Annotated in this window: 44 protein-coding genes, 1 rRNA gene and 1 riboswitch (1 of these 46 running past the window's edge); of the genes, 26 read left to right on the forward strand and 19 right to left on the reverse strand. The window is 67.8% G+C overall.

The genetic code is table 11. The features are described 5' to 3' along the window. Positions 1–22: 22 nt before the first annotated feature. Positions 23–137: ribosomal RNA gene (rrf, locus tag AC5P98_RS18945) — 5S ribosomal RNA — on the forward strand. Positions 138–489: 352 nt separating this feature from the next. Here the strand turns inward: rrf and AC5P98_RS18950 are convergent. The 3 genes from AC5P98_RS18950 to hemH all read right to left on the reverse strand — a co-directional run bounded on the left by AC5P98_RS18950 (position 490) and on the right by hemH (position 4699). Continuing rightward, positions 490–2595, reverse strand: a complete 2106-nt coding sequence (locus AC5P98_RS18950) for a methyl-accepting chemotaxis protein (protein ID WP_049404566.1) — start codon at positions 2593–2595, stop codon at positions 490–492. A 290-nt stretch (positions 2596–2885) separates the two neighbouring features. After that, positions 2886–3740 (reverse strand): alpha/beta fold hydrolase, encoded by an 855-nt coding sequence (locus AC5P98_RS18955; RefSeq protein WP_032957858.1) that lies wholly within the window; start codon positions 3738–3740, stop codon positions 2886–2888. Next, positions 3737–4699 (reverse strand): ferrochelatase, encoded by a 963-nt coding sequence (hemH, locus tag AC5P98_RS18960; protein WP_049404564.1) that lies wholly within the window; start codon positions 4697–4699, stop codon positions 3737–3739. Before hemH ends, AC5P98_RS18955 begins: the two co-directional genes overlap by 4 nt. A gap of 165 nt (positions 4700–4864) precedes the next feature. Here hemH and AC5P98_RS18965 point away from each other — a divergent pair, with 165 nt between their 5' ends. The 4 genes from AC5P98_RS18965 to tatC all read left to right on the forward strand — a co-directional run bounded on the left by AC5P98_RS18965 (position 4865) and on the right by tatC (position 7287). After that, on the forward strand, positions 4865–5764 hold the full coding sequence (locus tag AC5P98_RS18965) for a lipid-binding SYLF domain-containing protein (protein ID WP_046433307.1): 900 nt from the start codon (positions 4865–4867) through the stop codon (positions 5762–5764). A 75-nt stretch (positions 5765–5839) separates the two neighbouring features. Beyond that, the gene (gene tatA / locus AC5P98_RS18970) at positions 5840–6067 is read left to right on the forward strand and encodes a Sec-independent protein translocase subunit TatA (protein ID WP_014648907.1); all 228 of its coding nucleotides are present in this window, start codon (positions 5840–5842) and stop codon (positions 6065–6067) included. 15 nt (positions 6068–6082) lie between these two features. Then, positions 6083–6541 (forward strand): Sec-independent protein translocase protein TatB, encoded by a 459-nt coding sequence (gene tatB, locus AC5P98_RS18975; protein ID WP_032957854.1) that lies wholly within the window; start codon positions 6083–6085, stop codon positions 6539–6541. Further along, a complete protein-coding gene (gene tatC / locus AC5P98_RS18980) occupies positions 6538–7287 on the forward strand; it encodes a twin-arginine translocase subunit TatC (RefSeq protein WP_005420449.1) in 750 nt (249 codons plus the stop codon). The genes tatB and tatC overlap by 4 nt, the downstream gene beginning before the upstream one ends. 85 nt (positions 7288–7372) lie before the next feature. Here tatC and AC5P98_RS18985 read toward each other — a convergent pair whose 3' ends face one another. From AC5P98_RS18985 to AC5P98_RS18995, 3 genes are read right to left on the reverse strand one after another with little or no spacing between them, the layout of a single operon-like run. Next, the gene (locus AC5P98_RS18985) at positions 7373–8284 is read right to left on the reverse strand and encodes a BPSS1780 family membrane protein (RefSeq protein WP_014648905.1); all 912 of its coding nucleotides are present in this window, start codon (positions 8282–8284) and stop codon (positions 7373–7375) included. Between the two features lie 50 nt (positions 8285–8334). Then, entirely contained in the window at positions 8335–9081 is a 747-nt protein-coding gene (locus AC5P98_RS18990) for a glutamine amidotransferase (RefSeq protein WP_049404561.1), read from the reverse strand. Beyond that, positions 9053–10888, reverse strand: coding sequence for a GspE/PulE family protein (locus tag AC5P98_RS18995; RefSeq protein WP_014648903.1), 1836 nt, complete (start codon positions 10886–10888; stop codon positions 9053–9055). The genes AC5P98_RS18990 and AC5P98_RS18995 overlap by 29 nt, the downstream gene beginning before the upstream one ends. Positions 10889–10971: 83 nt before the next feature. Between AC5P98_RS18995 and glyQ the strand changes: the two genes are divergently transcribed. The 4 genes from glyQ to AC5P98_RS19015 all read left to right on the forward strand — a co-directional run bounded on the left by glyQ (position 10972) and on the right by AC5P98_RS19015 (position 19910). Further along, positions 10972–11883 (forward strand): glycine--tRNA ligase subunit alpha, encoded by a 912-nt coding sequence (gene glyQ / locus AC5P98_RS19000; RefSeq protein ID WP_014648902.1) that lies wholly within the window; start codon positions 10972–10974, stop codon positions 11881–11883. 87 nt (positions 11884–11970) lie between these two features. After that, on the forward strand, positions 11971–14046 hold the full coding sequence (gene glyS, locus AC5P98_RS19005; protein WP_049419124.1) for a glycine--tRNA ligase subunit beta: 2076 nt from the start codon (positions 11971–11973) through the stop codon (positions 14044–14046). A 213-nt stretch (positions 14047–14259) separates the two neighbouring features. After that, entirely contained in the window at positions 14260–16056 is a 1797-nt protein-coding gene (locus AC5P98_RS19010) for an autotransporter assembly complex protein TamA (protein ID WP_049407641.1), read from the forward strand. Next, positions 16053–19910 carry a translocation/assembly module TamB domain-containing protein gene (locus tag AC5P98_RS19015; RefSeq protein WP_049419122.1) on the forward strand — a complete coding sequence of 1286 codons (3858 nt, stop codon included), beginning with the start codon at positions 16053–16055 and terminating at the stop codon, positions 19908–19910. Before AC5P98_RS19010 ends, AC5P98_RS19015 begins: the two co-directional genes overlap by 4 nt. Positions 19911–19921: 11 nt before the next feature. Here AC5P98_RS19015 and AC5P98_RS19020 read toward each other — a convergent pair whose 3' ends face one another. From AC5P98_RS19020 to AC5P98_RS19030, 3 genes are all read right to left on the reverse strand, one after another. Then, the gene (locus AC5P98_RS19020) at positions 19922–20893 is read right to left on the reverse strand and encodes a heat-shock protein (RefSeq protein ID WP_495230154.1); all 972 of its coding nucleotides are present in this window, start codon (positions 20891–20893) and stop codon (positions 19922–19924) included. A gap of 272 nt (positions 20894–21165) precedes the next feature. Beyond that, a complete protein-coding gene (locus AC5P98_RS19025; protein ID WP_234413115.1) occupies positions 21166–22620 on the reverse strand; it encodes a J domain-containing protein in 1455 nt (484 codons plus the stop codon). Then, positions 22617–24305 carry a molecular chaperone HscC gene (locus AC5P98_RS19030; protein WP_049407647.1) on the reverse strand — a complete coding sequence of 563 codons (1689 nt, stop codon included), beginning with the start codon at positions 24303–24305 and terminating at the stop codon, positions 22617–22619. Before AC5P98_RS19030 ends, AC5P98_RS19025 begins: the two co-directional genes overlap by 4 nt. Positions 24306–24431: 126 nt before the next feature. Here AC5P98_RS19030 and AC5P98_RS19035 point away from each other — a divergent pair, with 126 nt between their 5' ends. Together AC5P98_RS19035 and AC5P98_RS19040 are read left to right on the forward strand one after the other, a co-directional pair. Continuing rightward, on the forward strand, positions 24432–26579 hold the full coding sequence (locus tag AC5P98_RS19035; RefSeq protein ID WP_495230155.1) for a S46 family peptidase: 2148 nt from the start codon (positions 24432–24434) through the stop codon (positions 26577–26579). 233 nt (positions 26580–26812) lie between these two features. After that, complete coding sequence (locus AC5P98_RS19040; RefSeq protein ID WP_049407653.1) at positions 26813–30259, forward strand: hybrid sensor histidine kinase/response regulator; 3447 nt, start codon at positions 26813–26815, stop codon at positions 30257–30259. A 39-nt stretch (positions 30260–30298) separates the two neighbouring features. Here AC5P98_RS19040 and AC5P98_RS19045 read toward each other — a convergent pair whose 3' ends face one another. From AC5P98_RS19045 to acs, 3 genes are all read right to left on the reverse strand, one after another. Then, on the reverse strand, positions 30299–30874 hold the full coding sequence (locus AC5P98_RS19045) for a manganese efflux pump MntP (RefSeq protein ID WP_049407655.1): 576 nt from the start codon (positions 30872–30874) through the stop codon (positions 30299–30301). An 88-nt stretch (positions 30875–30962) separates the two neighbouring features. Continuing rightward, a riboswitch (yybP-ykoY riboswitch) is annotated at positions 30963–31052 on the reverse strand. A gap of 222 nt (positions 31053–31274) precedes the next feature. Further along, the gene (locus AC5P98_RS19050; RefSeq protein ID WP_006477308.1) at positions 31275–31940 is read right to left on the reverse strand and encodes a response regulator transcription factor; all 666 of its coding nucleotides are present in this window, start codon (positions 31938–31940) and stop codon (positions 31275–31277) included. A 79-nt stretch (positions 31941–32019) separates the two neighbouring features. Then, positions 32020–33963, reverse strand: a complete 1944-nt coding sequence (acs, locus tag AC5P98_RS19055) for an acetate--CoA ligase (RefSeq protein ID WP_049407658.1) — start codon at positions 33961–33963, stop codon at positions 32020–32022. Between the two features lie 245 nt (positions 33964–34208). Between acs and AC5P98_RS19060 the strand changes: the two genes are divergently transcribed. From AC5P98_RS19060 to xth, 4 genes are all read left to right on the forward strand, one after another. Beyond that, positions 34209–35636 (forward strand): DcaP family trimeric outer membrane transporter, encoded by a 1428-nt coding sequence (locus AC5P98_RS19060; RefSeq protein WP_049407660.1) that lies wholly within the window; start codon positions 34209–34211, stop codon positions 35634–35636. Positions 35637–35796: 160 nt separating this feature from the next. Beyond that, a complete protein-coding gene (locus tag AC5P98_RS19065) occupies positions 35797–37461 on the forward strand; it encodes an MFS transporter (RefSeq protein WP_014648890.1) in 1665 nt (554 codons plus the stop codon). A 198-nt stretch (positions 37462–37659) separates the two neighbouring features. Continuing rightward, complete coding sequence (locus AC5P98_RS19070) at positions 37660–39069, forward strand: coniferyl aldehyde dehydrogenase (RefSeq protein ID WP_495230156.1); 1410 nt, start codon at positions 37660–37662, stop codon at positions 39067–39069. A gap of 192 nt (positions 39070–39261) precedes the next feature. Continuing rightward, positions 39262–40029, forward strand: coding sequence for an exodeoxyribonuclease III (xth, locus tag AC5P98_RS19075; protein WP_049407663.1), 768 nt, complete (start codon positions 39262–39264; stop codon positions 40027–40029). A 72-nt stretch (positions 40030–40101) separates the two neighbouring features. Here the strand turns inward: xth and AC5P98_RS19080 are convergent, their stop codons facing one another. After that, entirely contained in the window at positions 40102–40353 is a 252-nt protein-coding gene (locus tag AC5P98_RS19080; RefSeq protein ID WP_014648887.1) for a GlsB/YeaQ/YmgE family stress response membrane protein, read from the reverse strand. An 84-nt stretch (positions 40354–40437) separates the two neighbouring features. On the opposite strand from AC5P98_RS19080, the gene AC5P98_RS19085 reads away from it, so the two are divergent. The 9 genes from AC5P98_RS19085 to AC5P98_RS19125 all read left to right on the forward strand — a co-directional run bounded on the left by AC5P98_RS19085 (position 40438) and on the right by AC5P98_RS19125 (position 48566). Further along, positions 40438–41037: a 4'-phosphopantetheinyl transferase family protein gene (locus AC5P98_RS19085; RefSeq protein WP_046433275.1), complete on the forward strand. Its 600-nt coding sequence runs from the start codon at positions 40438–40440 to the stop codon at positions 41035–41037. Between the two features lie 39 nt (positions 41038–41076). Further along, positions 41077–41715 carry a 16S rRNA (guanine(527)-N(7))-methyltransferase RsmG gene (gene rsmG / locus AC5P98_RS19090; protein ID WP_032957829.1) on the forward strand — a complete coding sequence of 213 codons (639 nt, stop codon included), beginning with the start codon at positions 41077–41079 and terminating at the stop codon, positions 41713–41715. A 112-nt stretch (positions 41716–41827) separates the two neighbouring features. Further along, positions 41828–42625 carry a ParA family protein gene (locus tag AC5P98_RS19095; RefSeq protein WP_014648884.1) on the forward strand — a complete coding sequence of 266 codons (798 nt, stop codon included), beginning with the start codon at positions 41828–41830 and terminating at the stop codon, positions 42623–42625. Beyond that, positions 42625–43548, forward strand: a complete 924-nt coding sequence (locus AC5P98_RS19100) for a ParB/RepB/Spo0J family partition protein (RefSeq protein ID WP_014648883.1) — start codon at positions 42625–42627, stop codon at positions 43546–43548. Before AC5P98_RS19095 ends, AC5P98_RS19100 begins: the two co-directional genes overlap by 1 nt. A gap of 127 nt (positions 43549–43675) precedes the next feature. Next, on the forward strand, positions 43676–44410 hold the full coding sequence (locus AC5P98_RS19105; RefSeq protein WP_049407664.1) for a suppressor of fused domain protein: 735 nt from the start codon (positions 43676–43678) through the stop codon (positions 44408–44410). A 45-nt stretch (positions 44411–44455) separates the two neighbouring features. Then, the gene (locus AC5P98_RS19110; RefSeq protein WP_100450809.1) at positions 44456–45421 is read left to right on the forward strand and encodes an NAD-dependent epimerase/dehydratase family protein; all 966 of its coding nucleotides are present in this window, start codon (positions 44456–44458) and stop codon (positions 45419–45421) included. Between the two features lie 90 nt (positions 45422–45511). Further along, complete coding sequence (locus tag AC5P98_RS19115; RefSeq protein WP_005420380.1) at positions 45512–46234, forward strand: glycosyltransferase family 2 protein; 723 nt, start codon at positions 45512–45514, stop codon at positions 46232–46234. After that, complete coding sequence (locus AC5P98_RS19120; protein WP_014648879.1) at positions 46234–46581, forward strand: lipid-A-disaccharide synthase N-terminal domain-containing protein; 348 nt, start codon at positions 46234–46236, stop codon at positions 46579–46581. Before AC5P98_RS19115 ends, AC5P98_RS19120 begins: the two co-directional genes overlap by 1 nt. Before the next feature lie 212 nt (positions 46582–46793). Next, positions 46794–48566 carry a DUF885 domain-containing protein gene (locus tag AC5P98_RS19125; RefSeq protein ID WP_100450808.1) on the forward strand — a complete coding sequence of 591 codons (1773 nt, stop codon included), beginning with the start codon at positions 46794–46796 and terminating at the stop codon, positions 48564–48566. 95 nt (positions 48567–48661) lie between these two features. On the opposite strand, the gene AC5P98_RS19130 is transcribed toward AC5P98_RS19125, so the two are convergent. The 5 genes from AC5P98_RS19130 to AC5P98_RS19150 all read right to left on the reverse strand — a co-directional run bounded on the left by AC5P98_RS19130 (position 48662) and on the right by AC5P98_RS19150 (position 55357). Next, the gene (locus AC5P98_RS19130) at positions 48662–51871 is read right to left on the reverse strand and encodes an efflux RND transporter permease subunit (protein ID WP_049419117.1); all 3210 of its coding nucleotides are present in this window, start codon (positions 51869–51871) and stop codon (positions 48662–48664) included. 10 nt (positions 51872–51881) lie between these two features. After that, positions 51882–53087, reverse strand: a complete 1206-nt coding sequence (locus tag AC5P98_RS19135; protein WP_049407166.1) for an efflux RND transporter periplasmic adaptor subunit — start codon at positions 53085–53087, stop codon at positions 51882–51884. After that, entirely contained in the window at positions 53084–54337 is a 1254-nt protein-coding gene (locus tag AC5P98_RS19140) for a TolC family protein (RefSeq protein ID WP_049407169.1), read from the reverse strand. The genes AC5P98_RS19135 and AC5P98_RS19140 overlap by 4 nt, the downstream gene beginning before the upstream one ends. 56 nt (positions 54338–54393) lie before the next feature. Then, positions 54394–54726, reverse strand: a complete 333-nt coding sequence (locus tag AC5P98_RS19145) for a hypothetical protein (RefSeq protein WP_014648874.1) — start codon at positions 54724–54726, stop codon at positions 54394–54396. Positions 54727–54967: 241 nt separating this feature from the next. Then, a complete protein-coding gene (locus AC5P98_RS19150; protein ID WP_014648873.1) occupies positions 54968–55357 on the reverse strand; it encodes a RidA family protein in 390 nt (129 codons plus the stop codon). Between the two features lie 108 nt (positions 55358–55465). Between AC5P98_RS19150 and AC5P98_RS19155 the strand changes: the two genes are divergently transcribed. Both AC5P98_RS19155 and dnaQ read left to right on the forward strand, forming a co-directional pair. Continuing rightward, positions 55466–56359 (forward strand): LysR family transcriptional regulator, encoded by an 894-nt coding sequence (locus AC5P98_RS19155; RefSeq protein ID WP_075075841.1) that lies wholly within the window; start codon positions 55466–55468, stop codon positions 56357–56359. Between the two features lie 146 nt (positions 56360–56505). Continuing rightward, the gene (dnaQ, locus tag AC5P98_RS19160; protein WP_049407177.1) at positions 56506–57015 is read left to right on the forward strand and encodes a DNA polymerase III subunit epsilon; all 510 of its coding nucleotides are present in this window, start codon (positions 56506–56508) and stop codon (positions 57013–57015) included. Between the two features lie 13 nt (positions 57016–57028). Here the strand turns inward: dnaQ and AC5P98_RS19165 are convergent, their stop codons facing one another. Next, positions 57029–57671: the 3' portion of a glycosyltransferase gene (locus AC5P98_RS19165; RefSeq protein ID WP_049407178.1), read on the reverse strand. It continues 572 nt past the right edge of the window; only the last 643 of its 1215 coding nucleotides appear in the window; its start codon lies off the right edge, out of view — the gene reads right to left on this strand; it ends in the stop codon at positions 57029–57031.

Here is a 57671-nt window from a genome sequence, read left to right on the forward strand (position 1 = left end):
AGTGCGACGCTCCAAAAGCCTCCCTGGTGAAATTAGCGCTGTGGAACCACCCGATCCCATCCCGAACTCGGAAGTGAAACGCAGCTGCGCCGATGGTAGTGTGGCTCAAGCCATGCGAGAGTAGGTCATCGCCAGGGTTTATACCCAAAACCCCGCTGCTTGCGCAGCGGGGTTTTTCTTTGTGCGCAGAACATGCGGGTAGCGCCGGCCGCCGGCCGGCACCGCCATAGCTGCACACCGGCCGGTAGATGCACGCCATGCGTGGATATTCTCCGCGGGCAGCCCCAGCGCCAACCAAGGTTGGCGACTACCGAGGGCATGCGGGCGCACAGTAGATCCACGCCGTGCGTGGATGCGGCGCCAGCCAGGGTTGGTCGCTCCTCACGGCAGGTCCGGAAGCGGACTTTCCTGACCCATCACGCAAAAGCAGGCAAAAAAAACGGCGCCCTGCGGGCGCCGTCTTGACCGGGATGGAACTGCAGGCCCGGATCAGGCGGCCCGCGAGACCTCGTGCGGTTCCTGCTGGCGGAACACCGATACCGCCTCGGTAAGCGTACCCGCCTGCAATTGCAGCTCGCGTGCGGCCGCGGTGGCTTCCTCCACAAGCGCGGCATTCTGCTGCGTCGCCTGGTCCATCTGCACCACGGTCTGGTTGATCTGCTCGATGCCGACCGACTGCTCCTGCGAGGCCGCCGAGATCTCGTGCATCAGGTGGCTGACATTCTCAACGCCCCCGACAATGCCCTGCATCCGCTGGCCCGCATCGGCCACCAGCTGGGCGCCTTCGCCCACCTGGCGACCTGCCTCATCGATCAGCTTCTTGATTTCTTGAGCCGCAGCGGCGGAGCGCTGCGCCAGCACGCGCACCTCGCTGGCCACCACCGCGAAGCCACGGCCCTGCTCGCCGGCACGGGCGGCCTCCACTGCCGCGTTGAGCGCGAGGATATTGGTCTGGAAGGCGATGCCATCGATCACGCCAGTGATGTCGCCGATCCGCTTCGAGGCTCCCTCGATCGCCTGCATGGTGTCGACGACCCGCTGCATGGCGACGTTGCCGTCGCTGGCGGCGCTCTGGGTGGTGATCGCCAGCTGGCTCGCCTCGCGCGCATGGGCAGCGTTCTGGCGCACGGTGGCAGTCAGCTCTTCCATCGAAGCGGCGGTTTCCTGCAGGTGCGCTGCCTGGCGCTCGCTGCGCTCGGACAGCGCGCCATTGCCCGCAGCGATTTCGCTGGCAGCGGTGCTGATCGAGGACGCGCACTGCTGGATACGGCCCACCATGCGCGCCAGCTGGCCGGCGGTGGCGTTGGCATCGCGCTGGATCGCGGCAAAGGCGCCGTGATACTCGCCATGCATGCGTCGATCGAGATCGCCGCTGGCCAGCGCCGAGAGCATCTGCCGCACCTCGTCAACCGTACTGCCCAACGTATCCAGCAGCTGGTTGATGCCACCGGTGAGGCCATCGAGGAAGCTGGCACCTTCGGTTGCCTGCAGGCGCTGGTCGAGGTCGCCGGCGGCGGCGGCCGCGACGATGCCGGCGACGGCGTTCTCCAAGGCGAGCTCATGGGTACGGTCATGCCACTCCACGGCAAAGCCCAGGCGCACGCCCTGTGCGTCGAAGACCGGAGTAACCACCTGTGCGAAGTGCACCGGGCCGATCTGTACCTTGCCGTTGTGGCTGACCTGCAGGCCATTGAGGATGGCGCGGATCCGGTCCGGGTTGGCGTGGAAGCGATGAATGCTGCTACCGACCAGGCGCTCGGCATCGAAATCGGGGAAGGCCTGGCGCAACGTTGCCTGCTGGTTGCGCAGCAGGGCCACCACCGAGCGGTTCACGTAGCGGATCACGTGATCGTTGTCGGCAATCATCATCGCGGTGCGCGAGGCATCGAGGGCCTGGCGGATCTGCGCGTTCTCGGCGTGTGCCTCCGCTTCGCGTCCACGCTGGGCCTGCACATGGCGTGCGGTGTCGGCCAGCGCATGGGCCAGCGAACCCGGTGCGTAGGCGGTGGTGTCAGCATGTGCACCAAGATCGGCGCCGGTGGCGATGTCGCGCGCCAGCGCGGCCAGCCGGCGGGGACCGTGGCCGAGTGCTTCGGTCTGCTGGCGGAGCCGCAGTGCGACCTGGCCAAGGAACAGGGTCAGGCCGGCCAGCATCGCGGCCTGCAGCAGCGCCGGCCCCACCGCAGCACCGGCCGGCAGCGGGGCCAGCAGTGCAAGCGTGCCGATGCTACCGGCCAGCCACACCGGCAGACGATCGCGATGGTCCAGCAGCACGCCCAGCAGCAGGGCGATCGGCAACGCCGGCGACAGGCCGGTGATCGCGGACAACAGGGCCAGCTGCAGCGCCACCAGGATTGCCAGGGCGTTGCGGGCGATGCCGCGGCCTGCCAGCGGACCGGCCAGCCACAAGGCGGGCAGCACAGCGCCCGCGGCCAACGCGGCGGCCACACCGTGCGGACCGCGCAGGGCCAGCACCAGCCCGGTCACGGCCAGTGCCGCGCTGCCGGTCAGCAGGCGGCGGTCAGCACCGCGGGCGAGCTGTTGCAGGTGCGACAGGCGGGCGGTATCGGGGGGACGGGCGGATGCAATGGACATCGGAGGCTCCTGGGTCAGCAGACGACAACGAGCACGCCGCAACGCACGCAGCAGGGCGTGACGAGGGCGGGTGCCGGGAATTCGAGGGATGCGGCGCGATCAGCGACGCGGAGACGGGACACCGCGGCCACATCCTGTGGGTGACGGTGCAGCAGAGCGGGCATGCGGACTTCCTTGCAGAACCAGACACATGCCGCAGGACCGACCGGGCCCGCGTGCAGCGGGCGCAGGGGCCCACAACTGATGTATCGGCCGCAAACGCGCGGAGTGAAGCGCGCGGACGCCTGCGCTCAGCCGGCGTTGTCGTTGCTGAAGAAGTGCAGGATCACGCCTGCGATCTGTTCCGGATCTTCCATGTGCAGGTGATGGTTGCCGGGAAACACTGCCAGCCGGCCATCCCGCAGGTGCTGCAGGCGATCGCTGCGCATCGGCTCGGGATAATACGACTGCGCCGGCGTGGCATAGATCACCTGTGTCGGGCAGGCGATGGCCTGCAGCAGGTTGTCGATCTGGCCCTCGCTGAGGCGGATCGCGGTGGGCAGCATCAGGCGCGGATCGCTGCACCAGCGATACCCGCCTTCGACCGGTTCCACGCCGCGCTCGACCAGCAGTCGTGCGCACGGTTCGCTGAGCTGGTTGGTCATCATCCGTGCGCGGATCGGCGCGGCCAGGTCGGGGAACACGCGCAGCTGCTTGCGCGCCAACGCACGGGTTGCGTTCACGTGCTCGCGCAGGCGATGGGCGGTCTCTTCTTCGGGGCCGCGCAGGCCGCCGAGAGCTTCGATCGCCACCAGGCGCTCGACGCGGTCGCTGACCGAGGCGGTGAGGCTGGCGATGCCGGCGCCCATCGAATGGCCGAGCAGGCTGAAGCGGTCCCAGCCCAGGGCGTCGGCCACATCAAGCACGTGGCAGATCGCGGCCGCCGTGGTGTAGCTGGCACCGGCCGGCAGGTGCGCGCTGTGGCCATGGCCGGGCAGGTCGATCGCCACCAGCTGCAGCGACGCCAGGTGCGGCGCCAGCGGCACGAAGCTGGCGGCATTGTCGAGCCAGCCATGCAGGGCCAGCACGCGCGGGCCGTCGCCGCTGTTGCGCAGGCCGGCGACGCGGGTGCCGCCCACCTCGAGTTCAAAGGGTTGCAGACTCATGCCAGCGAGGCCACGGCCAGTCGTGCCAGGGCGCGCGCGTGTTCCGGTTCGGCATTGAGGCAGGGGATGTAGCGCATCGTCGCGCCACGTTCGGCCAGCGTTTCGGTGAAGCCCATCGCGACTTCTTCCAGCGTTTCCAGGCAATCGGTGGCGAAGCCGGGGCAGACCACGTCGATCTGCTTCACACCGGATTCGGCCAACGTCCACAGGCTCGGCTCAGCGTAAGGCTGCAGCCAGCGCTCGCGGCCGAAGCGCGACTGGTAACCCATCTGCCAGTCGTCCTTGCCCAGGCCCAGCGCGTTGGCGATGGCCTGCGCGCTGGCCTCGCAGCGCTGCGGATACGGATCACCCGCGTCGGCCAGGCGCTGCGGGATGCCGTGGAAGGAGAACATCAGTTTCTGGCTGCGGCCGTGCTGTTCCCAGTAGCGGCGGATCGAGCCGGCAACGGCCTCGACCCAGCCCGGGTCGACCGAGTAGTCGCGTACCAGACTGACGGTCACGCCCGGGTTGCGCCGCTGCCAGGCGTCGACGCGGTCCTCGACCGAGGCGGTGGTGGTGGTGGAGTACTGCGGGTACAGCGGCAGCACCACGATGCGGCGTGCGCCTTCGGCGGCGAGGCGGTCGAGCTCGTGGGCCAGGGCCGGTTCGCCATAGCGCATTGCGTGGCGCACTTTCAGGGTTGGCAGCAGGGCCTGCATCGCCTGCGCCAGCTGCCGGGTATGGACCATCAGCGGTGAGCCATCCGGCAGCCAGACCTGGGCGTACTTGGCCGCCGAACGACTGCTGCGCAGCGGCAGGATCAGTCCGCGCAGCAGCGGCTGCCACAGCAGTGGCGGGATCGCGACCACGCGGCGGTCGGACAGGAATTCGGCCAGGTAACGGCGTACGGCGGGGGCCGTCGGCGTATCGGGCGTGCCTAGGTTGACCGCCAGCACGGCGGTATCGGGTGCGTCGAGCATGGGGTGCATTGTCGCCGATCCGGTGCCGCGCCGGGATGCAGGGTTCGGATTGCTGGCATAGCGCGCATCTATGTGAGCAGGGAACGCTCATTGGGGATTCATGACAACACTACTAATTTCAGTCACTTGCTATATCTTCCTATGGACTGACTTCTGGAGCCTGCCATGCGTCGCCCGATCCAAGCCCTGCTGATCGCCGCCAGCCTGCTGTCCAGCCAGGCCATGGCCGGACCGCAGGAAGACCAGCGCGCCCGCAATGCCGTGCGGGTGCTGGCGGAGATCCAGGAAATCCCTGAACAGGGAATTCCGGACAAGTTGCTCGATGAAGGCCGCGCGGTCATCGTCATTCCCGACACGATCAAGGCCGGCCTGGTCATTGGCGGTCGTCGCGGCCACGGGCTGATGTCGGTGCGCATGCCCAATGGCGCCTGGTCCAGCCCGGTATTCGTCAAGCTGACCGGTGGCAGCATCGGCTTCCAGGCCGGCGTCCAGTCTTCCGACGTAGTGCTGGTGTTCCGCAACGACCGCAGCCTGGACAACCTGGTCAATGGCAAGTTCACGCTTGGCGCCGATGCCGGCGTTGCCGCCGGTCCGGTCGGCCGCAATGCCGCCGCCGCCACCGACGGCCAGCTGAAGGCCGAGATCTGGTCGTGGTCGCGCGCGCGCGGCCTGTTCGCCGGTGTTGCGCTGGATGGCGCGGTGCTGCAGATCGACGATGCCGCCAACCTTGACGCCTACGGCAGCAACACCACGCCGCGCATGATCTTCGAAGGTCGCGCCGTCGGTTCGCCGTCGATGGACGTGGTCGCCTTCCGTGATCGTCTGGAAGAGGCCACCTACGCCGCCCGCAACAACCGCAACGGCAACGGTGGCAATGCGCCGCGCCCGGCGCCGGCCCCGGCTGCCGCCCCTGTGCCTGCGCCTGTTCAGGCAGCACCGGCGGCCCCGGCCGAAGCCACCACCGCGCCGCTGCAGAACGTTCCGCAGAACCCGCCGCCGCAGCAGCAGGGCTTCCAGCCGGTCAACGACGGCGAAATCCGCACGGAAACGCTGGGCGGAAACTGACTTTCGTCACGCGCGCCGGCTAACAGCCGGTGCGCTATGCTCGACAGCCTGATCACTAACGTAACGAGCGTCTTTATGGGCAGTTTCAGCATCTGGCATTGGTTGGTCGTGCTGGCCATCGTCCTGCTGGTGTTCGGCACCAAGCGCCTGACCAGTGGCGCCAAGGACCTCGGTTCGGCGGTCAAGGAATTCAAGAAGGGCATGCGCGACGACGACAAGCCGAACGCGCAGCTGGGCGACGAGTCGCGCAGCCAGGACGCCTCGCGCACCGCGCAGGACGAGCACGACCGCACCCCTCGCTGATCCGGAGCGGTCGCGGTGTTTGATATCGGCTTCAGCGAACTGCTGGTGATCGCCGTGGTCGCCCTGGTGGTGCTCGGTCCCGAGCGCCTGCCCAAGGCGGCCCGCTTTGCCGGCCTGTGGGTGCGTCGCGCCCGCAATCAATGGGATTCGGTGAAACAGGAACTGGAGCGCGAACTGCAGGCCGAGGAGATCAAGCGGCAGATGCAGGACGTTCGCCAGGGCATGCAGGACACCGAGAACCAGCTGCGTGCCAGCGGCGAAGCGATCCGTCGCGAAGCGCAGGAGGCGCAGCAGCAGGGCGATACGCTGGCGCAGGAGGTACGCGCACCGGCGCCTGCGGATCTGCCGCCGCATATGAGCGGCCTGACCCGTGCCGATGCACCGGTACAGGAGGGCGTCGCTCCCGAGCCGACGCCGGCGACACCCCCTGAAGCCGGTGCGCCGCCGCCGCCGCGCACGGAGCGCCAGCCATGAGTGAACAGGATTTCGGCGAGAGCTCGCTGGTCGAACATCTGGTGGAACTGCGCGGCCGCCTGGTGCGCGCATTGCTGGGCCTGGGCGTGGTGCTGCTGGCGCTGCTGCCGTTCACCCAGAAGCTGTACAACGCGTTGGCCGAGCCGCTGGTCTCGCAGCTGCCGAACGGGCAGACGATGATTGCCACCAATCCGGCCGGCGCCTTCTTCGCGCCGTTGAAGCTGACCTTCTTCGTTGCCCTGTTCGTGGCGGTGCCGTGGCTGCTGTACCAGCTGTGGGCCTTCGTCGCGCCCGGCCTGTATGCGCGCGAGAAGCGCCTGGCGGTGCCGCTGCTGGTGTCCTCGGTGCTGCTGTTCTACACCGGCTGTGCCTTTGCCTACTTCCTGGTGCTGCCGGCGGTGTTCCACTTCCTCACCACCTTCAGCCCGGACGTGATTGCGATCACCCCGGATGCAAATGCCTACCTGGATTTCGTGCTGGCGATCTTCTTCGCCTTCGGCGGCAGCTTCGAACTGCCGGTGGCGATGGTGATCCTGGTGCTGCTGGGCTGGGTGACGCCGCAGCAGTTCAAGGAAGGCCGCGGCTACGCGATCGTCGGCATCTTCGTGCTGGCGGCGGTGCTGACCCCGCCGGACGTGGTTTCGCAGCTGATGCTGGCGATCCCGATGTGCCTGCTCTATGAGCTGGGCATCCACGCCGCACGCTGGCTGGTGCCGTCGTCGGCAGTCAAGAAGCCCGCCGCCTGAAAGAAAAAAGGGGACGGAGGGGATTAAGTCGTTTATGCCCAGTGTGTGCAGCTAACGACTTAATCCCCTCCGTCCCCTTTTTTCATCAGGCGTGGAAGATGTCGCTCGAGGTCGGCGTGGTCGGGATCGGCGGTGCGGCGCGGCTGCCACGGTGCACGAACATCTGCTTCCACGCGGCGTACACCGCGCCGACATACAGCGGCATCAGCACCGTGGTCAGCACCAGCTGGGCGATGAAGGCGGCGGCCAGCGGGCCGCCGATCAGCATCGCGATCTGGATCACGATCACGAACAGGATGTAGATGCAGAACGCGGCGATCAGGCCGAGCACGGCGAACACGATCATCGCGCCGATGTTCTCGATGCAGCCCTGCAGGCTCAGGCGCAGCGCGTGCATGCCGCTCTGCTTGTCGAACACCACCAGCGCCGGCTGGGTGAACATTGCCAGCGACAGTGCGACCGCGCTCAGGAACACCAGCAGCATCCACAGTGCGATGCGCTTGGCCGGCAGGTTGGCCACCAGCGCCGCAGCATCGTCCGGCTTGATCTGCTGGCCACTGCGGCTGATCTCTTCCATCTTGGTCATTACCTCGCTGAAGGCGGTGAAGCCTTCGCGGCCGATCATCAGGAACAGCAGCGCGCCCAGCAGCAGCACCGCCAGCACCTGGATCGCCAGCGGCACCAGCAGGTGGCTGACGCGGTGGTCGCGGATCGGCTGCAGCAGGTGCGAGGCCAGGCCCGGGCGACCTTCGTCGATCTCACCCACGGCGTACAGCATGCCGCCGAACATGATCGGCGAGATGGCCAGGGTCATCAGCTGCACGGCCATGCCGGCAGCGCCGGGAATCAGCGTCGACAACAGGGTGACCACCCAGCTCACCAGCAGCCAGGTCAGACCGATCCGGGCCAGCTGCAGCGGCGCACGCCGATACAGCGAGAACGTATCCAGCAACCACTGGGCGCCCGCCGAGGCCGGCAGCTTGCGAATCTCTTTCATGGACATCCGGGAAGGACAGGAGGGGGCCGGGCGCTTGCCCGTGCCGCCGATTATCCCTGTTTTGCCGCCGGCTGGGCTGAAGACAGCCGCGCCTGGCGAACGAAGCGGCGCAGCAGCTGGCGCGCCAGCGGTGCGGCGCTGACCGCGCGCTCGATGCTGCGGGCACAGCCGCCATGGCGGCCGATGCAGTCGGCGCGGGCACGCACGTAGCCGCGCATGTGGTGGGTGGCGAACTCGGGGTGGAACTGTACGCCCCAGGCCTGGCGCCCCCAGCGGAGGGCATGGCAGCCATCCAGCGGCGAGCGCGCCAGCACTTCGGCACCGTCAGGCGCGCGCAGCACGGTCTGCAGGTGGGTGGCGTGGGCGGCGAAGTGCTGCGGCAGGCCCTGGAACAGCGGGTCCTGCGCGGCCTGCGGCTGCAGCTCCAGTTCGATCGTGCCCGACTCGCGCCCGGCCGGGTTGTAGGCCACCTCGCCACCCAGCGCGTGCGCCAGCAGCTGGTGCCCGTAGCAGATACCGAACACCGGCAGGTCGTCGTGGGCGGCCTGGCGCAGCCATGCGGCACTGCGCTCACTCCATTCGGCGTGGTCGGTGACGAAGGCGGCCGAGCCGGTCACCAGCACGCCGGCGAAGGCATGCGGGTCGGGCAGGGCATCCCCGTGTTCGACATCGACCACCACCGTCTCGTGCTCTTCCAGCCCGGCAGCCACCCGGATCCAGTGCGGGAAGCGCCCGTAGCGGCGCAGCGACGGCACCGGTCGGCCGGTTTCAAGGATCAGGAACGGGGCTGGGTTCATCCGGGGGCGGCAGGACTGACAGGACTTCCTCGATTGTAGTCAGCCCCTGCGCCACCTTTTCAAGCCCGGCCTGGCGCAGGGTTCGCAGCCCTTCAGCCCGCGCGGCACGGGTGAAACCGGCCAGATCCATGTCGGCGCGGATCTGCCCACGCAGCCGCGAGCCCAATGGCAGCAACTCATACAGGCCGATGCGGCCGAGGAATCCGGTGCGCCGGCACTCCAGGCAACCAACCGGCCGACAGGGCGTGGCGGCATCTGGATATGCAGCTTGGCTATCAGCCAGCACCGCCCAGTCGGCAGCACCAAGGGTGTGCGGCTGCTTGCAGTGCGGGCACAGGGTGCGCACCAGGCGCTGGGCGAGGATGCCGTTGAGGGTGCTGGCCAGCAGGTAGTGCGGCACGCCCAGGTCGAGCAGGCGGGTGACCGCCGACGGCGCGTCGTTGGTATGCAGCGTGGACAGCACCAGATGGCCGGTCAGCGAGGCCTGCACCGCCATCTGCGCGGTTTCCAGATCGCGGATCTCGCCGATCATGATGATGTCCGGGTCCTGCCGCAGCAGGGTGCGCACGCCGCTGGCGAAGTCCAGGTCGATGTTGGCCTGCACCTGCATCTGGTTGAACTCGGGCGCGATCATCTCGATCGGGTCCTCCACGGTGCACACGTTCACGTCCGGCGTGGCCAGCCGCTTCAGCGTGGAATACAGGGTGGTGGTCTTGCCTGAGCCGGTCGGGCCGGTGACCAGCACGATGCCGTGCGGGCGTTCGACCAGTGCATTCCAGCCGGCGGCCTCCTGCGGGCTGAAACCCAGCTGGTCGATGCTCTTGAAGGCGGCATCCGGGTCGAAGATGCGCATCACGCACTTTTCGCCGAAGGCGGTGGGCATGGTCGACAGGCGCATCTCGACCTCGCGGCCGCCCGGCGAGCGGGTCTTGATGCGGCCGTCCTGCGGGCGCCGGCGTTCGGCCAGGTCCATGCGGCCGAGCACCTTGATGCGGCTGACCACGGCGGTCATCACCGCCGGTGGCACCTCGAAGACCTTGTGCAGCACGCCATCGATGCGGAAGCGCATGCGCCCCATCTCGCGGCGCGGTTCCAGGTGGATGTCCGAGGCGCGCTGTTCGTAGGCATATTGCAGCAGCCAGTCGACGATGTGCACGATGTGCTGGTCGTCGGCATTGACGTCGCCGGTACGGCCCAGCTCGACCAGCTGCTCGAAGCTGGGCAGGGTGGTGCTGGCTTCGCCGCGGACATCGCCGCGCGCGCCACGCACCGAGCGGGTCACCCCGTAGAACTCCATGGTGTAGCGGTGCAGGTCGAGCGGATTGACCACCGCCAGCTCGATGCTGCGGCGGGTCAGGTGCTGCAGATCGCGGCGCCACTCCTGCACCAGCGGCTCGCTGGTGGCCACCAGCACCCGTTCGGCATCCACCGCCAGCGGCAGGAAGCGGTGGCGGCGGGCGTAGGCATGGGAGACCAGCGCGGTGACCGCAGCGACGTCGACCCGGGTCGGATCGATGCGCAGGTAGCGGCTGCCGGTGCGCCGGGCCAGCCATTCGGTCAGGCGTTCCAGGGTCAGTTCGCCACCGTCGCGGGCGGCCAGCTTGAGGTTGGACAGCAACACCAGCGGGTGCACTTCACTGGCATTGCGCGCGCCCTGTGCGGAAAACCGCATGCGCTCGACGTCGTGCTCGGCCACCAGGCCATCGGCCAGCAGCGCTGCGCAGACCTGTTCGAAATGCAGGCGGCCCCACGGCAGCGGGATGTCGCCTGGCTCGCCGGGCGTGCCCACCGGCAGCCGATGTTCCATCTGCCTGCTCCTCCCGGGTACGGAATGCCCCGCAGGTCGGCCGTTATACTAACGCACCCCCTTGCCGGCCAAGACTCGTACGCATGTCCGCGACCCCGACCGTTCCGATCACCTTCCAGGGCCTGATCCAGACCCTGAACCAGTTCTGGGCCCAGCAGGGCTGCGTGCTCATCCAGCCGCTCGACCTGGAGGTGGGCGCCGGTACCTTCCATCCGGCCACCTTCCTGCGTGCGATCGGTCCGGAACGCTGGAACGCGGCCTACGTGCAGCCGTCGCGCCGCCCGACCGATGGCCGCTACGGCGAGAACCCGAACCGCCTGCAGCGCTACTACCAGTACCAGGTGGCGATGAAGCCGGCGCCGGACAACATCCAGCAGCTGTACCTGGATTCGCTGAAGGCGCTGGGCATCGACCCGCTGGTGCACGACCTGCGTTTCGTCGAGGACAACTGGGAATCGCCGACGCTGGGCGCCTGGGGCCTGGGCTGGGAAGTCTGGCTCAACGGCATGGAAGTGACCCAGTTCACCTACTTCCAGCAGGCCGGTGGCCTGGAGTGCCGCCCGGTGCTGGGCGAGATCACCTACGGTCTCGAACGCCTGTGCATGTACCTGCAGAACTGCGACAACGTCTACGACCTGGTCTGGACCTACGGCCCGGACGGGCAACCGGTGACCTATGGCGACGTCTACCACCAGAACGAAGTCGAGCAGAGCACCTACAACTTCGAATACGCCGACGTGGACGAAATGTTCCACCGCTTCGATGCCTGCGAGCGTGAAGCGCAGAAGCTGGTCGAGGTGGGCCTGCCGCTGCCGGCCTACGAGCAGGTGATGAAGGCCAGCCACACCTTCAACCTGCTCGATGCACGCCGCGCGATCAGCGTGACCGAGCGCCAGCGCTACATCCTGCGCGTGCGCGCGCTGGCCCAGGCGGTGGCCAAGGCGTACTACGAGCAGCGCGAGAAGCTGGGCTTCCCGGGCGCGAAGAAGGCCTGACGGGCCGTCCGCACCCACCCGCTTTTCATCAACTACCCGGGGCGCCGGACGCGTCGCGCGCTGCGCCCCCACCACAGGATCGAACCGATGAGCCAACTGTCCCCCCTGCTGATCGAACTGGGCACCGAGGAGCTGCCGGTCAAGGCGCTGCCGGGCCTGGCCCAGGCGTTCTTCGACGGTGTTGTCGAAGGCCTGCGCACGCGCGGCGTCGCGCTGGAACTGGGTGATGCACGCCCGCTGTCGACCCCGCGCCGCCTGGCCGTGCTGCTGCCGGGCGTGGGCCTGGAACAGCCGGAACAGCACAGCGAAGTGCTGGGCCCGTACCTGAACATCGCACTGGACGCCGAAGGCCAGCCGACCAAGGCGTTGCAGGGCTTCGCCGCCAAGGCCGGGATCGACTGGACCGCGCTGGAGAAGACCACCGACAACAAGGGTGAGCGCTTCGTGCACCGCGCGGTGACCCCGGGCGCACGCACCGCCAGCCTGCTGCCGGAGATCCTGCGCGAGGCGATTGCAGCGATGCCGATTCCCAAGCCGATGCGCTGGGGCGGCCACACCTGGGGCTTTGCCCGCCCGGCGCACTGGCTGGTGCTGCTGCACGGTACCGAGGTGGTGGAGGCCGAACTGTTCGGCCTGGAGGCCGGCCGTGTCAGCCGTGGCCATCGCTTCCACCACGACCAGCCCGTGTCGCTGGCCCAGCCGCAGGACTATGTTGAAGCCCTGCGCGCCGCCTTCGTGCTGGTCGACCCGCACGAGCGCCGTGCGCGCATCGTCGCCGAGGTCGAGGCCGCCGCGGCCAGGGCCGGTGGCAGCGCCCGCATCACCGACGACAACCTGGAGCAGGTGGTGAACCTGGTCGAGTGGCCGTCGGCGGTGCTGTGCAGCTTCGAACGTGCGTTCCTGGCAGTGCCGCAGGAAGCGCTGATCGAAACGATGGAGATCAACCAGAAGTTCTTCCCGGTGCTGGATGCCGCAGGCACGCTGACCGAGAAGTTCATCGGCATCGCCAACATCGAATCGAAGGACGTGGCCGAGGTGGCCAAGGGCTACGAGCGGGTGATCCGTCCGCGTTTCGCCGATGCCAAGTTCTTCTTCGACGAGGACCTGAAGCAGGGCCTGGTATCGATGGGCGACGGCCTGAAGACGGTGACCTACCAGGCCAAGCTGGGCAGCGTGGCCGACAAGGTGGCGCGCGTGGCCGCACTGGCCGAAGTGATCGCGCCGCAGGTTGGTGCTGACGCCGCGCAGGCCAGGCGCGCCGCGCAGCTGGCCAAGAACGACCTGCAGTCGCGCATGGTCAACGAGTTCCCGGAGCTGCAGGGCATCGCCGGCCGCCACTACGCCGTGGCCGGTGGCGAATCGACCGAGGTGGCGCTGGCCATCGACGAGGCCTACCAGCCGCGCTTCGGCGGTGATGACATCGCGCTGTCGCCGCTGGGCAAGGTGCTGGCCATCGCCGAACGCGTCGACACGCTGGCCGGTGGTTTCGCCGCGGGCCTGAAGCCGACCGGCAACAAGGACCCGTTCGCGCTGCGCCGCAATGCGCTGGGCCTGGCCCGCACGATCATCGAAAGCGGCTTCGAGCTGGACCTGCGCGCGCTGCTGGCCAGCGCCAACGCCGGCCTGGCCGCGCGCAACGTGCAGGCCGATGTCGGCGAGCTGTACGACTTCATTCTCGACCGCCTGAAGGGCTATTACGGCGACAAGGGCGTGCCGGCCACGCACTTCAACGCGGTGGCCGAACTGAAGCCGGCCTCGCTGTACGACTTCGACCGCCGCCTGGATGCGATCGGCACCTTCGCCGCACTGCCGGAAGCCGAAGCACTGGCTGCGGCCAACAAGCGCATCCGCAACATCCTGCGCAAGGCCGAGGGCGACATTCCGGCGCAGATCGACCCGGAGCTGCTGCAGGAAGACGCCGAGCGCGCGCTGGCCGAAGCGGTCACCGCCGCCATCGACGACACCGGCGCCAGCCTGCACCAGAAGGACTACGTGGCCGTGCTGGCACGCCTGGCGCGCCTGCGCCCGCAGGTCGACGCGTTCTTCGACGGGGTGATGGTCAATGCGGACGATCTGGCGCTGCGTGGCAACCGCCTGGCGCTGCTGACGATGCTGGGCGAGCGCCTGGGCAAGGTCGCGGCGATCGAGCATCTGTCGAGCTGATGCCCGTATCGGTAGTGCCGGCCGCTGGCCGGCATTACCCCCGCGCACCGCATCGCCGGTGGATGTCCATCGGGGTCATTGCCGGCATCGCGCACGATGCCGGCATCCTCGCCTGCATTCACGATGATCGCCACAAAGGTGCGTATTTTGACCGCCACTTAACAACCGATCCCGAATGACGTGATGCATTTCGCATCATCACCTTCGGTCGGTATGCTGTCCCGCATGCAGCCAAAGAAATACGCCCTGCCGCTGATGGTCCTGTCGCTGGCCGCCACTTCCGTGGTCCACGCGCGCGGCACCATCGACAAGGTGGACATCAAGGGATTGGACAAGGGCGACGACGCCGCAATCATCGAGAACATCCAGGAATCGCTGTCGCTGTACGACACGATCGGCAAGGAACAGGGCGAATCGCGCCTGGAATACCTGCTGTCACAGGCCGAGCGGCAGACCCGCCAGGCACTGGAACCGTTCGGGTACTACAACCCGGTGATCAAGGTCGAGGCACCGCGCGAGGACGAACACGTGCGCGTGCTGATCCATGTCGACAAGGGCACCCCGGTGACCGTGCGCCGCGAGCACATCGACATCACCGGCCCGGCGATGTACGACCAGTACCTACAGGATGACCTGGCCGCGTTCAAGCCGCGCAAGGGCCAGCGCTTCGAGCACACCCAGTACGAAGCCAGCAAGATCACCATCACGCGGCGCTTGGCCGAGCGCGGCTACTTCGACGCCGACTACACCCAGCGCCAGGTGCAGATCACCCGCGCCGACAACGCCGCCGACATCGACCTGACCTGGGACAGCGGCCGCCGCTACAACATGGGCCCGGTGCGCTTCCAGCAGGACTACTTCGTCGACAAGCTGTTCGATCCACTGGTCTACTGGGACCAGGGCAGCTACTACCACGAGGGCAAGCTGGACCGGCTGCGCGAGTCGCTGACCAAGCTGGACTACTTCAGCGTGATCGACATCCAGCCGCGCCCGGACCAGGCCGACGAGAACGGCGAAGTGCCGGTGGACGTGAAGCTGACGCGCGCCAAGCGCACCATCTATACCGCCGGCCTGAGCTACGGCAGCGAGAGCGGCCCGGGTGTACGCGGTGGCATCGAGCGGCGCTTCCTGAACAACCGCGGCCACAAGATGAACACGCAGCTGGACTATGCGCAGAAGCGCAAGAGTCTGGTGACCAGTTACCGCATCCCCGCCTTCAACTGGCTCGACGGCTGGTACACCTTCGCCGCCAGTGCGTATGACGAGCAGACCGATTACATCGACCTGCGCAACTTCAAGCTGATCGCCAGCCGCAGCGGCGAGATCAACGAGCACTGGACCGCGATCGCCTCGATCAACGCACTGCGCGAGCGCTGGCGCTACGCGTCCGGCACCGAATTCACCGATGCCGTCTACAACACCTCGACGCTGGTGTACCCGCAGATGGTTGCCGACTACGTCAACGTCGACGACGAGATGTTCCCGCGCAAGGGCATCAGCGGCGCGGCGACGGTGCGTGCCGGCGTGGAAGGCGCCGGCTCGGATACCAGCTTCGTGCAGGCCAACGCCGTGCTGCGCTGGTACATCCCGGTGGGTGAAAGCAACCGCCTGATCCTGCGCGGTGAAGGCGGCACCACCTGGACCAGCGATCTGGTGGCGATGCCGCCGAGCCTGCGCTACTTCGCCGGCGGTGACCGCAGCATCCGCGGTTACGCCTACCGCGAAGTCGGCCCGCGCACACCCAAACCCGACAAATACGCGCTGGGCGCCAAGAACCTGGTGATCGGCTCGGCCGAGTACGAGCACTACTTCAATGGCGGCCCGTGGGGCGCGGCGGTGTTCGTCGATACCGGCAGCGCCTTCGACAACACCATTGACCTGCATACCGGCGTCGGCTTCGGCGTGCGCTGGAAATCGCCGGTGGGCCCGGTGCGGGTGGATATCGCGCATGGCCTGAACAACCCGGATTCGCAGTTCCAGCTTTACCTCAACATCGGAGCGGACCTGTGAGCACGCCCGCACCGAGCCCCGGCACGCCACCGCCGCGCGTGCGTTTCTACCGCCGCCGCCGCTTCTGGGCGTGGTCCGGCGTGGGCGTGATCGGCCTGGTGCTGCTGGCGTTGCTGGCGGTGTACTGGCTGCTGCAGACCGTGGCCGGCCGCGATGTGCTGCTGGCACAGGTGGTGGCGCGGCTGCCGGTGGGCGCCAGCTTCACCTGGGACAAGGTGGACGGCCCGGTGGCCGGTCCGCTGACCCTGTACAACGTCGATTTCCGCTACGACGACATCCACTTCCACGCCGAGCGTGCGCACCTGGAGCCGGACCTGCGCCCGCTGCTGGGCCGCAAGCTGCTGCTGGACAAGCTGGAGCTGACCAACGCGACGTTGAACCTGGCCAAGAGTGACGAGCCGTTCAAGCTGCCATCGTGGCCGGATTCGCTGCCGCAGATCGAGATGCCGCTGGCGATCCAGGCCGATGCCATCGCCATCGACGGCTTCCGCATCAGCCAGGCCAACGAACCGGTGATCGACATCAGCCGGGTGCGCGGCGGCATCGAGATCGCCAATGGCGAGTTCCAGGCGCACAAGCTGGTCGTGGACAGCGACATGGGCAACTTCACCGCCCAGGGCCGTTACATTCCGGCCAAGGACTACGACACCGATGTGACGGTGACGGCGGTGCTGCCAGCACCGCGTGGGCGCACCGCCGCTACGGTGGGCCTGGTCGCACGTGGCGACCTGTCGCACATGGAAGTGGCCGTAGCCGGGCGCGCGCCGAAGCCGCTGCACGCGATGCTGGTGTTCGATGGCCGCACCGACCCGAGCTGGAGCGCCAGCATCCGCAGCGACGAGCTGGATCTGGCGCTGTTGTCGCCAGCATTGGCGAGCTCGGCGATTGCGCCGTTGTCGCTGGGCTTCACCGCCGCCGGCAAGGGCGGCAATGCCAACCTGCGCGGCAGGGTGAAGCAGGGCGACCAGGAGCTGGAACTGGCACCGTCGGTGGTGTCGCTGCAGGACCAGGTGCTGAAGGTCTCACCGCTGCTGGTGAAGGGCCTCGGTGGCGAAGCGCGGCTGGAAGGCACCGCCGACTTCAGCCAGGACGATCAGCAGAAACTCAATTTCTCGGTGGTCGCACGCGATCTGACCTACGTGCCGGCACCCGACCCGAACACGGCTGGCAGCGCACCGGTGCCGGTCACCCTGAAGGAAGCACGCTTCGGCCTGGCCGGTACCCTGAAGGCCTGGGCGGCGATCGGCCGTGCCGAGATCGAACGCGAGGCGCAGAAGGCGCAGCTGCAGTTCGACGTACGCGGCAATGACCAGGCCGCGTCGATCCACCAGCTGCAAGCGCAGACGCCGGGTGGGCAGCTGCAGGTGGAAGGCCAGGTGGCCTGGGCGCCGCAGCTGGACTGGGACGCCAAGGCCACGCTGAAGGACTTCGACCCCGGCTATTTCGTGCCGGGCTGGAACGGCCGCCTGTCCGGCAACCTGGCCTCCAAGGGCCGTCAGCTGCCGCCGCCGGCCAATGCCGCACCGGGCACGGCCGGCACGCTGGAAGCCACCGTCGACCTGCCGTCGCTGAAGGGCATCCTGCGCCAGCGCAACCTTGATGCACAGGGCAAGTTCGCGCTGCAGGGCGCGCAGGGCCAGGGTGACCTGAAGCTGTCGCTGGGCAGTAGCCGGGTGACCGCGTCGGGCAAGGTCGGCGACCGCCTCGACATCGATGCACGTTTCGAACCGCTGCAGCTGAGTGACCTGCTGCCGGGCGCCGACGGCGGCCTGCGCGGCCAGGTGCAGGTGAAGGGGCCGCGCGATGCGCCGGACATCACCGCCGACCTGGTCGGCAATAACCTCAACTGGGAGGGCTACGGCGCCGAGAGCGTGAGCATCAAGGGCCACCTGCCGTGGCGCGGCGACAGCGGCACGCTGGCGGTGCAGGGCCAGCAGGTCAACGCCGGCATGCTGCTGGAGCGCTTGAACGTGGATGCGCAGGGCAGTGTGTCCAACCTGCGCCTGGCTGCGCAGACCCGCAATGAGATGGGCGCGATCGAGCTGCAGGGCAGCGTGCGCCAGCAGGGGGCGCAGTGGCGTGGCGAGCTGGCCTCGCTGCGCATCGCACCGGTGAAGGGTGATGCGTGGTCGCTGCGTGCACCGGCGGCGTTCGCGATCAACGGCAGCACCTACACCCTGTCCGAAGCCTGCCTGGCCGCCGCCAGCAGCGGTGCGCTGTGCGCACAGGCCAACTGGCCGCGCGAAGGCCTGGTGGTGCGCAGTGACGCGCTGCCGCTGGCGCTGGTGCAGCCGTGGCTGCCGCCGCAGTCCGGCCGCCGCATCTACCTGCGCGGCGACGTCAGCCTGGACGCGCAGATCCGCCCGCGCGGCGCGGCCTGGGAAGGCCATGTGGAAGTGCGCTCGAAGGAAGGCGGCGTGCGCCTGGGCGAGAACCGCAACACCGTGGGCGATACCACCCGCGGCGAGCTGGTGCGCTATGACCAGTTCTCGCTGAAGCTCGACATGACCCCGGCCAGCATCAAGGGCTACCTGGGCATGGGCTTCCAGGGCAATGGCTTCGTCGACGCGAAGATGCAGACCGGCTGGGAAGCCAGCGCACCGCTGAACGGTGAGCTCTACCTCAACATGTCGCGGCTGTACTGGCTGGAGCTGTTCTCGCCGGACATCGTGCGCCCGACCGGCCTGATCGAAGGCCACGTCAGCCTGCGCGGTACGCGCGGGCAGCCGTCGCTGGGCGGCGACGCGCAGCTGAGCAACTTCAAGGGCGAATTCCCCGCGCTTGGCCTGACCTTCGACCAGGGCAAGGGCAGCTTCGTGGCCCAGCCCGACGGTTCGGCCAAGATCACCGCGCAGGCCAACTCGGGCCAGGGCACGCTGTATGTCGACGGCGGCCTGTCGTGGTTCGGTGATGCACAGCCGCTGCAGCTGAAGATCCACGGCGAGAACGTGCTGCTGTCCAACACCAGCGAGCTGCGCATCGTCGCCAACCCCAACCTCGACTTCACGTTGGCCAAGGCGGCGATGGAGCTGCGTGGCACCGTGCACGTGCCCGAGGCCGACATCGACCTGGAGCGCCTGGACCGTGGCACCTCGGTGTCCGAAGACGTGGTGGTGCTGGACCCGGCCGATCCGGAAGAGTCGCGCACCTCGCCGCTGGACATGGACCTGACGGTCAGCCTCGGCGACAAGGTGAAGATGACCGGGTTCGGCCTGAAGGGCGCGCTGACCGGCAAGATGCAGGTCTGGGCCAAGCCCGGCCGTGAAATGACCGCCAATGGCGGCCTGGAAGTGAGCGGCCGCTACAAGGCGTATGGGCAGGACCTGACCATCACCCGCGGCAACCTCACCTGGAACTACAACGCGGTGTCCGACCCGCGCATCAACATCCGCGCCGAGCGCCGGATCGGTGATGTCACCGCCGGCATCGACGTGACCGGGCGTGCGCAGCAGCCGCGCGCGGACGTGTGGTCCGATCCGGCAATGTCGCAGTCCGAGGCACTGGCCTATCTGGTGCTGGGACGCAGCCTGACCGGTGCCAGCAGCGACCAGGCGCAGCAGGTCAACGCGGCCTCGGCGGCGCTCTCGGCGGGCAGCGGCCTGCTGGCTTCGCAGCTGGGCGCCAAGCTGGGCCTGGACGACGCCGGCGTGAGCCAGTCGCGCGCGCTGGGCGGCTCGGTGATCGGTGTCGGCAAGTACATCTCGCCCAAGCTGTACGTCGGCTACGGCGTGTCGCTGGTCGGTGCCGGTTCGGTGATCACGCTGAAGTACCTGCTGCGCCGCGGGTTCGACGTGGAAGTGGAGTCGAGCACCGTGGAAAACCGCGGGTCGATCAACTGGCGGCGGGAGAAGTAACCCGCTGCCCCTCAACCACCCTCTGTGTTGGGATCGGTCTGGCTGACAACGGCGAAGCAGGGGGCTGGCCTGCGCGGACGAGGCCCGTGCGTGAGCATGCCGTGCCCATCAAGCGCCGACGGTGGCTCGACGGGCGCTGGCGCGGACGCCGTCCGCGATGGGGTGCCTCCAACGAAAGGCGTCAGCATGAGGACGCCAGACACGATGACCACCGAGGCATGGATTGCCACGTGTTTCATGCTGGACGTGCTGATCGCGATAGGGCGAGCGGCATCACCGAGCAATGCCAGCGCCGCCAGAACGGCCAGCACGACGAGAGCGCCCAGCAGGCAGCGGACAATGGCCACCTGCATCTTCATGAGATTGAAGTGCCCGGGTTGGGATACCGCCATCCAGAAGGCGACCTGATCCGTGTCCAGTGGCGCCAGCGTGTCACGGACACCATGCACTCCCAGACGCTGCATCGTTTGCCGCATGATGCCAGCACGCCCGGGCACGCTGGCCGACAGCAGCGATTGCAGCCAGTGCCACGGTCGGGTCAAGCGTTCCATGCGGGCATGGGCCTCGGTTACGGACACCCGGTCATGCGGTTGGTCCAGGGCTGCGGTGAGGGCCGTGTGGTTGCGCGGCTGCAGCTGCCAGCGGCGATGCAGCAGGTTGCGCCGTGCGCGGACCCGGTAGGGATCGATATCAGCCCGGATCTCATCCCAGCAGAAGTATCGACCCAGCAGATCGAAGTTGGACTCGCACAGCGGCTGGCCCTGGTGCAGCAGCTGCTGCAGTACCACGTCACCGATACGCGGCCTGTCGGCCAATGACCACAGCTCCGGGCGATGGGCCAGCCAGTGCTCGAAGCTGGCCGGGTCGGCGTCGCCGGCGGTGTTGATCAGCAGGCGCGCAAACCGGGGCAGGTTCAATGATGGCTCCACCACATCGTCCGGCATGTCGGTGTCGGGCGTGCATGGATGATGCAGCACCGGCATGTGGTCCATCGGCGAATGGCTGTCGTACGGCGCCGGTGGGCCGGGTGGGCTGTTGTCTGCAGGTGGCGTCGACAGCGCTTCTGCACTGCTTTCCTCCTGCCATTGCGTGCGGCTGCGTGCCCACAGCAGGGCCTGCTGGTAAGCCTCGTGCAGCGCCTGGAATGCCACCGGGTCTTCGTCCGGGCGTGCCGCGCGCAGTCTCTGCGCGTAGGCGCGCTTGATCGCCTTTTCGTCGGCGCTGGCGTCGAGCCCGAGAGCGTCCAGTGCCCGGTTCACACGGTGTTTCCAGAAGCAGGTGGAGGCAGGTCGATCGACAGGCGACGGCACCTGTCACGCAGGAACCAGGTGGTCCATAGCAGCAGGACCAGGGCGCAGCCCACTTCGGGGACGAACATGCCGATGCCCGGTCCAATCAGGTTGCGCGGCCGGAATCCCCGGCCATCCTCGCGCCGGATCCAGCGTGCCGTCGCCAGAGCAAGGCCAGGGAACAGCAGCAACGTACCTTCCAGCCGCAGATCCAGGCCATGGACCAGGATCAGGCTGGCGAGGGCGATCAGCGGCGCTGGCAACGCCAGTAGCCATCCCCAGCGCGAAGGGGGCAGATCCAGCGTCAGCTGGCGCAGCGCCCAACGGACATGGACCCACAGAGCGCCGGCCAGGGCGAGCAGGACCCCGAGCAGCACGCCGCCTATGCCGAGCGCGGCGGCGGTGCGCAGGTCACGCTGGGCAAGACTCATGAGAGTCGAGCCACCGGCAATCGCGAGCGTCAGGGCAGCCAACAGGCCGCCCCGCAGCGCATTGACCTGGCAACGCCAGCGGTTGGGACGGGAAACGTCGGCAAGGCTGCGCCAGAACTGCACCTGCTGCCGATCCCAGGCGGCGGGCAATGGCTCCTGGCCGCCGCGCTCCAGCGCATCCAGCAGCGCGTTGACCTCAATGATGTGCTCGGGCAGCTGCGCCTGCCAGAGGGATCGTCGCGCGTGCCATGGCTGCGACAGGTAGCGCAGGCAACGCGCAAGGGTGACCCTCCCCAGCCGCAGGCTGCCCTCCTCCTCCAGCAGCGCCGACAGCTCCGCCGCATTGCCGGATTCGGCAGCCCAGCGCCGATGACCGCGCGACTGGATCGATGCCAGCCTGTCCGGGTCCACGCCGTCGTGTACATCATCCCAGCCAAAGCAGCGTGCCAGCAGACCCATGTTGGCTGCGCTGACGCTGTTGTGACTGCGTGCCAGTTCATCCAGCAGCGCGTCGCCCACCAATGGCTTGTAGCGCAGCGACCACAGCACCGGCGTGGCCTCCAGCCAGGGGCCGAAGTCTTCAGGGGAAGACAGATGGGCCATGCGCAGGATCGTGTGCGCATGGCCCGATACGTGGACCGCTCCCTCCAGTTCCGCCACTGGTGCCGTGCGCAGCAGCACAGGCGTGCCGCGAGGTGGCCATGGAGGCGAGTACGAACGCGTTTCGGGCGGCGCCCATGCCACGTCTGCGTCGGGCGGCCAGGGTGCGATGTCGGTTGCATGCTCCGCCGGTTCGTCTTCGTCCGCGATATCGGCCAGCGCTTCCTGACGGACCCAGTCCAATGCCGCCTGATAGGCCTCATGCAGGTGCTGGAAGGCGACCGGATCCTCGTCGGGTCGAGTCACCCGCAGGCGCTTTGCATAGGCGCGCTTGACCGCGCGCTCGTCAGCCGTTTGGTCCAGCTCCAGGACGTGCAGTGCCCAGCTCATGCATCGCGCTCGAGGGCGTCGAGTGCCTCGTCCAGCTGACGGCGATGACGCTCGACGGCAACGGCATCCTGGCTCTCCAGCACATGGCGGAAGCTGCTCAGCCACGACTGCAACTGTTCACGGTGATGGATGCGTTCCTCGTACAGGCGCTCGGTGCGGGCGATCACCGCGAGGTTGGGCTGGGCGTCACGCGGGTGGATCTTCAGCGCTTCCAGCGCGCGCAGGCGCTGCTGGGTCTCTTCGGGTGACAGCAGCCCGGGATTCTGTTCCAGGATGAGCTCGTGGCGCCTGCCGGTGGCATCCTCGGTGACTTCCACCTGCAGCAGCCCGTTCACGTCGTAGGTGAAGCGGGCGGTGACGCTGCGTTCCTGCATCGGGACAGAATGGGTCAGCGGCACGGTCAGCTCACCGAGCTTGATGTTGCGATCCACCGTCGGGCTCTCGCCCTGGAACACGTCGATGCGGATGGCACTTTGCCGCTCGTGCAGCGGGTAGAAGCGATCCTCGCGGCTGACCGGCACCACGCTGTTGCGCTGGATGATCGGGTGGAAATAGCCGCTGCGCTCGCCACCGGCAGCATCCTGGCGGGACACCTGCGTGCCAAGCGTGTAGGGGCAGACATCGGTCAGCACGACTTCGCGCAGCGATTCGTCGCGCGCCTTCAATCCCGCTGCAACGGCGGCACCCAAGGCAATCGCCTGGTCCGGATGGACATGGCGCAGCGGCAGCCGGCCGAACATGCGGGTCGCAAGCCTGCTGACCATCGGCATGCGTACCGCACCGCCGACCAGGATGATGTCGTCCAGCGCCTCGGGCTTGAGCCGGGCGTCGCGGATCGCGCGCTCGATGGGCGCGCGCATGCGCAGCAGCAGTGGCTCGCAGAGCTGGGTGTAGCGAGCTTCATCCAGCTGCCACTGGCGTTCGCTGCCGGCCAGGGGCAACTGCAGGCTGGCAGTGCCGCTCTGGCTGAGTTCGCGCTTGAACAGTTCCAGCCGACGCAGCAGCTGCGCCTGCTCGGCAGCGGACAGGTCGCTGGCGGACGTGCCCTGGTCGGCGTGGAAGGCCTGCACGAGTACCTGCAGGAAATCCTCGCCGCCCAGGAAATTGTCGCCGGCGCTGGCATGCACTTCGACCACGCCATCGAACAGTTCCAGGATGGAGACGTCGAAGGTGCCGCCGCCCAGGTCCAGCACCAGCACGCGGCCTTCGCCGTCACGCTCCTGCAGACCATAGGCCAGCGCAGCGGCCGTGGGTTCATTGATCAGGCGCTCGACGCGGATGCCGGCCAGTTCGCCGGCGGCCCGGGTGGCCTTGCGCTGGGCGTCGGAGAAGTAGGCCGGCACGCTGATCACCGCTTCCTCCACCTTGTGGCCCAGGGCGGCTTCGGCGTCGGCCAGCAGCGAGCGCAGCACCATGGCCGAGAGCTCCTCGGGACGGAAACTGCGCTCACCCAGCCGGGTCTCACGGTCGCTGCCCATCCAGCGCTTGAAATGGGCCACGGTCTGCTGCGGATGGCTGACCAGGCGGTCACGGGCCGGCTGGCCGACCAGTACGGCACCATCGACGAGGCTGACCACCGAAGGGGTCAACAGCTCGCCATGGGCATTGGGGAACAGCTGCGGCCCTGCTGCCGTGTGCCTGCCGATGAGGGAATGGGTGGTGCCAAGATCGATGCCGACGATCATCTGCGAACGTCCGATGTGCAGAAAACGGCAATTCTAGGAGCGCGGCGCAGGCCTGACTATCGGGCGTTGCCCGACAGCGCCCCACGGGCTATGGTCCCGGGCTGTTCTGTCGTACCGGATTGCCTCATGTCACCACGCAAAGCCCTCCCCACCGCCCTGGCCCTGGGCCTGACCCTCGCCACCGGCGCCCACGCCGATGAAGGCATGTGGATGCCGACGCAGCTGCCGGACCTGGCCCAACCGCTGCAGGCCGCTGGCTTCAAGGGCAATCCGGCCGACCTGGCCAACGTCACCGCGCCGCCGCTGAGCGCCGTGGTGCGCGCCGGTGGTGGCACCGGTTCGTTCGTGTCCGCCGACGGCCTGCTGCTGACCAACCACCACGTGGCGATGGGCGTGATCCAGTACAACAGCTCGCCCGAGCACGACCTGATCGCTGGTGGCTTCATCGCCAGGGACCGTGCCGACGAGCGCCCGGCCAACCCGGACTTCCGCGTGCTGGTCACCGTCGGCTTCGACAAGGTGACCGACCAGGTGCTGGCGCAGGCCCGTGGCAAGACCGGCCGTGCCTACTTCGATGCCGTGGATGCAGCCAGCAAGCAGATCGTGGCCGAGTGCGAGAAGGACGGCAGCGTGCGCTGCTCGGTGGCCAACATGTACTACGGCACCGATTTCTACCGCATTGCCCAGCTGGAACTGAGCGACGTGCGCCTGGTGTATGCGCCGCCGCGTGCGATCGGCAACTACGGCGATGAGATCGACAACTTCATGTGGCCCCGCCACACCGGCGACTTCACCCTGCTGCGCGCCTACGTGGGCAAGGACGGCAAGCCGGCCGCCTACAGCAAGGACAACGTACCCTACCAGGCGCCGGCACACCTGCAGATGTCGGTGGAAGGCCCGAAGGAAGGCGATTACGCGATGCTGGCCGGTTACCCGGGCATCACCTACCGCCACCGCACCGCGGCCGAATTCGCCGGCCAGATCGATACCGTGCTGCCGCGCCGCGTATCGGTGTTCCAGCAGATGATCGACACCATCGAGGCCGCCAGCGCCAAGGACGCGCAGGCGCGTACCCGCTACGCCTCGCAGCTGCAGTCGCTGAAGAACAACCGCAAGCGCGCCGCCGGCGAACTGGAAGGCCTGCTGCGCAGCGATGCGAAGGCCCAGCGTGCCGCCGACGAGACGGCCATGCTGGCTGCCACCGACCGCAGGTACCAGGGTGACATCAAGGCGCTGCTGGCCAACCTGTCGCAGGGTGCGGCGGTGGGCGAGCGTGACCTGCTGCTGGAGCAGATGGCCGCGCAGAGCCAGCTGCTGCGCTCGGCGCTGCTGCTGGAGCGCCTGCGCATCGAATCGGCCAAGCCGGACGCGCAGCGCGAGAGCGGCTACCAGCAGCGCGACCAGGCGATGATCGAAGGGGTGCTCAAGCAGGTCCAGCGCCGTTACGCGCCGGAGGTCGAGAAGGCCCTGCTGACCACCCTGCTGACCCGCTACCAGCAGCTGCCGGACGCGCAGCGCGTGGCCGAGTTCGACGCGGCCTTTGGTCGTACCCCACAGCAGCTGGCCAAGGCGCTGGACATCCTGTATGCCGGTACCCAGCTGGGTGAGGAAGCGCAGCGCCTGTCGCGCTTTGCCGCCGCACGCGAAGGCAAGGCACTGGCCGCCGATCCGCTGATCAGCGTGGCCGGTCCGCTGGTGGCCGCGCAGCTGCGCATCGAGAACGAGAGCAAGACCCGCGAAGGCGAGCAGCTGCGCCTGCGCCCGGCGTACATGCAGGCGCTGTTCGCCTGGCGTGCCAAGCAGGGCCGCGCGGTGTATCCGGATGCCAACCGCACCCTGCGCATCAGCTACGGCAAGGTCGAGGCGCTGCACCCGCGCGATGGCGTGACCTACTCGCCGGTGACCACCGTGGCCGGCATCGTCGAGAAGAACACCAACGCCTACCCGTTCGATGCACCCAAGCCGTTGCTGGCAGCGATCGCCAAGGGTGACTTCGGCAGCACCGCCGATCCGACACTGAAGACCCAGACGGTCAACTTCCTGACCAACCTGGACACCACGGGCGGCAACTCCGGCTCGCCGGTGCTCAACGCCAGGGGCGAACTGATCGGCCTGAACTTCGACAGCAACTGGGAGTCGGTCAGCGCCAGCTGGTGGTTCGACCCGCGCTACAAGCGCGCCGTGCACGTGGACATGCGCTACCTGCGCTGGCTGCTGGCCAAGGTCTACCCGGCGCCCGAGCTGCTGAAGGAAATGGGCGTGCCGGCCCAATAACGCCGGTACCTGGCAGGCGCCCACCGCTTCCTGGTGGGTGCCCATTGATTCCCGGTAGGTGCCCACTGTTAGTGGGCACGGATGTCCCCGTCACGACCAACGGTCGTGACCCACCAGACGGATCAACGATCGTGACCTACTGCCATGCCCCACCCTTGCGGTCCTTCCTCGTGACCTACCCGCACGACCAGCGGTCGTGATCTACTGACCCCTGTCCTGACGGAAACGCACGCGTGGTCTCCAGCTGGATCCTGCTGCTGGTCTCGGTTGCCTATGCCGCGCTGCTGTTCGGCGTGGCGTGGTGGGGCGACCGTCGGCCGATGTACCCCGACCGGCCGTGGCTGCGGCCGGTGGTCTACAGCCTGGCACTGGCCGTGTACTGCTCGTCGTGGACCTTCTACGGCGCGGTCGGCACCGCCGTGCGCAACGGCGTGGGCTACCTGCCCATCTACATCGGCCCACTGCTGCTGCTGCTGTTCGGCTGGCGCATCATCGAGCGCCTGGCGCTGATCGCGCGCAGCCAGAACGTGGTCTCCATCGCCGATTTCATCTCCTCGCGCTTCGGCCGTTCCCGGCGGCTGGCGGCGCTGGTGGCGATCATCGCGCTGATCGGCATCATTCCGTACCTGGCGCTGCAGTACAAAGCGGTGGCGATGAGCCTGCAGGTGCTGACCGGCAACACCGGCCCGACCGGCTTCTTCACCGATCCCGCGCTGTACGTGGCGCTGCTGATGGCGCTGTTCGCCACCCTGTTCGGTACCCGCCAGGTCGATGCCACCGAACACCACCACGGCATGATGCTGGCCATCGCCTTCGAATCGGTGATCAAGCTGCTGGCAATGCTGGCCGTGGGCGTGTTCGCCTACCTGTGGCTGAGCAACCGCACCGACGCGGTGGTCGAGTCGGTGCATACGCTGTTCACCGGCCTGCCGCCGGTGGGCTTCATCTCGCAGACGCTGCTCAGTTTCCTGGCCATCATCTGCCTGCCGCGCCAGTTCCACGTGGCCGTGGTCGAGTGCGGCGATGTGCGCGACGTGCGCCGCGCGCGCTGGATGTTCGGCGGCTACCTGGTGCTGATCTCGGGCATGGTGCTGCCGATCGCCACCGCCGGCGTGACCCTGTTCGGCACCGGCGGCAGCGTCGCCGACGACTCGATGGTGCTGGCCCTGCCGCTGGCCGAAGGCCGCAATGCGCTGGCGCTGATCGCCTACGTGGGCGGCTTTTCGGCGGCCACCGGCATGGTCATCGTGTCGTCCATCGCACTGGCCACCATGGTCAGCAACGACCTGGTGATGCCGGTGCTGCTGCGTCGGAGCGGTGACCACCAGGAGGCCGCCGACGTCGCCTCGCGCGTGCTGTGGATCCGCCGCCTGGCGATCCTGCTGCTGGCGTTGATGGCCTACAGCTACTACCGCACCAGCAGCAACGACAGCACCCTGGCCTCGTACGGCCTGATGGCGTTCGCAGCGGTGGCGCAGTTCGCGCCCGGCCTGATCGGCGGCCTGTACTGGCGCGGTGCCAGCCGGCGTGGCGTCGAGGTGGGCATGCTGCTCGGCTTCGCCACCTGGCTGTACACCCTGCTGTTGCCGGCGATGACCATGGCCGGCTGGGTCGATGCCGCCTGGGTGCAGCACGGCCCGTTCGGCATCGAGTGGCTGCGCCCGCAGCAGCTGTTCGGCATGACCGGCTGGGATCCGCTGACCCATGGCACGTTCTGGTCGCTGCTGGTCAATGCGGCGACGATGATGCTGGTGTCCGCACGCTGGCGGCCCGGTGTGGACGAGCGGCTGCGCGCCGCGCCGTTCCTCGACCCGTATGCCGAGCGCCCGTCGGTGGCCGGTGGCTGGCCCGGTCATGTGCACGTGGGCGACCTGCTGGCACTCGCCTCGCGCGTGGTCGGCGAGCGCCATGCGCGGCGTTCGTTCTTCGAGCAGGCACAGTCGCTGGGCCGCGAGCTGCAATCCTCGGCGCCGGCCGACCGGCCGTGGGTGCAGTTCACCGAACGCCTGCTGGCCGCGTCGATTGGTGCGGCCTCGGCGCGCCTGCTGCTGACCAGCCTGCTGCGTGGCTCGGGCATGGACCTGGGCGAAGTGGTGGCGGTGCTGGACGAAGCCGGGCAGGAACTGCGCTTCAACCGCGAGATCCTGTCGACCACGCTGGAGAACATCAGCGCCGGGGTCAGCGTGGTCGATCCGGACATGCGCCTGACCGCATGGAATCGTCGTTACCAGGACATGTTCGGCTACCCCGACGGCATGCTCTACGTGGGCCGCCCGGTGGCCGACCTGATCCGCTACAACGCCGAGCGCGGCGAGCTGGGCGAGGGCGATATCGAAGTGCAGATCAACCGCCGCATCGGCTACATGCGCGCCGGCTCACCGCACGTGTTCGAGCGCACCCGCAGCGACGGCAAGGTGATCGAGATGCGCGGCCAGGCGCTGCCCGGCGGCGGTTACGTGACCAGCTACAACGACATCACCGACTACAAGCACGCGGAGAAGGCACTGCTGGAAGCCAACGAGACGCTGGAACAGCGCGTGGCCGAGCGCTCGCACGAGGCCGAGGTCGCGCAGCAGTCGAAGACCCGCTTCCTGGCGGCGATCAGCCATGACGTGCTGCAGCCGCTGAATGCCGCGCGGCTGTTTGCTTCGGCGCTGCGCGACAGCGACCATGTGAGCGACGAGCAGAAGCATCTGGCCGAACGCGTGGATGCGTCGCTGCGCGCCGCCGAAGAACTGCTCGATGGCCTGCTGGACGTGTCGCGGCTGGATGCCGGTGGCCTGCACCCGGTGATCGGCGAGTTCGACGTGAGCGCGCTGATGCGCGAACTGGCCGCGCAGTACACGCCGGTCGCCGCCGGCCGTGGCCTGCGCCTGGACCTGTTCACGCGTCCGGCCTGGGTGCGCAGTGATCGCCGCCTGCTGCGCCGCGTGCTGCAGAACTTCCTGGCCAATGCGCTGCGCTACACCCGTCAGGGCCGCATCGTGCTGGCGGTGCGCCAGCGTGGCAACGAAGTGGAGCTGCAGGTATGGGATACCGGCCCGGGCATTCCCGAGCACCACATGCGGCAGATCTTCGACGAGTTCCACCGCTACCAGCAGCCGTTCGATTGGGGCGAACAGGGGTTGGGCCTGGGCCTGTCGATCTGCCAGCGCATCTCGCGCCTGCTTGACCATCGCCTCAATGCGCGCAGCCGGGTTGGCAAGGGCTCGATGTTCTCGATCATCCTGCCGCGGGTGGCGCCGCTGCCGGGCTATACCGAACTGGCCGCGCCGGTACAGGCCGCAGCCGCGCCGCTGCGCAGCGATTCGCTGGCCGGCCTGCGCGTGCTGTGCGTGGACAACGACGAAGAGATCCTCGACGGCATGCGCGCGCTGCTCGGTCGCTGGCAGGTGCAGGTGATTACGGCATCGACGGTGGATCAGGCGCTGGAGAAAGTGGCCGAGCGGCCGCAGGTGATGCTGGTGGACTACCACCTGCACGACCGCATGGACGGCCTGGATGCGCTGGTGGCGCTGCGTGAAGCCGCCGGTTACCCGCTGCCGGGTGCGTTGTTGACCGCCGATGGCCGCGACGAACTGAAGCGGATGGCACGCGAACGCGGCTACCGCGTGCTGACCAAGCCGATCAAGCCGGCCTCGCTGCGCGCCTTCCTGGGCGCGCTGCGCGATGCGCAGTAGTGCCGGCCGCTGGCCGGCAACCACGTAATCGCGGAAGCGTTACCCCACGCCGTGCAGGTGCTCGTACAGGATCATCGCGCCGATGATCACCAGGATCACGCCACCGATGATCTCGGCACGCTTGCCGACCATGCTGCCCAGCACACGGCCGAGCATGATGCCGACGGTGACCATGGAGAGCGTGCACAGGCCAATGACCGCGGCCATCACGCCGATATGGACGTCCATGAAGGCCAGGCCGATACCCACCGCCATCGCGTCGATGCTGGTGGCGAAACCGGTCAGCGCCAGCTTCCAGAAGCCGTGGTGATGCGAGGGGTCCTCGTCGTCCTCGGTACTATCCGGGCGCAGGCCGTTGTAGATCATGTGGATGCCCAGCGCACCGAGCAGGCCGAACGCGATCCAGTGGTCGAAAGCTTCCACGTACTGCAGGGCGGCGCGACCGAGCAGCCAGCCGATGATGGGCGTGATCGCCTCGATGACGCCGAAGATGATGCCGGCACGCAGTGCATCGCGGAACACCGGCTTGCGCATGGCCGCACCCTTGCCGATCGCCGCAGCGAAGGCATCGGTGGACATGGCAAAGCCGATCAGGAGGATCGAAATGGGGGACATGGACAGTTGCTGAGGTCGGGCAAGGACGGACGCACGGCTCGCGCTCGCGCCCAACCTGACGTTGCGCGCGCGGGCCGCTGGTCTCGCCAACCATCATGGTTGTCCACGCCACGGCGCACTGGCCGAGTATGTTGACGTGGACGATTCCTGCGAAGGAATCCGGCTACTCCCCAAGGGGACGCGAAGCTTAGCACCGCGATTCGCGCGTGGCGCGTTTCCAGCGAAACGCGCAGGCAGGGCTGGTTTGTATAGCGATGGCTATATCGCGAGCGCAGCGGTGCCTGGTAGTGCCGGCCGCTGGCCGGCATGCGCAACGGCGAGAGCGTGCCAAGCAAGCTTGGCACCTACCAGAGCGGTTTAAGGCGTTTCAGCTGACTGCCGGCCAGCGGCCGGCACTACCTCAATCTTCTTCCGGCGGCAGCACGATGGCGTCGTCGTCGATGGCCAGCTTGCCGGCCATCAGCACGGCCTGGGTGCGGTTGGTCACGCCCAGCTTGCGCAGGATGGCGGTGACGTGGGCCTTGATCGTCGCTTCGGAGACGTTGAGGTCGTAGGCGATCTGCTTGTTCAAGCGCCCGGCGCCCAGCATCTGCAGCACGCGGAACTGCTGCGGGGTCAGCTCACGCAGGCGCTGGCCGACTTCGCGTTCTTCGCTGCCGGTCGGCGGCACGTTGTGCGCTTCCGGCGGCGCCCAGGTCTCGCCATCGAGGATGGTGCCCAGTGCGTGGCCGATGGTGTCCGAATCCGCAGACTTCGGAATGAAGCCCAGCGCGCCGTGGTCGAGCGCGCGGCGCATCACCGTGGCTTCTTCGCGCGCGGACACCACCACCACCGGCAGGTGCGGGTGCAGCGAGCGCATGTGCACCAGCGCGTTGAAACCCTGCGCACCGGGCATGTTGAGGTCCATCAGGACCAGGTCGGCGTCGTTGTGCTGGTCGGCCAGTGCATACAGCGCTTCCACGCTGTCGGCCTCGAACAGCTGCACGCCGGGGATGACCCGCTGCACGGCCCCACGCAGGGCTTCGCGGAACAGCGGGTGGTCATCGGCAATCAGGAGGGTGGTCATGGTCGGGGGGAACCGTGGGGGAAAGCAGATGGGGTCAGAGCCCTTTCCTTGCGGAAAGGGATCCGACCCCGGTCGTACGTCAGCGCACCTTGCGCTCGTCCACCAGCGAGGCCACCACCGATGGGTCGGCCAGGGTCGAGGTATCGCCGAGCTGGTCCGGCGCGTTCTCGGCGATCTTGCGCAGGATGCGGCGCATGATCTTGCCCGAGCGGGTCTTCGGCAGGCCCGGCGCCCACTGCAGGTGGTCCGGCGTGGCGATCGGGCCGATCTCCTTGCGCACCCAGGCGACCAGTTCCTTCTGCAGCTCGTCGCTCGGCGCCTCTTCGGCCACCAGCGTCACGTAGGCGTAGATGCCCTGGCCCTTCACGTCGTGCGGGAAGCCGACCACGGCCGCTTCGGCCACCTTGGGGTGCGAGACCAGCGCGCTTTCCACTTCAGCGGTGCCGATGCGGTGGCCGGACACGTTGATCACGTCGTCGACGCGACCAGTGATCCAGTAGTAGCCGTCCTCGTCGCGGCGGCAACCGTCGCCGGTGAAGTAGCTGCCCGGGTAGGTGCGGAAATAGGTGTCGATGAAGCGCTGGTGGTCGCCGTACACCGTGCGCATCTGGCCCGGCCAAGAATCACGGATGATCAGGTTGCCTTCGGTCGGGCCGTCCTGGATCTCGCCATCGGCATTGACCAGCGCCGGCTGCACGCCGAAGAAGGGCAGGGTGGCCGACCCCGGCTTGAGGTCCATCGCGCCGGCCAGCGGCGAGATCAGGATGCCGCCGGTCTCGGTCTGCCACCAGGTATCGACGATCGGGCAGCGGCTGTCGCCGACCACTTCGTAGTACCAGCGCCAGGCTTCCGGATTGATCGGCTCGCCGACGCTGCCGAGCAGGCGCAGCGACGCGCGCGAGGTCTTCTTCACCGGCTCCTCGCCTTCGCGCATCAGCGCACGGATCGCGGTCGGGGCGGTGTAGAAGATGGTCACCTTGTGCTTGTCGATGACGTTCCAGAAACGCGAGGTGTCCGGGTAGTTCGGCACGCCTTCGAACATCAGCGAGGTCGCGCCGTTGGCCAGCGGCCCGTACACGATGTAGCTGTGGCCGGTGACCCAGCCGACATCGGCGGTGCACCAGTAGATATCGTCTTCGCGCAGGTCGAACACCGCTTCATGGGTGTAGGCCGCGTACAGCAGGTAACCGCCGGTGGTGTGCAGCACGCCCTTGGGCTTGCCGGTGGAACCGGAGGTGTAGAGGATGAACAGCGGGTCTTCCGCGTTCATGCGTTCCGGTTCGCAGGTGGACGGCTGGCTGTCCACCACATCGTGGAACCAGCGGTCGCGCGGGGCCTGCATGTCCACCGCGCCGCCGGTGTGGCGCACCACCAGCACGGTTTCAACCGTATTCGTGCCCGGCAGCTTCAGCGCGGCATCAACGTTGGCCTTCAGCGGAATCCTGCGGCCACCGCGCAGGCCCTCGTCGGCGGTGATGATCAGCTTGCTCTGGCAGTCGCTGACGCGGTCGGCGATCGAATTCGGCGCGAAGCCACCGAACACCACCGAGTGGATCGCACCGATGCGCGCACAGGCCAGCATGGCCACCGCGGCGTCGACGATCATCGGCAGGTAGATGGTGACCCGGTCGCCCTTCTTGACGCCGAGGTTGCGCAGCGCGTTGCCGAGGCGGCAGGTGCGCTCGTACAGCTCGCGATAGGTCACGTGCTGGGCCGGTGCATCCGGGCCGTCCGGCTCGAACAGCAGGGCGGTCTTGTCGCCGCGCGTTTCCAGCTGGCGATCCAGGCAGTTCACGCTGGCATTGAGCTCGCCATCTTCGAACCACTTGATGTGGAAGTCGGACAGGTCATAGCTGACGTTCTTGATCTTCGTCGGCTTGCGCATCCATTGCAGGCGCTCGGCGGCCTTGCCCCAGAAACCATCCGGGTCGGTCACCGAGGCCTGGTACTGCTGTTCGTACGACGTCTTGTCGATGCGTGCCTTGGCGGCGAACTGCGGATCGACGGGGTAGATATCAGCCATGGCACCCTCACTTGCACGTTGACTTTGTATGTGCGGTCGCAGCATCGCAACGACCGATCCCCCTCAGTTTGCCCCATTCACCCCCGGCCGCGTCACCACCCTGGTTAGACCATGGTCGAAAGTGAGCGCCCAGCAGGGCCGGGTTCGACCAATGGCCAATAGCCGCTGTGCGCGAACGCCCCGCAGTCTCGGCTCGACCGTGCCCCACGCGCGGCATCACCTTGCCACTTGGGAGAGAGGGCAACATGAGCCACCGTACGTTGAAAGCCGTGCGCACACCTTTGGCGGCCTGCCTGTTGGTCGCCCTGGTCGCACCGGGCATGGCGTTCGCAGAGACCGCCAAAGAGAAGGCACTGGAAGCACGCGTTGCCGAACTGGAACGCCAGGTCCAGCTGCTGCTGTCTTCGCAGCAACAACAACAGACCCAGATCAGCCAGACCCAGCAGGCGGTGACCGAAGTGCGCACGGTGCAGGCCGGGCAGAAGCCGGTCGCCTCGGTGCCGGCGGGCAAGCAGCCGATCCAGGTCACCACCATCACCCCGGGCGCCGCGCCGGGTACCACGGTCAAGATCGGTGGCTTCATCAAGGCCGACTTCCTGGCCACCCAGACCAGCGATGGCCAGCTGGCCGACGACGCCCCCGGCCGTTCGCTGTACCTGCCGGGCCAGACCCCGGTGGAAGGCGCCGGCGGCAGCGGCAAGCGTTCGGGCACCGACTTCAACGCCCACGCCAAGTTCTCGCGCTTCAACCTGGGCATCGACAACGTGAGCGAATCGGGCAACAAGGCCGGTGCGTTCTTCGAGATGGACTTCTTCGGCAACTCGCTGGGCAACCAGACCGCCACCAATACCTATGGCGTGACCCTGCGCCACGCCTACATGTACTGGAACAACTGGATGGCCGGCCAGACCTGGTCCAACTTCATGGACGCGGCCGCGCTGCCGGAGGCGGTCGACTTCGTCGGCCCCACCGACGGCGTGATCTTCGTGCGCCAGGCCCAGGTGCGCTACACCCAGGGCGGCTTCAGCGTCGCACTGGAAAACCCGGAAACCACCACCCTCACCGGTACCCGCAACCCGGTCACCGGGGCCTGGACCAACGCCAGCGCCAACTCCGACCGTGGCAGCCTGCCCGACCTGACCATGCGTTATGGCTGGAAGGGCGACTGGGGCACCTTTGGTGTCGGTGGCATCGTCCGCCAGTTGAAGGTGGACAACCAGGCCACCGGCGCGAAGGCCGACAAGGTGGCCGGCGGCCTGACCCTGGGCGGCAAGTGGGTGATGGGTGACAGCGACTCGCTGCACTACCAGCTGACCGGTGGCGAAGGCATCGCCCGCTACATCGGCCTGGGCATCACCGCCGACAGTGCCTATGACGTGGCCCGCGACGAGCTCAACCCGACCGGCGTGCTGGCCGGCTACGTGGGCTGGCGGCATGCGTTCTCGCCGAAGCTGCGCACCAACCTGATCTACGCGCGCAGCGACTACGACAACGACAGCATCCTCGGCCCGCTGGTGACCAAGAGCGTGCAGAGCATCCGCGGCAACATCTTCTATTCGCCGCTGCCCAAGGTCGATATCGGCGCCGAGCTGATGTATGGCCGTCGCGAAGTGGAAAACGGCAACAAGGGTGACATCACCCGGTTGCAGTTCACCACGAAGTACAGCTTCTAAGAGCGTGCCGGCCAGCGGCCGGCACCTACCGAGATGGGGTGCCGGCCAAGGTCGGCATCTACCGAGATGGGGTGCCGACCAAGGTTGGTACCTACCGAATTGAATGCCGGCCAACGGTCGGCACCCACCCACAACGATTGCTTCGGAGGGGAAGCGTCTTATGTCCAGCACTGCACCAGGCCCGCACCATGCGGCGGGCACCCTGACCAAGGGCCACAAGAAAGTCATCTTCGCCTCGAGCCTCGGCACGGTCTTCGAGTGGTATGACTTCTTCCTGTACGGCTCGCTCGCGGCCATCATCGCCAAGCAGTTCTTCAGTGGCGTCAATGAAACCACGGGCATGATCTTCGCCCTGCTGGCGTTCGCTGCCGGCTTCTTCGTGCGTCCGTTCGGCGCGGCCTTCTTCGGCAGCCTCGGCGACCGCATCGGCCGCAAGTACACCTTCCTGGTCACCATCCTGATCATGGGCATCTCGACCTTCCTGGTCGGCGTGCTGCCCAACTACGCCTCGATCGGTTTCGCCGCACCGGTGATCCTGATCATCCTGCGCCTGGCCCAGGGCCTGGCGATGGGCGGCGAGTACGGCGGTGCCGCCACCTACGTGGCCGAGCACGCGCCGGACGACAAGCGCGGCCTGTACACCAGCTTCATCCAGTGCACCGCCACGCTCGGCCTGTTCCTGTCGCTGCTGATCATCCTGGCCTGCCGCATGACGCTGGGCAACGAGGCCTTCGAAGCCTGGGGCTGGCGCATCCCGTTCCTGGTCTCGATCCTGCTGCTGGGCATTTCGGTATGGATCCGCCTGCAGCTGAGCGAATCGCCGCTGTTCCAGCAGATGAAGGCTGAAGGCAAGGGCTCCAAGACCCCGTTCCGCGACAGCCTGAAGGGTGGCAACCTGAAGCTGATGCTGCTGGTCCTGCTCGGTGCGGCGGCTGGCCAGGCGGTGGTCTGGTACGGCGGCCAGTTCTACGCGCTGTTCTTCCTCAGCAGCATGCTGAAGGTCGATGCCACCACCTCCTACCTGCTGATCGCCGCTGCGCTGGCACTGGGCACGCCGTTCTTCATCTTCTTCGGCTGGCTGTCCGACCGCATCGGTCGCAAGAAGATCATCCTGGCCGGCTGCCTGCTGGCGGCCATCACCTACATCCCGATCTTCAAGGGCCTGACCCACTTCGCCAATCCGGCCATCGAAGAAGCCCGCAGCAGCTCGCCGGCCCTGGTCGTGGCCGATCCGGCTACCTGCTCGTTCCAGTTCGATCCGGTCGGCCTGCGCAAGTTCACCAGCTCCTGCGACGTGGCCACCGCCGCGCTGACCAAGGCCGGTGTGCCGTACGACGTGCAGCCCGCCGCCGCCGGTTCGCTGGCGATGGTGAACGTGGGCAGCGCCAGCGTCACCTCGTATGAGGCCGCCGGCCTGACCAAGGAAGAAGGCAAGGCCAAGGCCGATGCGTTCGGTGCGGAACTGAAGACCGCCCTGACCACCGCCGGCTACCCGGCCAAGGCCGATGGCGCCCGCATCAACATCGCCGGCACCATCTTCATGCTGTGGCTGCTGGTGCTGTACGTGACCATGGTCTATGGCCCGATCGCCGCCTACCTGGTCGAACTGTTCCCGACCCGCATCCGCTACACCTCGATGTCGCTGCCGTACCACATCGGCAACGGCTGGTTCGGTGGCTTCCTGCCGGCGATCTCGTTCGCGCTGGTGGCCGGTACCGGCAACCTGTACTACGGCCTGTGGTACCCGATTGCGATCGCACTGATGTCGGTGGTGATCGGCGGCCTGTTCCTGCGCGAAACCAAGAACGTGGATATCACCAAGTAACCGGTGGGTTCCATGCAGTGAAGGAAAGGCCGCGGTGCAGACCGCGGCCTTTCTGCTTGTGGGCCGTGCCCACTCGGCCCGCATCCGGTAGTGCCGGCCGCTGGCCGGCAACCTCCTGAATCGCCGCGGACATGAAGCCCTTGCCGGCCAGCGGCCGGCACTACCATTGCGTTGCGCAGCACCCCGTATAGTCGGCCCATGACCACCACCACGCCGGCAGACCTTCCCGCCCTCCTGCACACCCTGCGCAGCGCCTGGCAGGCCCAGCGCCCGACGCTCGACCAGCGCGAAGCCGACCTGCGCCGCCTGCGCGAGGCATTGAAGCCGCGCCTGGACGAAATGGCCCAGGCCATCGCCGAGGACTTCGGGCATCGCGCCCACGTTGAATCGAAACTGGCCGATGGCATGAGTGTGCTGTCGGCCATCGACCACCTGCGGCGCCACCTGCGGCGCTGGTCGAAGCCGCAGCGCGTATCGGCCGGCTGGAAGCTGTGGCCGGCGCGCGCGCAGCTGCGGCCGACACCGCTCGGCGTGGTCGGGGTGATCTCACCGTGGAACTACCCGGTCACGCTGGCATTGGTGCCTTTGGCCACCGCCATCGCTGCGGGCAACCACGTGCTGCTGAAGCCGTCTGAGCACACGCCGCGCACCAGCGCGTTCCTGGCCGATCTGCTGGCCAGCGTGTTCCCGCCCGATCGGGTGGCGGTGGTGCAGGGCGGGGCGGATGTGGCCGCAGCGGTGTCGTCGCTGCCGCTGGACCATCTGCTGTTCACCGGCTCGACGGCGGTTGGCCGCAAGGTGATGGCCGCCGCCGCTGAGCATCTGGTACCGGTCACACTGGAGCTGGGCGGCAAGTCGCCGGCGATTGTCTGTCGCGATTTCCCGCTGGACAAAGCCGCTGCGCGGCTGGCCACCGGCAAGTGGTTCAACGCGGGCCAGACCTGCATCGCGCCGGATTACGTGCTGATCGATACCGTTCGCCAGCGCGAATTCGTACAGGCGCTGCAGCAGCAGGTGCGCGAGCGCTATGGCGACTTCAGCGATGCCGACGACTACACCCGCATCATCAATGAAGGTCAGTACCGGCGCCTGCAGGGCTATCTGGCACAGGCGCGGCAACGCGGGGTGCCGGTGATTCCGTTGGCGCAGGTGGATGACGCGCGCGCCGACCGCGAGCGCCTGCTGGTGCCGACCGTGGTGCTGGACCCGCCGGACGACCTGGACCTGATGGGCGAGGAGATCTTCGGCCCGATCCTTCCGGTGCGGGCCTACCCGGATCTGGACGCCGCGCTGGGCGACGTGCTGTCCCGCGACCGGCCGCTGGCGCTGTATCCCTTCAGCCACGACACGGCGACGGTGGAGCGCATCCTTGGCCAGGTGGTGTCCGGCGGGGTGACGGTGAATGACACGCTGCTGCACTTCGCCGCCGATGGCCTGCCGTTTGGCGGTGTAGGGGCCAGCGGCATGGGCGCGTACCACGGCCGCGCCGGGTTCGATGCGATGAGCAAGCGGCTGCCGGTGCTGTGGCAGTCGCGCTGGGCGGCCAGCGACCGGCTGCGGCCGCCGTATTCGAAGATTGCGGGGTTGTTGAAGCTGCTGCTTCGGTAGTGCCGGCCGCTGGCCGGCAACTGCAGGGTCTTGCCGACGGTTCATGGGGTTGCCGGCCAGCGGCCGGCACTACCGGTGGGTGCCAACCCACGCGGCCCATTCTGGTAGCTGCCAACCTTGGTTGGCACAGGGTGATTGCCGGCGCCAACCAAGGTTGGCGTCTACCAAAGCTGGCCCGGGTAGAATGCCCGCATGAAAATCGCCTCGTGGAACGTCAATTCGCTCAATGTCCGCCTGCCGCACCTGGAGCAGTGGCTCAGGGAGTTCGGCCCGGACATCGTCGGCATCCAGGAAACCAAGCTGGAGGACCACAAGTTCCCCGATTCGGCGCTGATCGCCGCAGGCTATCGCAGCGTGTTCGCCGGCCAGAAGACCTACAACGGCGTGGCGCTGCTGTCGCGTGAGCCGGCGCAGGACGTGCAGATCGGCATTCCCGGTTTCGAGGACGAGCAGAAGCGCGTCATCGCCGGCACCTTCGGCGACCTGCGGGTGATCAACCTGTACGTGGTCAACGGCCAGGACATCGGTACCGACAAGTACGACTACAAGCTGCGCTGGCTGGAAGCGGTGCATGCCTGGATCGCCGGAGAACTGCAGCGCCACCCGAAGCTGATCGTGATGGGCGACTTCAACATCGCCCCGGACGCGCGCGACGTGCACGACCCGGCGGTGTGGAACGACAACCACATCCTGACCTCCACCGCCGAGCGCGGCGCACTCAACAAGCTGCTGCAGCTGGGCCTGCACGATGGCTTCCGCCTGCACAATGACGAGGCGGGCACCTTCAGCTGGTGGGATTACCGTGCCGCCGGCTTCCGCCGCAACCTGGGCCTGCGCATCGACCTGACCCTGGTCTCAGACGCGCTGAAGGGCAGTGCGGTGGCCTCGGGCATCGACCGCGAGCCGCGCACCTGGGAACGCCCGAGTGACCATGCGCCGGCCTGGGTGCAGATCGGTTGAACGAACGGGGCCCGACGATTGCCGGGCCCGTTCTGGAACATCTGCCGGCCAGTGGCCGGCACTACCCTCAGATCACCGTATGCTCTTGCGGGTGAACAGGTTGACGATCGCCAGCAGGATCACCGCACCGATCAGCGAGAACAGGAAGGTGCGGAGGGTGATCGCTTCGTTGATGCCGCCGCCGAACAGCCAGCCGGAAATCAGCGCGCCGACGATGCCGACCACGATGTTGAGGATGATGCCCTGCTGGGCATCGCGCTTCATGATGATGCTGGCCAGCCAGCCTACGATGCCGCCGACGATCAGCCAGATGATGATGCCCATGATCGAACCTCCGGTGGGGAACTGTGACCAGTTGACGCGCAGGGCTGTGAACCCGTCGTGGAATTGCGTGATGGGCGTGTGCGGATGAGCCTGCCAGCCACCCTCGATGGCCCGTGGCGCTTCGGTCCGGTGACGGTCTGGCGGCGCCCGCATGTGCCGGGCCAGCGTGGTGAACCGCAGGCGCGGCAGGTGCTGGCGCAGGCATTGGGCGCCGACCCGCAGACGCTGCCGCTGGTCCGTGATGACAAGGGCCGGCCGGAACTGAGCGGCCCGTTGGCCCACTACGGCACCGGCTGGAGCCACAGCGGCGAGGTGCTGCTGGTGGCGCTGGGCGAAGGCGTGCGGCTGGGCGTGGACCTGGAGCTGCTGCGGCCGCGACCGCGCCTGCTGGAAATCGTGCGGCGCTTCTTCCACCCGCAGGAGGTGGCCTGGCTGGAACGCCTGGATGAGGCCGGGCGCGAGCACTGGTTCTTCCGCGTATGGTGCGTCAAGGAGGCCATCCTGAAGGCGCATGGGCAGGGCATCTCGTTCGGCCTGCACCGCCTGCAGCTGGCGCCCGGGCCCGATGGCGCCCTGCACCTGCGCTGGTGCGACCCGGAACTGGGCGAGGCCGCGCGCTGGCACCTGCACGAGTGGCAGGCCAGCGGCCAGTTCCGCGCCGCATTGGCCTGGTATCCACACTGAAGCGGGGAATCGGCGCGCAAAACCGGCGATAATGCCGGCATGAGCGAACACCCACTTCCCGCCAGCGTGTCTGCCACGCTGGAACAGGGCCTGGCCAGCATGGGCCTGGACGCCGCGCTGGCGCCGCCGTTGCTGCGCTACCTGGCCCTGCTGCACCGCTGGAACGGCACCTACAACCTCACCGCCATCCGCGACCCGCAGGAGATGGTCACCCGCCACCTGCTCGACTCGCTGGCGATGCAGCCGTTCGTGGCCGACGGCAGCCTGGCCGACCTTGGCACCGGCCCCGGGCTGCCCGGCATCCCGCTGGCGATCGCCTGCCCGGGCCTGCAGGTCACCCTGGTCGAGAGCAACGGCAAGAAGGCGCGCTTCATGCGCGAAGCCGTGCGCCAGCTCGGCCTGGGCAACGCCCGCGTGGCCGAGTCGCGCGCCGAGGCGCTGGACGAGGCCGGCCGCTACGACCAGTTGACCGCGCGCGCGATGGACACCCTGGCCGGCATCGTCCGCGTCGGTGGCCACCTGCTGCGCCCCGGCGGCGTGTTGCTGGCCATGAAGGGCGTCCACCCGCATGAGGAGATCGCGGACCTGCCGGCGGGCTGGCAGGTGCGTGAGGTGACCCCGTTGAGCGTGCCCGGCCTGGCCGGCGAACGCCACCTGGTCACTGTTACAGGCCCCTGATTCCCGCCGCCAGCCCCTTGTGGAACAACGGGTTGGCGATCCACGATTTCCGCAAGGGGCCGGTTGTACGCATAATGACCGGTCCCAGCACACGTCGACGAGGCACACCCGCATGGCCCGCATCATCGCCATCGCCAACCAGAAGGGTGGCGTCGGCAAGACCACGACCGCCGTCAACCTGGCCGCTTCCCTGGCCAACGCACCCAAGCGCGTGCTGTTGGTCGACCTGGATTCGCAGGGCAACGCGACCATGGGCAGTGGCGTGGACAAACGCGAGCTGGCCGCCTCCACCTGTGACCTGCTGCTCGGCGAGAACAGCGCTGCCGATGTACGCGTGCAGACTGCCGAGGGTTACGACCTGCTGCCCGGCAATATCGACCTGACAGCCGCCGAGATCCAGCTGATGGGCCAGAGCGAGCGCGAGCAGCGCCTGAAGCGCGCGCTGGCGCCGATCCGCGACGAGTACGACTACATCCTGATCGACTGCCCGCCGGCGCTGTCGCTGCTGACGCTCAACGCGCTGGCCGCCGCCGACTCGGTGATCGTGCCGATGCAGTGCGAGTACTACGCGCTGGAAGGCCTGAGCGCGCTGGTGGAAACCATCGAAGCGCTGCGCACCAGCCTGAACCCGGCGCTGGAGATCGAAGGCGTGCTGCGCACCATGTTCGACGTGCGCAACAACCTGGCCAACGCAGTGTCGGCCGAGCTCACCGAGCACTTCGGCGACCGCGTGTTCCGCACCATCGTGCCGCGCAACGTGCGCCTGGCCGAGGCACCCAGCCATGGCCAGAGCATCGTCGGCTACGACCGCGCCTCGCGCGGTGGCGTGGCCTACCTGGGCCTGGCCGGCGAGATCATCCGCCGCAACAACGAACGCAACAAGGCCGGCAAGGCCGTGGAGATCGTCTGATGACCAGCAGCAAGCCGGCAGCCAAGAAGCGAGGCCTCGGCCGTGGCCTGGATGCGCTGTTGGGCCCGAAAGGCGCGGTCAGCCAGGTGCAGGCCACCACCGCGGTGATCGAGCCGCTGCCGGGTGAAGTGCTGCGCAAGTTGCCGGTCGGCCAGCTGCAGCCGGGCAAGTACCAGCCGCGCCGCGAGATGGACGAGGGCAAGCTGTCCGAGCTGGCCGACTCGATCAAGTCGCAGGGCGTGATCCAGCCGATCCTGGTGCGCCAGCTGCCGGCAGGCAACTACGAAATCGTCGCCGGTGAACGCCGTTGGCGCGCATCGCAGCTGGCCGGCCTGGACGAAGTGCCGGTGGTGGTGCGCGAGCTGGAAGACCGCACCGTCATCGCGATGGCGCTGATCGAGAACATCCAGCGCGAAGACCTCAATCCGCTGGAAGAAGCCGAGGCGCTGCAGCGCCTGATCAGCGAGTTCACCCTGACCCATGCCGAGGCCGCCGAGGCCGTCGGCCGCTCGCGCGCGGCGGTGTCCAACCTGCTGCGCCTGCTGGAGCTGCCGGTGGCGATCCGCCTGCTGCTGGAAACCCGCCGCCTGGAAATGGGCCACGCCCGCGCGCTGCTGACCCTGGCTCCCGAGCTGGCCGGCAAGCTGGCCCAGGAAGCAGCCGATGAAGGCTGGTCGGTGCGCGAGGTCGAGCGCCGTGCGCAGGCCTTCGCCGCCGGCAAGGTGCCGAGCAACCGCCCGGCGGCCACGCCGAAGGTGCAGCAGGCCGACATCGCCTCGCTGGAAACCGAACTGTCCGAAGCATTGGGCGCCAAGGTGGCGATCAATCATGGCCGTGGCGGCAAGGGCAAGCTGATCATCCACTACACCGACCTGGATACCCTGGACGGCGTGCTGGAAAAGCTGCGCACGCGCCAGGGCTGAGCCCGGCGCAGTGACAGGGGGCGCGGCCCGTTCCTGCCGTGTCCCGCCAATGACAGGGAACGTACCGCCGCGCGCGCCGTGGGAATGCACTGCCTTCCGGTCCGTGGCCTCATCCAGGGAGCAGGATATGAGCAACGAATACGAGGACGTCAGCCCGGACGGCACCCAGATACTGGTACATCGCCGCGAAAAGGACTTCGTGCTCGCCACCGGCGAAGAACGCCACATCGAGGCGATCAGCGCCCACCTCGAACGCCATCTGGGCCCGGTGTCCGGTGTCTTCCACGAGATCATCTCCGACCTGGTGCACATCGACGTGCACGTGGTGCCGGCCAATGACCACTGCCCTTACCTGCGCCTGGTCACCTCCGGCATGAGCGACCTGCCGATGACCGTGCCCGCCGAGGTGGACGCGGACGTGCCGCGCTACATGGAACTGATGGTGACCCTGCCGGCGGACTGGCCCATCTCCCAGGACGCCTTCGAGGACGAGCGCAATTACTGGCCGGTGCGCCTGCTGAAGGGCATGGCGCGGTTGCCGCACGAGTACGACACCTGGCTGGGCTTCGGCCACACCATTCCCAACGGCCATCCCAGCGAGCCCTATGCGCCGGGCGTGGGCTTCGACGGCGCCATCGTGCTGCCGCCGGTAACCACCCCGGAGGACTTTGCCACGCTGGAACTGGACGACGGCAAGACCATCAGCTTCATGAGCCTGGTCCCGCTGTACCCCGAAGAGATGGACCTGAAGCTGAGGAAGGGCGCCGAGGCGCTGCTCGACCGCTTCGACGCGAAGAAGATCCAGGATGTAATCGAACCCGGCCGCACCAACGTGGCGAAGAAGCGTTTCGGTTTGTTCTGAGACCGGTAACATCAGGGGCCTGAACTTCGTTTCCAGGCCCCTGCCATGACCATCCTGCTCACCGGCGCTGCCGGCTTCATCGGTGCCTACACCGCCCGCGCACTGCTGGAGGCCGGCCAGGCCGTGGTCGGCCTGGACAACTTCAACAATTACTACGACCCGCAGATCAAGCGCGACCGCGTGGCCGCGCTGTGCCCGTCGCTGGACCTGCGCGCGCTGGACCTGACCGACCGCGAGGGCCTGGCTGCGCTGTTCGATGAAGTGCAGCCGACGGCGGTGATCCATCTGGCCGCCCAGGCCGGCGTGCGCTATTCGCTGGAAAACCCGCACGCCTACGTCGACAGCAACCTGGTCGGCTTCGTCAACATGCTCGAACTGTGCCGCCACCGCGGCGTGCAGCACCTGGTGTATGCCTCCAGCAGCTCGGTCTACGGCGATTCGGCCACGCCGCCGTTCTCCGAGGACCAGCGCGTAGACCAGCCGCGTTCGCTGTACGCGGCGACCAAGGCGGCCAATGAGCTGATGGCTTACACCTACGCGCAGCTGTACGGCCTGCATGCCACCGGCCTGCGCTTCTTCACCGTGTATGGCCCGTGGGGCCGGCCGGACATGGCACCGCTGCTGTTCTCCCGCGCGGTGCTGGCCGGGCGGCCGATCGACGTGTTCAACGAAGGCCGCATGCAGCGCGATTTCACACATGTCTCCGACATTGTGTCCGGTATCCTCGGCGCCCTCGCGCATCCGGCCGACGGCCCGGTGCCGCACCGGGTGTTCAACCTCGGCAACCATACGCCGGTCGAGCTGGAGCGCTTCATCAGCGTGATCGAGCAGGCCGCCGGCCGCCCCGCGCAGAAGGTGTACAAGCCCATGCAGCCCGGCGACATGGTGCGCACGATGGCCGATACCCGGCGCGCACATGACGCTTTCGGCTTCGATGCGGTGACCCCGATCGAAGAAGGCCTGCCGCCTGTGGTGCAGTGGTGCCGCGAGTATTTTGGCGATCGCGCCTGAGGATGGATCCTCACGCCGCGGGGTTCATCTTCGGATAACCTCGGCAGCGGAGAATGCGCGGTCTTTGTCCCCCCTTTGGCCGAGTGCCTTATGAGCCAACCCGAGCTTTCCGTTGTCGTCCCGGTATTCAACGAGCGCGACAATGTCGCCCCGCTGGTCGCCGAAATCACCGCCGCGCTGCGTGGCCGGCTGCCGTTCGAAATCGTCTACATCGACGATCACTCGCGCGATGACACCCTGGCGGTGCTGCAGGGACTGAAGGCGACCACCCCGGAACTGCGCGTGCTGCACCATGTGAACCAGAGCGGGCAGAGCACCGCGGTGCGCACCGGCGTCAAGCACGCGCGCGCGCCGTGGATCGCGACCCTGGATGGCGATGGCCAGAACGATCCGGCCGATATCCCCAAGCTGCTCGCCGCACGCGACGCCGCCGAGGCGCAGGTGAAGCTGTTCGCCGGCTGGCGCGTCAACCGCCAGGACAGCGGCAGCAAGCGCTGGGCCAGCAAATGGGCCAACGCCATCCGTGCACGCATGCTGCGCGACGATACGCCCGATACCGGCTGCGGCATCAAGCTGTTCGAACGCAGCGCGTTCCTCGACCTGCCGTACTTCGACCACATGCACCGCTACCTGCCGGCGCTGATGCAGCGCGCCGGCTGGAAGACCACCAGCGTGCCGGTCAACCACCGCCACCGTACCGCTGGCGTGTCCAAGTACAACAACCTCGGCCGCGCGCTGGTCGGCATCCGCGACCTGCGTGGCGTGGCCTGGCTGATCACCCGCAGCAAGCGCACCGCGGTGGAGGAGCGCTGATGGATCTGGAGCTGCATTGGCTCGACCAGCCGCTGACCTGGCTGTACTGGACCGGCCTGCACGTGACCGGCTGGAAGCTGATCGGCTATACCGGCGCGCTGATGTTCGGCGGCCGCTGGCTGGTCCAGTTCGTCGCGTCCAAGCGCGCCGGCAAGCCGGTGATCCCGCGCCTGTTCTGGTACATGAGCGTGCTCGGCAGCCTGATGACGCTGAGCTACTTCCTGTTCTCGGCCAAGCAGGACTCGGTGGGCGTGCTGCAGAACCTGTTCCCGGCGTTCACCGCGCTGTACAGCCTGCACCTGGACATCAAGCACCGCGGCTGGAAGCGAGACAAGGCCAGCCACTGAGGCCCCGGGGTCGGATCCCTTTTCATGGGAAAGGGCTCTGACCCCGTCCGGATCACCCCGTCCGGATCCGCGGCGCATCCACGCATGACGTGGGTCTACTGCGTACCTGGCTACCGGGGCCCCGGTCTGCTGCGCAGGCAGGACCTTCGTCCCATGCCACGGGCGATGGGCGGTGCCATGATCGGGGTCTGCCTTCCCGGGAACCTGTGCTCGTGAAAACCCGTCTTGCCGTTGCCCTGCTGATCGCCCTGTCCGCCCCCGCCGTGGCCCTGGCCGCGCCGCCCGCCCCCGCCGCACCGTCCGGCGTGGCTACTGAATCGCCCGCCGACGCCGCCTTCCGCGCGCTGTACGAGAAGGAATGGAAGTGGCGCCAGCAGGGCGGTGGCGAGGCCAGCGAGGACGAGGACGCCCCGGCCAACGCCACCCGCATGCCCGACGTCGGCCCGGCCGCGCAGCAGGCGCGCCTGAAGGTGTGGGATGAGACCCTGGCCGCGCTGAAGAAGATCGACCCGAAGACCCTGTCGGCCGACAACCAGGTCAACTACGCGATCTACCACGACCAGGTGTTCAACCTGGCCGAAGAGACGCGCCTGCGCGGCTACGAGATGCCGTTCAACGCCGATTCCTCGTTCTGGTCCAACCTGTCCTTCATGGCCCGGCGCGAGATGAAGACCGTGCAGGACTACCAGAACTACATCGCACGCCTGAATGATGTACCGCGCTACTTCGGCCAGCAGACCGAGAACATGCGCGCCGGCCTGAAGCGTGGTTTCAGCGTGCCGCGCGCGGTGCTCGATGGCCGCGAAGTGTCCATCGCCACCGTCGCCGAGCTGAAGGACCCGACCGAATCGCCGCTGTACGCGCCGTTCAAGAAGCTGCCCACCACCATCCCGACCGCCGAGCAGGCCAGGCTGCAGGCGCAGGCGCGCGCGGCGATCAGCGGCAAGGTGGTGCCGGCGTTCCAGCAGCTGCGCACCTTCTTCGTCAACGAGTACGTGCCACAGGCGCGCACCACCCTGGCCGCAGAAGCGATGCCCGATGGCAAGGCGTACTACCGGCAGCAGATCCACGAATACACCACGCTGGACCTGTCGCCGGACGAGATCCACCGCATCGGCCTGGGCGAGGTCGAGCGCATCCAGAAGGAAATGAACGACATCATCAAGCAGGTGAAGTTCAAGGGCAGCTTCGCCGAGTTCCTGGCCTTCCTGCGTACCGATCCGCAGTTCTATGCAAAGACGCCGGAAGAGCTGCTGTCGCGTGCCGCGTGGATCTCCAAGCGGGCGGACGGCCAGCTGGGCAAGTACATGACGTTGCCGCGCGCGCGCTTCACCATCGTGCCGGTGCCGCCGGACATCGCACCGTTCTGGACGGCCGGCCGCGGTGGCATGGGCACCTACTGGCTCAACACCTACAACCTGCCGTCGCGCCCGCTGTACAACCTGCCGGCGCTGACCCTGCATGAATCCGATCCGGGCCACTCGCTGCAGGGCGCGATCGCCGCCGAGCAGAAGAACCTGCCGGAGTTCCGCCGCAACGCCTACATCTCCGCCTATGGCGAAGGCTGGGCGCTGTACTGCGAGAAACTGGGCGTGGAGATGGGCATCTACGAAACCCCGTACGAGGATTTCGGCCGCCTGACCTACGAGATGTGGCGTGCCGCGCGCCTGGTGATCGACACCGGCGTGCACAGCAAGGGCTGGACCCGCGAGCAGGCGTTGGCCTACCTGCGTGACCACACCGCGCTGAGCGAGCATGAAGTGACCACCGAGGTGGACCGCTACATCTCCTGGCCTGGCCAGGCGCTGAGCTACAAGCTGGGCGAGATCGCCATCGTGCGCCTGCGTGCGCAGGCCGAGAAGGAGTTGGGCGACAAGTTCGACATCAAGGGCTTCCACGACACCCTGCTCAAGCAGGGCTCGGTGCCGCTGCCGGTGTTGGAACAGCAGATCCAGGCCTACATCGCCGAGCGCAAGAAGGCCTGACCGTGCAAGGGTAGTGCCGGCCGCTGGCCGGCAACCCGACCCGGTCACGGGGTCGGATCCCTTTCCTGTGGAAAGGGCTCCGACCCCCTCTCGCCTCACCCCACCGGCCGCGGCTTGGCCACCCGTGCTGCGAAGGTCGGCAGCACCAGCAGGGTCAGCACGGTGGCGGTGATCAGGCCACCGATCACCACCGTGGCCAGCGGCTTCTGCACCTCCGCACCGGAACCGCTGGCAATCGCCATCGGGATGAAGCCGACGATCGCCACCAGCGCCGTGGTCAGCACCGCGCGGATGCGGCTCGAGGCACCGTTGATCGCCGCCTGCAGCGGCAGGTCGCCGGCATCCAGGCGTTCGCGGATCGCCTGCATCAGCACCAGGCCGTTCAACGTGGCCACGCCGGAGACGGCGATGAAGCCAACTGCCGCCGATACCGAGAATGGCATGCCTCGCAGCAGCAGCGCGAGGATGCCACCGACCAGCGCCAACGGCACGCAGCTGAACACCAGAATCGCTTCCTTGCCGCTGCGCAGGGCCATGAACAGCAGGCTGCCGATCAGCAGGAACACCACCGGCACCACGGTTGCCAACCGCTTCTCCGCGCGCTGCAGGTTCTCGAACTGACCGCCCCAGGTCAGGTAGGCGCCCGGCGGCAGCGCCACGTCGGCCACCGCAGCCTGCGCCTCGCCGACGAAGCCGCCCAGATCGCGACCGCGCACGTTGGCCTGCACCACCACGCGGCGGCTGCCGTTGTTGCGGCTGATCTGGTTCGGCCCTTCGCTCACGGTAATGCGCGCCACCGACGACAACGGAATCACGAGCCCCGATGGCGTGGCGATCGGCAGCGAGGCCAGCTGGTCCGGATCGTTGCGCGAGGCATCGTCCAGGCGCACCACCACGTTGAAGCGGCGGTCGCCTTCGAAGATCTTGCCGGCCGTGGTACCGCCGATGCCGGTGGACAGCGCATCACTCACATCTGCAGCGCTCAACCCGTACTGTGCCGCCGCCACGTGGTCGATCGCCACGTTGAGCGTGGGCAGGCCGGAGATCTGTTCCACCCGCACGTCGGCCGCGCCATCCACCGCACGCAGCTTCAACGCCACCTGGTCGGCCACCTTCTGCAGCTGGCTGAAGTCATCACCGAAGATCATTACGGCCAGGTCGGTACGCACGCCGGAAATCAGTTCGTTGAAGCGCAGCTCGATCGGCTGGCTGAACTCGAAGCTGTTGCCCAGCTGCTGCCCGGCCAGTTTCTCGAAGCGCGCCACCAGTGCGTCCTTGGCCAGCGTCGGATCGGGCCAGTCCTTGCGTGGCTTCAACACGATCACGCTGTCGGAAATGTTGGTCGGCATCGGGTCGATCGCCGCCTCGGCGGTACCGGTGCGCGAGAACACGGTTTCCACTTCCGGCTGCTTGGCAATCGCCTTTTCCAGCGCCAGCTGCATTGCCAGTGACTGCTCCAGCGAGGTCGATGGCACGCGCAGGGCCTGCATCGCCACGTTGCCTTCATCCAGGGTCGGCATGAACTCGCGGCCCAGCAGCGAGAACGCGCCGATGCCCACCACCACCATCATCACCGCACCGGCCAGCACCGTGCGCGGGTGCGCCACGGCCTTGCGCACCACCGGTTCGATGCGCGCACGCAGCACGCGGATCAGCCTGGTTTCGTGCTCGCCGTCGTCCGCGTGCGCATCGCCGTCCTTCACCTTGGGCTCGCGCACCAGCAGCGCGGCCATCGCCGGCACGAAGGTGAAGGAAAACAGGAAGGCACCGACCAGGGCCAGCATGAACGTGGCCGCCATCGGGTGGAACGTCTTGCCCTCCACGCCCTCCAGCGTGAGGATCGGCGCGAACACCAGCAGGATGATCAGCTGGCCGAAGGCCGCGGGGCGCGCCATCTTAATGGCCGAATCGGCGGCTACGCGCAGGCGTTCCATCGCGGTCAGCGCACGGCCCAGTTCGGCGCGGCGCTGGCCCAGCATCAGCAGTGTCGACTCGACCACGATCACCGCACCGTCCACCAGGATGCCGAAGTCCAGCGCACCCAGGCTCATCAGGTTGCCACTGATGCCGAAGCGGTTCATGCCGATCACTGCGAACAGGAACGACAGCGGAATCACCAGCGCGGTGATCGTTGCCGCACGCAGGTTGCCCAGCAGCAGGAACAGCACCACCACCACCAGCAGCGCGCCCTCGGTGAGGTTCCTGGCGACGGTCTTGATGGTGGAATTGACCAGCACGCTGCGGTCCAGCACCGGTGCCGCCACGATGTCGGCCGGCAGTGACTTGTTTACCTGTTCCAGGCGCGCGGCCGCTGCCTGGGCCACGGTGCGGCTGTTGCCACCGGCAATCATCAGCGCGGTGCCCAGCACGGCTTCATGGCCGTTGCGGCTGGCCGCACCCAGCCGCGGCGCGCGGCTCAGTTCCACCGTGGCCACATCGGCTACGCGTACCACCACGCCATTGCGGGTCGCCACCGGGGCCTGTGCCAGGTCGTCGGTGGTCAGCGCCAGGCCGTCGGCACGTACCACCAGGCCCTCGCCGGCACGCTGTACGAAGCCGGCACCGGCCTGCACGTTGGAACGCTGCAGGGCAGTGACCAGGTCGGCCAGGCCGAGGCCGTGCACGGCCAGTTTGGCGCTGTCCGGATGCACGCCGTACTCCTTGACGTAGCCGCCGACCGTATCGACGCCGGCCAGCCCCGGGCTGGAACGCATCTGCGGCGCGATGATCCAGTCCTGCACGGTGCGCAGGTAGGTCGCACGTTCTTCGGGCGTACGCAGCAGGTTGCCTTCCGGTGTGCGGTAGACCTCGCCGGCCTGCCAGCCCGCTTCATCGGGTTTGGCCAGTTTGGCCGGATCGAACGCGGTGAAGTCCACCGTCCACATCAGCACCTCGCCAAGGCCGGTGGTGACCGGCGACAGCATCGGTGATGCACCATCGGGCAGGTCTTCCGATGCCTCGCGCATGCGTTCGGCCACCTGCTGGCGGGCGAAGTAGATGTCGGTGGCATCGGTGAAGATCGCGGTGACCTGCGAGAAACCATTGCGCGACAGCGAACGCGTGGTGGTCAGGCCGGGGATGCCGGCCAGCGCGGTTTCCAGCGGATAGGTCACCTGCCGCTCGATCTGCTCCGGTGTCAGCGCCGGTGCCACCGTGTTGATCTGTACCTGACGGTTGGTGATGTCCGGCACCGCGTCGATCGGCAGCTTGCCCAGCTGGAACAGGCCCACCGCGGCGATCAACGCGGCCATGAACACCACCAGCCAGCGGTGGCGCACCGCTGTTTCAATGATCAGCTTGAACATGGTCGCCTCCTCAGTGGCCGTGCTCGGCTTCGCCCTTGGCCAGCTCGGCCTTGAGCAGGAAGGCATTGGCACCGACGATGCGCTCGCTGCCGGTCAGCCCAGCGAGGATCTCGATGCGGTCACCGGCACGGCGCCCGGCCAGCACCGGCTGCGCCTTGAAGCCACCTTCGACGGCGACAAACACCGCGCTGCTGCCATCAACGTTCTGCACTGCATCGGCCGGGACGCTGAGCGAACCGTCCCGGCCTTCGGTGACCACCACGGCCGAGACCGGCGAACCGGCCGGCGGCAGCGACGCATCCACCGGGGTGGCGCGGATCACCGCGACGCCGCCCTGCTGGCGCACATCGGCGGCCGAACCGGTGACGGTGGCGGTGAAGCTGCCACCCGGCACGCTCACTTCCAGCGTCATGCCGGGCGTGACCTGTGCGGCCAGCGCCGGCGGTGCGGTGAACACCAGCTCGTTCATTGTCGGGTCGGCGACATCGGCGACTGCACTGCCGGCGGCGACTACACCGCCCGGAGTGACCTGCACGTTGCCGACGATGCCGGCCACCGGGCTGGTGATGCGCACGCGGCCACTGGCATCGGGCGCACCGTTGGCAGCGGCCTGGGCCTGCGCGGCAGCGGCCTGGGCCTGTGCCGCCAGCGACCGTGCGCGCGAGGCTTCCATCTCCTGGCGGGCGACCACGCCCTGGTCGACCAGCGCCTTGTCGCGACCATAGGCCAGGCGCGCGGCCTCGGCTTCGGCCGAGGCGGCCAGCGCATTGGCGCGGAACACCGCCGCTTCGCCGCTGACCACGATCGCCAGTGCCTGGTTCTGCTTCACCGCGGTGCCCGGTGCGACCAGCACGCGTTCGACGCGGCCGGTCACGGTCGACGCCACCGAGGCGCGTGCACCGACCGACGGTTCGACCCGGCCGGACAGGCGCGTGGAGCTACCGCCACCACGACCGACCGCGACCACTTCGATACCGGACGCCTTGATCTGCTCAGGAGTCAGCTGCACGACACCCTCATCGCCATCGGCGGGCGCCTTTGCGGATTCGGCCTTGGCCTCCTTGCTGTCGGCGGCATGGCCGTGGCCATCGTCGGTGCCGGCCTTGGCCGCAGCCGGGTCTTCATTGGCAGGCGTCTGCGCGTTGCCAGCGCAGCCGGCCAGCAGCGCGGCCAGCAGCACGCCGCCGATCAGCGGGAAAGTACGGGAGAGCGTCATGGGACCTCCACAAAAGGTGCGCGCCCTTCAAGGCGGGCAAGATCGATTTCCGCGGCGACGCGCGACAGGCGCGCATCCACGGCGGTGCCGCGGGCGGCGATGAGGGCGCTGCGCGTGCTGCGCAGTTCCAGCTGCGAGATGCGCCCGGCGTCGAAGCCGATGCGGGCCAGGCGATACGCCTCTTCGGCGGCGACCACGCTTTCATCGGCGGCGCGGGTACGGCTGCCGGCGGCCTTCAAACCGGCCACCGCGGAGAGGCGTGCCGCCTCGCTGTCGCGGCGCTGCTGGTCCAGGCGTGCCTCGGCCGCGCGCTGGTCGGCATTGGCGGCGCGTATGCCCCCGCGGTTGCGGTCGAACAGCGGGATGCTGAGGCTGACCCCGAGGTTGTAGGCGCGCTCGCCCCCCTCGCGGAAGCGGGTCTGCGCGGCAGTGACGCTCAGGTCGGGCAGGGCGCGCTTGCGCTCCACGTCGACCAGCTTGCCCGCCGCATCCGCTTCGGCTTCGGCGATGCGCACCGCCAGCGCGGTATCGGTGGCACCGCGTGGCAACGGCGGCGCGCGGTCGAGCAGGCTGTCGCCGATCGACTGCACCGGCGCATCCAGCAGCGCGGCACCGGCCAGGCGGGCCAGCGCGGCATCGCGGAAGGCCTGCGCCTCATCCAGCGCGGCGCTGGCGTTGGCGACTTCGCTCTGCGCCTGCACGGCGCGCAGCTGCGGCTCGCGGCCCTGCTTGACCATCGCGTTGACCGCGTTGGCGTCAGCGCGGGTGAGGCTCAGTGCTTCTTCGGCCAGGGTGTAGCGGCGCAGTGCACTTTCCGCCTGTGCATAGACCACCGCCAGCTGGCTGGCCACGTCGCTGCGGCTTTGGGCACCACGCAGGTTGGCGGCCTGTGCCTCGGCACGGGCGGCACGGACACGCGCGCCACGCTGGCCCCAGACCTCCAGCGGCTGGGACAGGGTGAGCACGGTATCGGCCTTGCCCATGCCGCCATAGGAGCCGGTGCCCCAGGCGTTTTCGGCGGAGTAAGAGAGGGAAGGGTTGGGCAACGCACGGGCCTGGTCGGCGCGCGCGTCGGCGGCCTCGGCCAGCGCCGCACCGACGCGGGTGCCGGGCAGCTGGTCCAGGCGTTCAAGCAGGGTGTCGTAGGAAGGGGCGGCTTGCGCCATCACCGATGCCGCCGGGGCCAGGCCCAGCAACACGGCGACGACCCGCCCGGCCGCACGCAGCGGCCGACGTGTCAGGGTCGACATGAAGAATTTCCGGAGGTGAGGGGAACCGAAGCCCGCGAATGCGGGACGCGCTCAACTCACGCCCGGGGAGGACGCGTCAGTTCATCCTGGGCGACCGCATAGGTCGCCGCGTCGCCGGCATTCATCCAGCGCGCCGGAAGCGGCGCACCGAAGGCGGCGAAGGTACTGGCCGGCAGGCTCAGATTGGAGTGGTGGCAGTGGTTGTGGCCACAGGCACCGACGTGCTTGCCGTCGGCATCGCCATCGGCATCCGGTGCGGACTCCACATGCACCGTGCTGGCGTGCGGTTCCACCGTGCAGGCCAGCGCGTCGGCCACCGGCACGACCACGAATGCCGCCATCAGCAGCATCAGCAGGGTCGAACGGAGGTGGCGGGTGATCCAGCGCATGGACGGCAGGCTAGCAAGCGGTTTTCGCCGGATACAATATCAATGGACGCTTCGGGAATTCGTCGGAATCTCCCGTTCAGCTGGGCCGGGCGCGGGGTCGGATCCCTTTCCTCCGGAAAGGGCTCTGACCCCACCACACCGTTCGGGTGCGCCGCGCACATGTGCTCTGGTAGGTGTCGACCTTGGTCGACACGCTTTTCGACCCCACCGCGTTGCCGGCCAGCGGCCGGCACTACCCGTATCACGGCAGCTTCGCGATCACCTTGATCTCGAACTGGAACCCGTACAGCCAGGTCACGCCGATACCGGTCAGGGTCGGGTGCGGCGCCTCGCCCCAATACTCCGGCACGATTGCCCAGGCCTTCTCAAAGTTCTTCTCTGGATCGACCAGGAACACGGTCACGTCGATCACGTCATCGAACGTGCAGCCGGCAGCAGCCAACACCGCATTGAGATTCTCGAAAGCGCGGCGCACCTGCGTTTCGAAGTCTGGCTCGGGCGAGCCGTCCTCACGGCTGCCGACCTGGCCGGATACGAACAGGAAGCCGTTGGAACGGATCGCAGGCGAGTAGCGGTTGCGCTCGTACAGGGCCTGGCGGCCGGCGGGGAAAACGACATCACGCTGTGACATGGGGAAGATCCCGTGGGAGAGAACGCCATCCTCCCCGTCAGCGCTGTCTGGATAAACCGCGATGATCGGCCTAGATTGATTGTCAATTCCAAACAATCATGGCCCGCCATGGACCGTTTCGAGGCGATGCGGGCCTTTGCCCGGGTGGTGGAAACCGGCAGCTTCACCCGCGCCGCGCAGACCCTGCAGATCAGCCGCACCACGGCCACCCAGCTGGTGCAGCAGCTGGAGGCGCACCTGCGGCTGCGCCTGCTCAACCGCACCACGCGCCGGGTCAGTGTGACCGCTGACGGCGCGGCCTACTACCCGCGCATCGCCCGCCTGCTGGCCGAGCTGGAAGAGGTGGAAGGCGGGCTGGGTGACGCGGCCAGCCAGCCGCGCGGACGCCTGCGCGTGGATGTGCCCGGGCCGTACGCGCGGCTGCGGCTGGTGCCGGCGTTGCCGGATTTCCAGGCGCGCTACCCGGAGATCCAGCTGGACATCGGCGTGAGTGACCGCGAGGTCGATGTCATCGCCGACAACGTCGACTGCGTGATCCGGGGTGGCACCCCGGCCGACCCGGCACTGGTGGCGCGGCCGCTGGCGGCGCTGCCGATCGGCTTCCACGCTAGCCCCGGCTATGTGCAGCGTTTCGGGTTGCCGACCGATCCGCGCGCGCTGCAAGGGCCCGATCACCACATGGTTGGCTTCCTCAGCCCGCGCAGTGGCCGCGCACGCGTGTTCGTTGCACAGCGCGGTGATGAACGCGTTGAGGTGCAGGGCCGCTATACGGTCGGCTTCGATGATGGAAACGCCTATCTGGCCGCTGCGTTGGCGGGGTTGGGCGTGGTGGCGCTGCCCAGCTACATGGCCGAGCCGCACGTGGCGCGCGGCGAGCTGTTGCCGGTGTTGCCGGACTGGCAGCTGCCGCCGATGCCGATGCATGTGATGTTCCCGCCGAACCGGCACATGAGCCAGCGGCTGCGGGTGTTCATCGATTGGGTGGTGGAGGCGTTGGGTTGATCGCGCGCGCGCATCTGTAGAGCCGAGCCCACGCTCGGCTGCTTCTGGCATCACCAAGCCCGCGCTACGCGCGCCAGCCGAGCGTGGGCCCGGCTCTACCGGCATGCGAAAATCACCACCGCACGCAACAGAACACATCGCCACGCATGAGTCGCATCGTCGCACTGGATACCGAAACCACCGGCATCTCCCACCGCCTGGGGCACCGGGTGATCGAAATCGGTGCCGTCGAACTGATCGATGGCCAGCTCACCGGCCGCCAGTTCCACACCTACCTGCAGCCGCAGCGCAGGGTCGACTGGGGTGCACAGCGCGTGCACGGCATCAGTGATGCGATGCTGGTGGGCAAGCCACTGTTTTCCAGCAAGGCCGCCGAACTGCTGGACTTCCTGCGCGGCAGCGAGATGGTCGCGCACAACGCCACCTTCGATGTGGGCTTCCTGGACAACGAGCTGCGTCTGTCCGGTATTCCCGGCACGCTGGCCCAGCATTGCCGCATCACCTGCAGCCTGAAGCTGGCGCGCGGGCGCTGGCCGGGCCAAGGCAACAAGCTGGATGATGTGCTGCAGCGCCTGCGCATTCCCAGCCAGCGCGGCCTGCACGGCGCGCTCAAGGATGCCCATCTGCTGGCGCAGGTGATTTCGCACCTGCGCTGAGGCTTGCCCGCTGTTACACCGGCCGTAACCAGCGCTCGATCATCGCCACGCCACAGGCCACCCCGTCCTCATGGCCCATCGCCACGCCCAGGGCCGCCGCGCGTGCGCGTGTTGCGTCGGTTTCAACGAAGGTGATGGCTGCCGCCAGCGTTGCTGCATCCAGTCGCTTCGGTGACAACGGTGCCGGTGCCACGCCCAACCGATACAGGCGATCGGCCCAGAAGAACTGATCCGCGGCGAACGGCATCACCAGCGAGGGAATGCCGGCGCGGCAGGCCGAATGCGTGGTGCCGCTGCCACCATGGTGGATGGCGAGTGCGCAATGCGGGAACAGTGCTTCGTGTGGCGTCGGGCCGAGCACGAACACATCTGCTGGCAGCGCACCCGTCGGCAATCCGGCCCACCCTGGAAACAGCAGCACCCGGCGCGGTGCCAGCGCCTGCAGCAGGGCCGGCAGCACGCGCTCGCGATCGAATCCGGTCATGCTGCCAAAGCCCAGATAGACCGGCGGCGGCCCGGCATCGAGGAAGGCCTGCAGATCGGCTGGCGGCGTCCAGGGCGCATCAGGAAGCCGCCATTGGCCACAGGCGATGTGGTCGGCCGGCCAGTCCGCCGGTGGCGGCAGCAGCTGCGGCGAGATGCCATAGAGCATCGGC

The sequence above is a fragment of the Stenotrophomonas sp. YJH_SMC_135 genome (genome assembly GCF_059372355.1).

Excerpts from the sequence above, each read along its gene's own strand:
- AC5P98_RS18950 (WP_049404566.1), bottom strand. The coding sequence starts at position 2,595 with ATGTCCATTGCATCCGCCCGTCCCCCCGATACCGCCCGCCTGTCGCAC.
- AC5P98_RS18955 (WP_032957858.1), bottom strand. The coding sequence starts at position 3,740 with ATGAGTCTGCAACCCTTTGAACTCGAGGTGGGCGGCACCCGCGTCGCC.
- hemH (WP_049404564.1), bottom strand. The coding sequence starts at position 4,699 with ATGCTCGACGCACCCGATACCGCCGTGCTGGCGGTCAACCTAGGCACG.
- AC5P98_RS18965 (WP_046433307.1), top strand. The coding sequence starts at position 4,865 with ATGCGTCGCCCGATCCAAGCCCTGCTGATCGCCGCCAGCCTGCTGTCC.
- tatA (WP_014648907.1), top strand. The coding sequence starts at position 5,840 with ATGGGCAGTTTCAGCATCTGGCATTGGTTGGTCGTGCTGGCCATCGTC.
- tatC (WP_005420449.1), top strand. The coding sequence starts at position 6,538 with ATGAGTGAACAGGATTTCGGCGAGAGCTCGCTGGTCGAACATCTGGTG.
- AC5P98_RS18985 (WP_014648905.1), bottom strand. The coding sequence starts at position 8,284 with ATGAAAGAGATTCGCAAGCTGCCGGCCTCGGCGGGCGCCCAGTGGTTG.
- AC5P98_RS18990 (WP_049404561.1), bottom strand. The coding sequence starts at position 9,081 with ATGAACCCAGCCCCGTTCCTGATCCTTGAAACCGGCCGACCGGTGCCG.
- AC5P98_RS18995 (WP_014648903.1), bottom strand. The coding sequence starts at position 10,888 with ATGGAACATCGGCTGCCGGTGGGCACGCCCGGCGAGCCAGGCGACATC.
- glyQ (WP_014648902.1), top strand. The coding sequence starts at position 10,972 with ATGTCCGCGACCCCGACCGTTCCGATCACCTTCCAGGGCCTGATCCAG.
- glyS (WP_049419124.1), top strand. The coding sequence starts at position 11,971 with ATGAGCCAACTGTCCCCCCTGCTGATCGAACTGGGCACCGAGGAGCTG.
- AC5P98_RS19010 (WP_049407641.1), top strand. The coding sequence starts at position 14,260 with ATGCTGTCCCGCATGCAGCCAAAGAAATACGCCCTGCCGCTGATGGTC.
- AC5P98_RS19020 (WP_495230154.1), bottom strand. The coding sequence starts at position 20,893 with ATGCCGGTGCTGCATCATCCATGCACGCCCGACACCGACATGCCGGAC.
- AC5P98_RS19025 (WP_234413115.1), bottom strand. The coding sequence starts at position 22,620 with ATGAGCTGGGCACTGCACGTCCTGGAGCTGGACCAAACGGCTGACGAG.
- AC5P98_RS19030 (WP_049407647.1), bottom strand. The coding sequence starts at position 24,305 with ATGATCGTCGGCATCGATCTTGGCACCACCCATTCCCTCATCGGCAGG.
- AC5P98_RS19035 (WP_495230155.1), top strand. The coding sequence starts at position 24,432 with ATGTCACCACGCAAAGCCCTCCCCACCGCCCTGGCCCTGGGCCTGACC.
- AC5P98_RS19045 (WP_049407655.1), bottom strand. The coding sequence starts at position 30,874 with ATGTCCCCCATTTCGATCCTCCTGATCGGCTTTGCCATGTCCACCGAT.
- AC5P98_RS19050 (WP_006477308.1), bottom strand. The coding sequence starts at position 31,940 with ATGACCACCCTCCTGATTGCCGATGACCACCCGCTGTTCCGCGAAGCC.
- acs (WP_049407658.1), bottom strand. The coding sequence starts at position 33,963 with ATGGCTGATATCTACCCCGTCGATCCGCAGTTCGCCGCCAAGGCACGC.
- AC5P98_RS19060 (WP_049407660.1), top strand. The coding sequence starts at position 34,209 with ATGAGCCACCGTACGTTGAAAGCCGTGCGCACACCTTTGGCGGCCTGC.
- AC5P98_RS19065 (WP_014648890.1), top strand. The coding sequence starts at position 35,797 with ATGTCCAGCACTGCACCAGGCCCGCACCATGCGGCGGGCACCCTGACC.
- AC5P98_RS19070 (WP_495230156.1), top strand. The coding sequence starts at position 37,660 with ATGACCACCACCACGCCGGCAGACCTTCCCGCCCTCCTGCACACCCTG.
- xth (WP_049407663.1), top strand. The coding sequence starts at position 39,262 with ATGAAAATCGCCTCGTGGAACGTCAATTCGCTCAATGTCCGCCTGCCG.
- AC5P98_RS19080 (WP_014648887.1), bottom strand. The coding sequence starts at position 40,353 with ATGGGCATCATCATCTGGCTGATCGTCGGCGGCATCGTAGGCTGGCTG.
- AC5P98_RS19085 (WP_046433275.1), top strand. The coding sequence starts at position 40,438 with ATGAGCCTGCCAGCCACCCTCGATGGCCCGTGGCGCTTCGGTCCGGTG.
- rsmG (WP_032957829.1), top strand. The coding sequence starts at position 41,077 with ATGAGCGAACACCCACTTCCCGCCAGCGTGTCTGCCACGCTGGAACAG.
- AC5P98_RS19095 (WP_014648884.1), top strand. The coding sequence starts at position 41,828 with ATGGCCCGCATCATCGCCATCGCCAACCAGAAGGGTGGCGTCGGCAAG.
- AC5P98_RS19100 (WP_014648883.1), top strand. The coding sequence starts at position 42,625 with ATGACCAGCAGCAAGCCGGCAGCCAAGAAGCGAGGCCTCGGCCGTGGC.
- AC5P98_RS19105 (WP_049407664.1), top strand. The coding sequence starts at position 43,676 with ATGAGCAACGAATACGAGGACGTCAGCCCGGACGGCACCCAGATACTG.
- AC5P98_RS19110 (WP_100450809.1), top strand. The coding sequence starts at position 44,456 with ATGACCATCCTGCTCACCGGCGCTGCCGGCTTCATCGGTGCCTACACC.
- AC5P98_RS19115 (WP_005420380.1), top strand. The coding sequence starts at position 45,512 with ATGAGCCAACCCGAGCTTTCCGTTGTCGTCCCGGTATTCAACGAGCGC.
- AC5P98_RS19120 (WP_014648879.1), top strand. The coding sequence starts at position 46,234 with ATGGATCTGGAGCTGCATTGGCTCGACCAGCCGCTGACCTGGCTGTAC.
- AC5P98_RS19130 (WP_049419117.1), bottom strand. The coding sequence starts at position 51,871 with ATGTTCAAGCTGATCATTGAAACAGCGGTGCGCCACCGCTGGCTGGTG.
- AC5P98_RS19135 (WP_049407166.1), bottom strand. The coding sequence starts at position 53,087 with ATGACGCTCTCCCGTACTTTCCCGCTGATCGGCGGCGTGCTGCTGGCC.
- AC5P98_RS19140 (WP_049407169.1), bottom strand. The coding sequence starts at position 54,337 with ATGTCGACCCTGACACGTCGGCCGCTGCGTGCGGCCGGGCGGGTCGTC.
- AC5P98_RS19145 (WP_014648874.1), bottom strand. The coding sequence starts at position 54,726 with ATGCGCTGGATCACCCGCCACCTCCGTTCGACCCTGCTGATGCTGCTG.
- AC5P98_RS19150 (WP_014648873.1), bottom strand. The coding sequence starts at position 55,357 with ATGTCACAGCGTGATGTCGTTTTCCCCGCCGGCCGCCAGGCCCTGTAC.
- AC5P98_RS19155 (WP_075075841.1), top strand. The coding sequence starts at position 55,466 with ATGGACCGTTTCGAGGCGATGCGGGCCTTTGCCCGGGTGGTGGAAACC.
- dnaQ (WP_049407177.1), top strand. The coding sequence starts at position 56,506 with ATGAGTCGCATCGTCGCACTGGATACCGAAACCACCGGCATCTCCCAC.